This window comes from Rhodococcus sp. NPDC059968 (assembly GCF_042738615.1).
In the GTDB taxonomy this organism is placed as follows: Bacteria; Actinomycetota; Actinomycetes; order Mycobacteriales; family Mycobacteriaceae; genus Rhodococcus_F.
In genome coordinates, this window is record NZ_JBHWUE010000087.1 from 1 (window position 1) to 41,188 (window position 41,188).

Here is a 41,188-nt window from a genome sequence, read left to right on the forward strand (position 1 = left end):
AGCACCATCCGACGCGCCGTGTTACCCCAGGTCGGCAACCGACGGGCGGCCCGAACGACCGACCATGATCAACTTATCCAGGAAACTCCCGCTAGCGGAAAGCTGTCGAAGACGGCGATCCGGTCGGAGTACAAGGACGTGTCCGAGCGGTTCTCGAAGGTGCGCTGACGGTGCCACTCCGGAGCGACGGTCCAACGAAGAGAAAGAGCTGTAGATGACTCGTGTCGGTGTCGAGAACGTAGTCGAGCTGGAACGGGACGAGGAGATCGCCATCGTGCGGTTGAATCGCCCGGAACGACTCAACGCCTTCACCCTCGAAGTGCGGGATCGGATCATCGAGGTATTCGACGAGTGCGATGCGGACGACACCGTACGCGCGATCGTCGTCACGGGAACCGGCCGGGCCTTCTGCGCCGGGGCCGATCTCGCCGCGGGCGGGGACACATTCGTACTGGACGACGACCCGGTGACCGGTGGGGCCCCGCCGGATTCGGGAGGCGAGGTGTCGCTGAGGATCTACCGGTCGACGAAGCCGGTGATCGCGGCAATCAACGGTCCCGCAGCGGGGGTCGGGGTGACGATGACGCTTCCGGCCGACGTCCGGATCGCCTCGGACACTGCGAAGTTCGGTTTCGTGTTCACCCGTCGTGGGCTCGTGCCCGAGGCCTGTTCCACCTGGTTCCTGCCCCGGATCGTCGGGATCTCGACCGCAGTCGAGTGGACCGTCGGCGGCAAGATGGTGTCCGCGGCGGAGGCGCTCGCACGCGGCCTCGTCCGTGAGATCGTCCCCGCCGAATGCGTGCTGCGGAGAGCGATCGAGGTGGCGCGCGAATTGTCGGCGGGCACCTCGCCGGTCTCCGTCGCGCTGACCCGGCAGCTCATGTGGCGAATGCTCGGAGCCGACAGCCCCGAGGTAGCTCACCGTGCCGAATCGATCGCCATCCATGCGCGCGGGACGTCCGCCGATGTCCGCGAGGGCGTCGCGGCGTTTCTCGAGAAGCGGCAACCGGACTTCCCGCAATTGATGTCCGATGGTGTACCCACCCTTTTCGACTGAGTGCCCTGTCCGCTACCGACGCACCTGCTGCGATCTCGCGAGACCTTGTAGCGATAACGACGGTGGTCAGCTGGTGTGGGCGATCTGGTCCCAGCCGTCGACGGATTCGGGGGTCCGGTGTAGATGGCGGCCGGGCGGACGAGCTTGCCGAGACGCTTCTGCTCGAGGATGTGGGCGCACCAGCCGGCGGTGCGGCCGCAGGTGAACATCGCGAGCATCATGTGCGCGGGGACCTCGGCGAAGTCGAGGATGACTGCCGCCCAGAATTCGACGTTGGTTTTCGATGGCCCGGTCGGGGCGGCGTTCGCGCAGTTCGGCGAGGGCGGCCTGCTCGAGTGCGGCGGCGACGTCGACGCCGGTTGAACCGTTCGGTGACGGTTTTCGCTTCGTCGATCCGCTTCTGCGGGACGGCGGGCTGGTAGATGCCGCGGGCGGGCTGGGCGACGTAGGACAGGGCCAGGACGGAGGCGCGGGCGAGTTGTTCGCGGGCGGTGTCGGGGGACTCCGCGAATGTGCTGCCCACTAGATCTTCTCTCACTGGTGAGATCACAGGTTCCTCAGTTCATTCATGCAGATCGTCCCGTTGCCCTGGGCGCGTTCGGTGTGGTCCATCGGTATGGCGCGCATCCTCGTGCGGCGTCGGTGATGCATCCAAGGAGGCACCGCCGACGCCACTTGGCTCGACCATGTGGGCCGGTGAATGGTGCGTGATGGTGCTACGAGAGGACGTCGGCGAGGGCTTCGAGGAGCGCGGCCTTATCTTTGGTGCCCACTATCTGTTTGACGACCTTGCCTTCGTGGAAGAGGACCATGGTCGGAATCGACATGATGCGGAAGTTCTTGGTCGAGTTGGGGTTTGCGTCGACATCGAGCTTGGCGATGGTGATGTCGGTGTGCTCGGATGCGATCTCGTCGAGTACCGGGGCGATCTTCGTGCACGGACCGCACCACTGGGCCCAGAAATCGACGAGTACGGGCTTCGTGCTGTTCAGGACAACCTTGGTAAAGGAGTCGTCGGTCACGGTGACCGTTCGGGCGTCGGACATGGGTAGCTCCTTGGGTTGAGAGACTGTACGGATCATTCGACTGCGGGTGGTCACGCGAGGATGTTGACCTCGGGGTCGAGCTTGATGTCGACCAGATAGGGTCCTCGGAGATCGTGGGTGATGTGCTGGAGTTCGTCGAACTCTTCGAGCTTCCGAATGGACATCGCTCCAGCGCCGAGTGCTTCGGCGATGGGCCCGAATTCTGGCCACGTAGTGAGGGAATGGTTCGGATCGGCGCCGTAGCGTTGAAGTTTGGTGTGCTCGGCACCGTATGCGCTGTCGTTGAAGACGAGGACGAGGAGGGGCAACTGGTGGCGAACGGCGGTGGTGAGTTCGGCCAGGTGCATCATGAATCCGCCGTCGCCGACGACCGCGATGGTCAACTCGTCGGGACGTGCAAACGAAGCGCCGATCGCGCCGGCGAGACCGAGCCCGATTGCGCCGAAGCCTCCCATGGTGGTGAAACGCCGCGCGTCGGGCACCTCGATGCGCGGCCAGACAGCGTTTGTGAAGCGGCCGATATCACTGACCATCGTTCGGTTCGACGGCAGCACGTCGTTGAGTTTGAGGCAGGCGGTTCGCACATCGACCGTGTCGACAGCTGTTTGGTCCGGGTACTCGGACTCGGGGCAAAAGTCGACCAAGGTCCGCTGCACCGACTGCAGCCATCCGGGGTGTGAGGGTGTGTGATCTATCGCGTCGAGAGCTTCCCGAATCGAGTCGGCGACCAGGGCGGCGTCACCCGCGATGTACTCGGTGGCGGGTAGGTACCAGCCGAAGCGTGCGGGATCGATGTCGACCTGGACCACATGTTTGTCGGCCAGAAGTTCGCCATGGAAGGTGGTGTAGACGTTCAAACTCGCGCCGAAGGCGATGATCAGATCTGATTCGGCGATGGCTGTGGCGGCCACGGTGTGAGAGAGGCTGCCGCAGATTCCGAGGTTGCTGGGGTGCCCGCGGAACATGTCTTTGGCCAGCACAGACGTGGCAACTGGGGCAGCTAACGCGTCGGCGAGAGCGAGCAGGGCATCGTCGGCACGCGACAACACGGCCCCGCGGCCGGCGAGGACGATCGGGCGTTTGGCGCTCGCGATAAGACCGAGCGCCGCATCGAGGTCGTCGATTGACGGAACCGTTGGCGATGAGTGCACCGCGACGGAGACCGGTGATTGCGCTCCCGCATCCTCGAGCATCAAGTCGACCGGAATGTTCAGAACGACCGGTCTGCGTTCGGCGACCACACGTTGGAACGCTCGATTGAGGTCACGCCCAAGGGTTTCGCGCCGATGCACCTTGTCGTATCCCGCTCCCGCGGCCTGTGCGAAGGAACTGATGTCCATCCGTTGAAAGTGGGTCGGTTCCGCCGGTGTATCCCCGGTCAGGAGCAGGACTTGGCTGCGGCTGCGCACTGCTTCCACCAGCGACGTCATGGTGTTGGACAAGCCGGGGCCATGCGTGACCGTGGCGACGCCAACCCGCCCGGTGCTGCGAGACCAGCTGTCCGCCATCGCCACCGCACTACTCTCATGCACGACGGGGACAAACTGCCCTCCACACTCACGGTAGTTCGCGACATACAGCATGTTCGCGTCACCCATGAGCCCGAACATCACATCGACACCATGGCCGAGAAGGGAATCGGCACATGCCTCGAAGATCTTCATACGAAATGCTCCCTAGTGAGATCCGTCTGCTGCCAGATACCGTTCGACGTCGAGTGCTGCGCTGCAGCCACTGCCGGCCGCGGTGATCGCCTGTCGGTAGGTGTGATCGACGAGGTCGCCGCACGCGAACACGCCGGACACGGGTGTCCGAGAGGTTCGTCCTTCGGTGAGGACGTATCCGGCATCGTCGAGTTCTACTTGTCCGTGCACGAGGTCGTTGCGCGGATCGTGCCCGATCGCGATGAACACCCCGGTCACTCGCAACGTCGTGAGGTGATCGGTGGCCGTGTCGCGCACCACGAGTCCGACAACCTGCTCGTCACCGATCACATCCTCGGCGACGCTGTTCCACAGGAACCGGATCTTGGAGTTCGCGAAAGCGCGTTCCTGCATGATCTTCGAGGCCTTCAGCGTGTCCCGGCGGTGCACCACGGTCACGCTGGCCGCGAACCGGGTGAGGAACATCGCTTCTTCCAGCGCGGAGTCTCCGCCGCCGATTACTGCGATGTGTTGGTCGCGGAAGAAGAAGCCGTCACAGGTGGCGCACCAGGACACTCCGTGCCCGGACAGACGTTTCTCGTTGGGCATCCCGAGGGTGCGGTACGCCGACCCCATCGCCAGGATGACCGTTTTCGCGTCGTAGTGTTCACCGTCGACGGTGACGCGCTTGACCGTGTTCGTCAGATCGACGGATGTGACGTCCTTGGCGTGGAGGTCCGATCCGTAACGCTCGGCTTGCTTGCGGAGCGTGTCCATGAGTTCGGGGCCCTGGATTCCTTCGACGAAGCCAGGGAAGTTCTCGACCTCGGTGGTTTGCATGAGGGCGCCGCCGTACTGGGTGCCCTCGAACACCAACGGGTTCAGGTTTGCGCGGGCGGTGTAGATGGCGGCGGTGTACCCGGCCGGGCCGCCGCCGATGATGATGACGTTGCGTGGGGAGTTCATGGTTGCTCCGAGTCAGTGAAAGGCGGCAACGCCGGTGATGGCTTGGCCGACGATGAGCGTGTGGATCTCGCCGGTGCCCTCGTAGGTCAGAACGGATTCGAGATTGGCCATGTGCCGCATCACCGGATACTCGAGGGTGATGCCGTTGGCGGCCAGGATGGTGCGCGCACTGCGTGCCACATCCAGGGCGCTCTGCACGTTGTGCAGTTTGCCGAAACTGACCTGCTGCGGGTGAAGCTGCCCAGCGTCTTTGAGCCGGCCGAGGTGGAGAGCCAGCATGAGTGAGGTGTTGACCTGGGTGAGCATTTCGACGAGCTTGCGCTGCGTGAGCTGGAAGCCGGCTATGGGCCGCCCGAACTGGGTCCGCGTGGTCGAGTAGTCGAGCGCCGCCTCGTAACAGGCCCGCGCTGCCCCGACAGCTCCCCAAACGATCCCGAACCGGGCCTCGGTCAAGCATGAGAGGGGAGCGCGCAAGCTCGTCGCCTCGGGGAGTGCGGCGCTGCTCGGGAGCCGGCAGTCCTTGAAGACCAACTCGGAGGTGGTTGATGCGCGAAGTGACATCTTGTGCTTGATGTCGCGGGCGGAGAAGCCGGGGGTGTGGCGGGGGACCACGAAGCCGCGGACACCGTCCGGGGTCTTCGCCCACACGACGGCCACATGCGCGATGCTGCCGCTGGTGATCCACATCTTGCTGCCGTTGAGCACCCATTGCCCGTCTTCGAAGCGCGCGGTGGTGCGCATCCCGGAGGGGTCGCTACCGGCATCGGGTTCGGTGAGCCCGAAGCATCCGATCGCTTTCCCTTCCGCCATCGCCGGTAGCCATGTCTGCTTCTGTTCCTCACTGCCATAACGCCAGATCGCGAACATCGCCAATGATCCCTGGACCGAGACGAAGCTCCGCAGTCCGCTGTCTCCGGCCTCGAGTTCCAGGCATGCGAGCCCGTAGGCCACCGCACTGGTTCCGGGGCAGTCGTAGCCCTGCAGGTGCATGCCCAACAATCCCAACCCGCCTGCGGCCCTGGGGAAATCCTCGGGAAGGTACGCATTGTCATACGCGTCCGGGAGCCGGCCGAGCAGGTCGCGGCGGACGAACCCGCGGACTGTATCGCGGATGAGCCGCTCCTCCTCGGACAGCGACGAGTCGATGTTCAGGAAGTCGTAGGCGTTCAACGTCGGGGGAGTGTTCTGCTTCAGGTCTGAGGTGGGTGCTGCGGTGGTGGTCATGAACTGCTCCTTCGTCATGCGGTTTCGCGTCGGGTTTCGAGTTCGTCGAGCCAGTCTCGGATGTCTGTGCTGTGTTCGCCGAGCTGCGGTGCCCGGGTTCGGTACGTGACCGGTGTGGCCGACAGACTGATGGGGTTGGCGACCTGGCGTCCGAGTCGAGTGTCGCCGTCGGCGGTGTTTGTGACGGGTTCGAGGCCGAGTTCGGTGGCGAGCTGGAATGCATCCGCGATGTTGTTGACCGCGCCGGCGGGCACCCCTTGTGCTGTCAGTGCTTTCGTCCAATGGTGCGCTGGGTGCGCCGCCAACGCCCGTTCGAGGCTGTCGCGTAGTGCCTGTCGATTCCGCACTCGCAGTTCGTTGGTGATGAACCGGTCGTCCTGAGCCAATTGAGAGGCACCTAGGGTGGAGCAGAGCTGGCTGAACTGTCGATCGGTGCCCACGGCAAGGACCAGGGCGCCGTCGCCGGTGGCATAGGTGTCGTAAGGGGCGATGCTGGGATGTCCGTTGCCGATGGCATGGGGAATCTTCTCCGCCAGAACGTATCCCGAGGACTGATTCGCCAGCGCGCTCAGTAGCGCCGACATGAGGTTTACCTCCACGCGCTGGCCCATTCCGGACTTTTCGCGTTCGTGGAGTGCGGACAATATTCCGACCGTGGCAAAGAGCCCGGCCAGCACGTCGACGAGAGCGACGCCGACTTTCGTCGGTGAGTTCTGATCGGGTCCTGTGATGCTCATCAGACCGCCGAGCGCCTGGACGAGGAGGTCGTAACCGGCGAGTTCGCGGCCGGCCCCGGGGCCGAACGCTGAGATGCTGCAGTACACCAATTCGGGGTTGGCCTGGCGGATGGTGGTTTCGTCCAATCCGAACCGCGCCATAGTACCGGGTCGGAAGTTCTCCACGAGCACATCTGCATGCTCGGCGAGGGTCCTGGCGACCTGGAGGTCGTCCGGGTCGCGGAGATCGAGCACGATGCTGCGTTTGTTCCGGTTGACGCCGAGGTAGTAGGTGCTCTGTTCGTCGACGAACGGGGGCCCCCAGGCGCGGGTGTCGTCCCCTTCGGGGCGTTCCACCTTGACGATCTCGGCGCCCAGGTCGCCGAGTGTCATCGTGCAGAACGGGCCCGCGAGGACTCGTGAGAAGTCCGCTACCAGCAGGCGAGAGAGCGGGGGGTTGGTCATGTCGTCTCCTTGGATCGGTCCGCACGCGCTCGCTGTCGGTGGTGACTTCGAGTGGTCATCGGTGACACCATTTGCCGCCCTCTCTTGTCGAGCAGGTTTCTGCTTGCCGACCGTGGTGCGTTGTCGAAGGCAGCGCCACGCCCCTTGCCGACGGTCTGACAGACCGAGGTCGCTGGTCCCGGGGCAGGGTGCGGTGGTGTTTGGAGATGCGGTGGGGTGCCTGGCTGCTGGGCCCCCCACCGCCGGATTTGCTAGACGGAGGAAGTTGTCGCGGTCTGCGTGGCCTTGGCCGGCGTTCCGGTCAACCAGATGTCGAGGGCCTGAGGTGCGACTTCGGCGGCGCGGCCTTCGAGCTGCTCGAGAGTCAGGCTGCTGATCGGGTGGGTGATCACGACGGGCTCGAGGTCCGCCATTCCACGCGCGTCTCGCTGCAGGCGGGCTTCGTGCTCGAACTCGGTGGTCACGATGACCGCCGTGGGCAGTCCGGCCTGTTCGAGACGAACACCGTCGGTAACACACGCGGAGCAGCAGGAGCCGCAGTCGCCGATTGCGGTCAGCGCGATGTCGTTTTCAGCGGCAATCCGGTTGATTACTTCAGCACTTGCATCTGACGAGAAGTGCTCCTTGTCGTAGTACTCGACGGAGGCGAACTTCACGCCCAAATGCTCGAGTGCCCGGACGGTGGCCCGCAGCAGCTTGGCAGCATTCCACTTCGTGTTGCTCAGCACTGCCAGACGAAGGCCATCTGCGCTGTTCGGCCGGGTTGCCAGGGGAGAGGCCTCCACCTCGACAACACCTCGGGGGTCATAAATGCCATCGGTCATCGTTCTTTCCTCGCTGTTTTCAGATCTTGTGTGGTGGGCGAACGGGGAGCTACAGACGGCAGGAGCCGTCGGAGCATTCGAGGCCGCCGGGGTCGCCTGTCGGCACGGTGTCGTCGTTGATGGCTCGCAGCACCGGCGTGGTCGCGGTGCTCCATCCGGGCAGGAAGGCCGAGAATCGACCGGCCGCGCCGCCCGCGATGAACAGATGGATGTCGTCGGGGGTGAACACGATCGGCACCTGTCGGCCGGACTGGCGTGGATACCACTTCGGTAGGTTGCGGTTGTAGGTGGTTCCGCCGGGAGGGGCGTAGCGATTGCCGTAGCTGACCTTGTCCCAGTCGTTGGTTCCGTTGAGCCACAGGTATCGGCGGATGTCGTCGCGGGTCCATCCGAAGGATGCGATCGTGCGTGCGTGTTCGATGCCGAGGACGACGGTGCAGGAGCCGCCGAGCACGGCGTTGTTGTGGCCGATCGTGCTCATTGCCGAGGCGATGGAGTCCAAGATGCCCTGCGGGTCATCGGAGATGTGGTTGGTCACGCTGTGGGGGGCTTCGGCGCCGATGACGAGCACCGTGCTGTCTTCGGGGGCGTAGCCATGTTCGACATGGTAGGGAGCCCAGGGGCTGGCTTCTTCGTTCTCCGCGATGCAGAAGGTGTATTTGCCCGGATGGCCGAGGGTGCTCTTGTCGAGTTCGCCGGGGATGCCCCCGCCGACGCTGAGCATGATCAGTCGAACTGCCCGGCCGATGGTGGCGTTTGCCCGGTTGCCGGAGCCGAAGAGGTTTCCGCCGGAGTTCATGCCGATTTCGCGAGCGATCGGGCCGTTGACGACGATCAGCGGCGAGACGACGTGAGTGGTGGCCTGGATGCCGTTGAGGTTGAAGCGTGTGTCGGCCAGGGCGAGTACTGCGGCACGCACGACGGGTGCGTATTCCGGCTTGCAGCCGGCCATCACCATGTTGACTGCGAGGAGTTCGCGGGTCAGGCTGCCCCATCGCGGCGGGATTCGTGCCTCGAGGGTGTGGGGGTCGCCGCCGAGTGCCTCGACCACGGCAGCGACTCGCTCCGGGGTGGGGGGAACTACGGGCAGGCCGTCGCTCCACGGCTGGTTGAAGTAATGCTCGACCAGGTCGTTGTGGTCGATGCGAGGTTGTACGGCCGTCATTTCGGTTGTCCTCCTTGGTAGATCCGATTTACCTGGGCCAACCGTAAGTCCGCTACACCATCACAGTCCAAGACATGTTTGGTCACCTATTATATTCTGAGGATATGAATGATCCGGAGATGCGATTACTCCGCTATTTCGTCACGGTTGCCGAGGAACGACACTTCGGACGGGCAGCCGAGCGACTGCACATGGCGCAACCGCCGTTGAGTCAGCAGATCCGAAAGCTCGAGCACCAGCTGGGGGTCGAGCTGTTCGATCGTTCGCGGCGGCCGATCGAACTCACCGATGCCGGTCATGCCTTGTTCGAAGAGGCCCGCCTTTCACTCGTGCACGGGGAACGAGCCTTCGCAGCAGCACGTCGGGCCGCCACCGGGCAACTGGGGCATCTGCATATCGGTGCCTTGCAGGCCGCGGTAGACGGGGTGTTGTCGTACGTCATGCGTGCTCACCGCCGTGATTACCCCGATGTCAAACTCGAACTCGCGGAACTGGGTACAGCGGACCAAATCGTCCAGCTCACCGAACATCGACTCGACGTCGGATTCCTACGTGGGCCCGTGGACGAACCCACCCTTACCGTGGAGACGCTGATCGAAGACCCGCTCGCGGCGGTGGTGTGCGACGACGACCCTCTCGCTGACCGCGGAAGAATATCCCCCGGGATATTGGCCGATAAACCCATCATCCTGTGGACGCGGGCCGCAGCGCCGACCACCTTCGCCGATGTGGTCGAGCTGTTCCGGCAACACAAGATCCAGCCCCCGGTCGTCGAAGAATCTCCGCGCATTCAAACCATTCTGGCGCTTGTGGCCTCCGGTGCAGGGGTGGCATTGCTACCTACATCGTTCATCAATCTCAGCCGCCAGGGAGTCCGGTTCGTTCCACTCCATGACCCGCTCCCACACCGCCCGCTGTCCCTGGCCTGGCGCGCCGGCCAACAGTCGCCGCTCGTCGCAGGCTTCGTCGACGTCGCTCGCCGCACTGGACCGCAGTATCTGCAGGATCTGACGCTGCGACACCCCCAGCTCCGACCAGAATCGTGACCGAAGTCTTCGTCGGGGAGAGCGCCCGATGCAGGTCACACGATCGGTGTCCGATCGCATGCCGAACGGAGAGCGGAATAGGTGCATCGAAGTGATCAATGCACCTAGACTTGATGCATGACACACATTGATTGCGGGCGTTGCCTCCATGGAACTGCGTGATCTGGAGGCATTCTCCGCTGCCGCGCGGTTCGGGCACTTCGGACAAGCGGCCGAGAACAGATTCATGTCGCAATCGGCGCTGAGCCGTGCCATCGGACGTCTGGAAGACGAGCTGGGAGTTCCGCTGTTCGACCGCGTCGGACGGACCGTACGACTGAACCGGTACGGCGAGATCTTCCGGGCGCGTGTGGAGGAAGCCTTTAAAGCACTTGATACGGGCTGGTCGGAGATTACCGACGCCGTCGATCCGAATCGCGGGATCGTGACGATGGCGTTCATACCCACCATCGGACCGACACTGGTCCCTCGCCTGCTTCGAGAGTTCCGGCGGACTCATGCGAATGTGCGGTTCCAACTGTCACAGGGCGGGGCCGGGTCCGTGGTCGGGATGCTTCAGGACGGCTCGGTGGACCTCTGTCTGACAGCTCCCGACCCGCAAGTGCCTGGTGTGGAATGGGTACCACTCTGGAAGGAGCCGATGGTTCTGGCTGTTCCCGAAGACCATCAACTGGCATCCTCGGGCACTGTGCAACTGGCCGATCTCGCAGAAGTGCCAGTAGTTACACTGAAGCGCGGCTTCGGAATTCGTCAGATCACCGATGAGCTCTTCGAGAAAGTCGGCGTCACCCCGACGATCGTGTTCGAAGCTGCCGACGTGCCCACCGTCCGCGGCCTGGTGGCAGCCGGACTCGGGGTCGCCATCCTCCCTCCCTCTCCCGACACACATCAGGTCGGGTTGCCGGTAGAGATACCGATCAGCGACGTCGACGCCAGCCGCGTCGTCGGGGTCGCACGAGTCACCAGCCGCTACATGCCAGCCGCTGCGCACGCATTCCTCGAGCACGTCATTTCCATGGCAGAGACCCCGCGGAGCTGAAGCTCCACGGGGTCAGTCTTCAGCAATCAGCCCAGGCCGAGATGCGGAAGCCAGAGCACGACGCCGATAGCGATCAGGATGCAACCGACCAAGTCGAACACTGAGCCGGTACGAAGCATTCGCTTGATCGGAACGAAACCGGAGCCGTACACAATTGCGTTGGGAATCTGGGCGATCGGAAGCATGAATCCGAACGATCCGCCGAAGACGCTGGCAATAGCAGGAATTACCGGATTGATCCCGGCCGCCATCGCGATAGGAACGACGATGGGCACGACGATTGCCACAGCCGCGGTATTGCTCGTCGTCTCGGACAGCAAGATCGCCATCGCGACAGCGAACAGAGTAATCACGAACAGGCTCGGAAAGCCCAGATTCTGGCTGAGGGTCTCGCCGACGAGATCTGCGAGACCGGTCGAGGACAACAGACCGCCGAGCACGATGCCCGCGCCGACCAGGACAATCACCCCCCAGTCGATCCGCACCGCCTGTTCCCAGTTCAAAACCCTGGCACCGGATTTGCTCCCGGGCAGAACGAACAGCAGAGTCGCCGCGATCACTGCCACCGCGCCGTCGTCTAGGTGGCCGGCAACGAAAGTCGCGACTGAGGAGTCGACACCAAACGTTAGCGAGACAACGCTCGGGGTCAACCATGCCGCACACACCAGGCAGAAGGCGAACAGCGTGCTGCGCTCACCTGTTGAAAGTCGGCCGAGTTGAGCACGCTCCTGACGCAGGTAGTCGAGATCGGGCAGCGCGCGACATTCCGGGCGGTTCATCGAGATGATGACCACGCACAAGATAACGAACATGATGGCGACGATGGGGGCTGTTGCCGCCGTCCACTGCAAGAAGCCGATGGAGGTGCCCGTGAGCTTTTCTATGTAACCGATGCCGACGAGGTTGGCTGGGCTTCCGATGGGCGTCAACAGGCCGCCGACCGCCGCTGCATACGCGATCATCAGCATGAGAGCGGTCGCGAAGCGGGTCTGCTTGGGCTCGGTTGAATCGGTATTCCCGGGGGCCATGATGGGGTTGAGCGTGCGGATCAGGCCCAGCCCGATCGGCAGCAGCATTGTCGCCGTTGCCGAGTTCGATACGAATGCGGAGATCACCAAGGCGATAGCCCCGAAGGCCACGATCACGCGGTAGGACGACTTCGCGACCCCGGGCAGGGTAAGTACACGCAGCGCGAACCGGGCGTCGAGGCCATGCACGTTGATCGCCTTGGCGAAAAGGAAACCTCCGATCAGCAGAAAGATGACCGAGGAGGAAAACGAGGAGAAGACGAGATCACTTCCGTTGCCGCCGTCTGGGCTGTCCGCGATTCCGAGTGTTGCAGCGAGTCCGATCGCGAGGAGTGACGTCACCGCGAGCGGAAGTGCCTCGGTGATCCAAAAGGCCACGGCCAGAATCAAGATGGCGGCCAGCCGTTGTTGCGGTCCACTCAACCCCGTTGGGATGACAAGCAGGGCGACGAACCCCAGGCTGCCGATAAGGAGTCCGATGGCTTGTGTCCTTGTACGGCTCCGCGGACGCTCCTGGTCCACGGTAGGACGAACCTCGCTTCTCGATGCGTTCGGTACTCGAGTCGGCACTGTCATTTGGGCCTCCGCTGGACGGCATCCGACGTCATACGTGCGGGTGGGATGCCGAATCGTTCGTGAGTGCTTATGTGGGTTAGATCACGTTAAGCACTGGCAATCATTGCGGTCCAGTGAACGGTTTGCCTATAACTCATGCGTGTGACGCATATAGACGTCTACATGATGTCGGACAGCCCCGGCGGCGCATCGGCACGGACGTAGGGAGAAGCCCTCGGTTCCTGTGGGGTCGAGGCCTTCCCTGGCTCTGGTCTCTGCGGTTAGCTTCAGACTTCTTGGCGTGGAACGTTTCAGGCGGACCAAATTGGTACCGGCTGGGAGCTGTACGAATTGGCGGTAAGTGCGCTGCATCACGGTCGGCGCTCGTGCGGACGATCCGTGTGCGCTCCGGAGTACGTCTAGCTGTGTCGGATGGGGACAGGCCACCGGCGTCCTCCGGCTGTTTGGCGGCTCAGTGCAGTCGTAGTGACTCGCGTTCGTCTGCGCCCGCTGTACCCGCGGTCGATATAGATACGCGACCGCGTACTAGCTGCCGAACACGGATGGCGGTTCAGTGGCTACACCGCGCTTCCTCATGGTCAGTGGGATGTGTGCGTTTTACGGTAGCGGGTGTGGAACTTCGTCACCTCATAGGTTTTGTTGCCGTCGCTGAAGAATTGAATTTCGGACGGGCGGCGGCGCGATTACACATGTCGCAGCCGCCACTGAGTCAACAGATTCGCGCACTCGAACGCGACTTGGGTGTGGTGTTGTTTGAGCGGACCACCCGCACGGTACAGCTCACAGCTGCCGGGGCGGCGTTTCTGGGGCCGGCGAAGGAAGTACTGGGCGCGGCGGGGGTTGCCCGTAAGGCGGCACTGGCTGCGGGCAGGGGGGAGGTTGGCCGGGTCTCGTTGGGTTTCGCTGGAGCGAGTAGTGCGGTGACGCTGCCACTTCTGACCCGGGCCGTGGGGTCCGAGCTACCGGTGGTCCTGACACCGGATCAGGCGACGGTCAAAGCAGTGGGTGGGCGGTAATGGCGGGGTCGGTGACCGTCCGCGGCAGATCGTCGAGATCGCTGACCGCATCCTCGAGGGCGATGCAGTCGCCGAAGGACAATCCGGCTGCCGCCAGTAGGGCTGCGTACAGTCGATCCAGCGTGGTTCCTCAGTTCGTCTTCGTCGTTGGATGGGCCGCGCGCCGGGCACCGCAGGATCGCTGCGACGTCGAGAAGCACTGTCGGGTAAGGGAATCTTCAGTCAAATCGTACTGGCCCGGAGCACGCGCTGGGCTCCGTGCCGGTACTGATGAGGGTGACGTGGCGTGTCGCTTTCGCAGTGCCGGGAAGTGTTCTTGCCGGCGCGACGACGCATGACCGCGGCGCCGATCCCTTCCATGGGCGGGATTGTCGTTGCCAGCGCCCGTGCCAGCCTCACGGCCTCGGGCAGTACTTCATGTGGATGAACGATCCTGTCGATCATTCCGCAACGCAGTGCCGTTTCCGGCTCGAGCCCGTCGCGAAGGAACACCGCCCTGGCCTGGCGTCGGCCGCCGAGTGCCCCCGAGTCGGGATCGCAGTCCGCATATCGTCGCATTTCCCGGGACCCCAGAGAGGCGTGAGAACTGACGATGGCTGCGTCGCACGCCAAGATGAGATCGAGGCCTCCACCGGAGGCAGAGCCGTTGGCGGCTGCAATCAGCGGTGTGTCTATGTCATGTCGGACGAAGCCTGCGAACCCCCATTCCGGGTGTCCGGGTGCGTCGATGCTGTACCCGGCAGTCAGTGCGGCCAGATCCGCACCAGCACAGAAGGTATCTCCTGCACCTGTGATGATGCCGACCCGAAGGTAGGGAGAGGAGGCCAGTGTTTCCATGGCCGCGCCGACCGCGGCGGAGACGTCCGAGTCGACGACGTTGCGGACCTCGGGACGATTGAGCGTTATCACTGCGAGCGGACCGTGCCGCTCCAGGAACGCCGGACCACGAACGGCGTGGCAGAACGGCAACCGGCCGGTGTGGTCGTCGCGCAGGCACGGTGCGTCACCTGCTCGGTCGCGAGGTCTCAGGTGAAATAGCCGATGTCGGACACTGTTTCGATCCCCTTCGATTTGCGTGTGATCCATGACACTATGCGCGGGGAGTGTGCGCTGAAATATTCCGGCGGGCTCGAGTTCGCCGCAGGCTTTGTCTGTGGCGGACAGTGTCCCGTCGGGGATGGAAATAGACGACACCCGGCGGGCTCCAATCTCCGAGGGTGCCGTTTCGGGCCTTCTGTCGAGTCGATCGGTGCGCTGCAAACGCAGATTTGCGCAGCATGACCGCCGAAACCGCTACTCGCGTAAAGTCACGTGCCTCCGATCAGTGAATGACCACCTATGGGGACGCACATATCCGATCGACTTCGCAGCTCGACTGAATGGTGGCCTGCGAATAACGGTCGGAACCTCCCTGGGCAACGACTGTCTGTGCCTAGGCAGCACGGGGCAATGCGCGCGAGAGGGGCATACGGCGCAGGGTCTAACGAAGTGAGTCTGTGCGATCGGACTGGCCGTCCGACAGTCGTCGGAAGTAGTAGCGGGATTGCCACGTGCGACTCAGGTATAGCGGAATTCGCGCGAGATGCGGATCGCGCCGCCGTGCTCACGCGGGCGGGGATGTCATTTCAGGGAGTTCTTCTAACGCGTAGAACTTGGCCGTTCCCGGGCGAACTCCACTGAGGTCGAGGGTGGCGGTCCCCGCGCCCGCTGACACTGAAGCTTCCGTCGTCATCGAACGTGACCAAGTCGCCGTCCTGCAATTCTCGGTGCTGCAACAGGCACTTCAGATACTAAACCGAATTCAGTTTGACAGATCGGAACGGTGGAGTTACGTTCAGTCCCGTGACTCCGCATCGAAGATGGTCGGCGAACACCGCAGTAGTCGGCTTAGGCGTAACGGCCATGGGAAAGATCTATGGGCGAACCACCGCGGACTTCGCCGCCGAGGCGATCGGCCTAGCCCTCGACGACGCGGGACTGCAGAAGACCGACATCGACGGTCTGCTACTCAATGGCAACGGAAACCTGGATATGGATCCGCGCCTGCAGTTCTCGCTCGGATTCGAGGATCTGTCGATCATGAACTCGATGAGGGCATTCGGCTCGACAGTCGGCTCGATGGTCCAGTACGCCAGCCTTGCTCTGGAAGCGGGCTTGGTCAACCATGTGGTCCTGGTATTCGGCGACACCCCACTGAAGCCCGCTGTCGGTGCGGGTGCCGCCTACGCGGCTCGCGGGGTCTGGGACGGGATGAACGTCCTCAAGGCGGCGTGCGGCGAGTTCGGTGGCAATGTCCCCTACGCTCTGGCGGCGCGTCGACATATGGAGCTCTACGGCACCACGAGCGAGCAGCTCGGCGCGATCGCCGTCGCCCAGCGCGAGTGGGCACAGATGAACCCGCACGCGCAGATGCAGAAGCCGATGACGCTCGAGGACCACCAGGCCTCACGCATGGTGGCCGACCCGTTCCACCTCTTCGACTGCTGCCTGGTCTCCAACGGTGCCGTTGCCGTCGTGATGACGACTGCCGAACGCGCGAAGGACCTTCGGCAGCCGCCGATCCACCTGAAGGCTGCGACGCAAGCCGCGCCGGGGGACAACCAGATTTCCGGACGCGACCCGGGGATCATCACGGGCGCGAAGCAGGCCGGAGAGCAGGCCTTCGCGCTTGCGGGGATCACGCGCGACGACGTCGACATCCTCGAGCTCTACGACTGCTACACGTACACGGTTCTGGTGACGCTGGAGGATTACGGCTTCTGCGAAAAGGGTGAGGGCGGTGCGTTCGTCGCGGACGGCAAGCTCGGTCCCGGTGGCTCGCTGCCCACCAACACCGGCGGCGGACAGCTGTCGGGCTACTACATGTGGGGCTTCACCCCGCTATCGGAGGCCATCATGCAAGCACGGGGCCAGGCCGGCGACCGCCAGGTGGCCAAGAACGACATCGTCTTGGCCAGTGGCAACGGTGGCGTCCTCAACTTCCACTCGACCACGATCTGGAGCAAGCATGCCGACTGACGCCCCAGAGCTCACCTACGACGACGCCAGCGCCCCGTTTTTCGAGGGCGCGGCCCGTGGCGAGCTCATGCTGCAGTTCTGCGAGTCGTGCGATGTATACATGTGGCCGGTGAAATACCGCTGCCTCCATTGCTTCGCGCCGGCCGTTGTGTGGCGTGCAGCGAGCGGTGGGGCGACGTTGTACAGCCTGACCGTCGTACACCAGGCTCACCCGAGGTTCGCCAGTCCGTACGTCCTCGCAACGGTCGAAACGCAGGAGGGTGTCCGGTTCAACGCCTCGCTCGTCGGCGAGAACGCCGCGAGCATACCGATTGGGTCGGAGCTCATTGCCGACTTCGACCGCACCGAGAAGCCGTTCACCGTTCCCAGATTCCGGAGAGCCTCATGAGCTATCACTTCATCACCTACGAGAAGCGCGACCGTGTCGCGGTCGTGACGCTCAATCGGCCGGAGTCGATGAACGCCCTGCATCTCGAGGCGCACCGCGAACTCGCGGGGGCGTGGGAAGATTTCCGCGACGATCCTGACGTGTGGGTCGCGATTCTGACCGGAGCAGGTGACCGCGCCTTCTGCGCGGGGAACGACCTCAAGGTCACGGCCGAGCGTACGGCGCAGGGCGGCGACGTCCAGGGCGAGGCCCGCCCCCCGTTCGGGCGCATTACCCGTGACTTCGACTGCCCGAAGCCCATCATTGCGGCGGTCAACGGCGTCGCCGCCGGCGGCGGTCTCGAGCTCATCCTGGCCTGTGACATTGTCGTGGCCTCGGAGCACGCCCGCATGGGACTTCCCGAGCCGAAGGTCGGCCTCTTCGCCGGTGCCGGGGGCGCTCACCGGCTCGCACGTCAGGTCCCCTTCAAGGTGGCCATGGGGATGCTCCTGACCGGCGACCTGATCGATGCGCCCGAGGCCCATCGGATCGGGCTGATCAACGAGGTCGTTCCCCACGACGAGCTGATGACGACGGCGCAGGCGTGGGCCGACCGGATTATCAGGTGCTCGCCGTTGTCCGTGCAGCTCACCAAGGAGGCGGTCTTCGACGCCCAGTTCCTGAGCGTCGACGACGCGTTCCGCAAGGACAACGGCCGACGCGATCGGTTGCTGGCCTCGCACGACTTCGTCGAGGGGCCAAAGGCCTTCGCTGAGAAGAGAGAACCCGAATGGACAGGACGCTGATCGACATGACCGGGACCCACTCCCTGAGCGCGCTGCTCGCGCCCCGCAACGTCGTCATCGTCGGTGCGTCGGAGCGCTCCGCCTGGTCCGCAGGGTCGTTCTCCAACTTCGCCCGGCTGGGGTTCGAGGGTCAGGTGTATCTCGTCAACCGGAAGGGTGGCAGCGTCCACGGACAGTCGGCACACAAGTCGTGCGCCGAGATCGGCGAGCAGGTCGACCTGGCCCTGCTGCTGGTGGCCGCCGAGGCCGTCCCGAACGCGCTGCTCGACATCGCCGCGGCCGGGATTCGCTTTGCTGTGGTGCTAGCTGCCGGCTTCGACGAGATTGGTGCCAACGGTCGTGCCTTGCAGCAGCAGATCACCGAGCTCGCTTTGGAGCTCGGGGTAACCTGCGTGGGACCGAACTGCCTGGGGTTCATCAACCTCGTCGACAAGGTGCCCGCTTGGTCCGGCCGGATGGCCGAGCTCACTACGGGCGGAATGGCGGTCGTGTCGCAGAGCGGCGCGACCGCGCACACTATCTCGGCCTTCGCAGCGCAGCAGAACATTGGCGTCAGCCACGTCGTCTCAACCGGCAACGAGTCGATGGTCGACACGACCACGATGGCGACCATCCTCATCGAGGATGAGCGGGTCCGCTCCGTGGCAATGTTCATCGAGTCGATCCGCGATGCCCGAAGCTTCCGGAGTCTGGCGCGTCGGGCGGCCGAGCTCGGCAAGCCGATCGTGGCGCTCAAGATCGGCTCGAGCGAGCTCGCCGCCGAGATCGCCCAGAGTCACACCGGTGCACTCGTCGGTGACGACCGTCTGGTCGATGCGGCGCTTCGGCAGTTCGGCGTCATCCGGGTCAGGTCTTTGGAGCAGCTGGTGATGACGGCCGGGCTGCTGTCACGTACCGGTCCGCTGGCCGCGGGTGACCTAGGAGTCGTCTCGATGTCCGGCGGCGCCTGCGACCTTGTTGCCGACCGGGCGGATGCATCGGGTGTCAGGCTTCCCGTCCTCGCGGATGTGACGAAGGCGCGGCTCGCCGAGCTGTTGCCGGAGTTCTGCACCCTGCGCAACCCGCTCGACTCGACGGGCGCGGCGTCGGCGAAGCCGGAGCTCTTTCGCGACTCGATCTTCGCACTCGCCGAGGATCCGTCGGTGGCGATCGTCGCTGCGATCCACGTTCATCCGACGGAGGAACGTGGCGAGGCGATCAAGGAGCGGCTGCGGATCGACGCGCCGGCGCTCGCCGGTTCGGCCACGCCGGTGATCCTGCTCGACCAGACGATCGCGACGATAGACCCCGGGACGGTGCGCAATCTCGAGGAGCTCGGCATCCCGCTCGCCATGACGGGTCTTGACCACGTCGTCGAGGCGGCGGGCCATGCGATCTGGTGGTCGCAATGGCTTCGCCAGGATCACAGGCCTATTGCGAGCGCGCCGGACCTGTCCGACCTCGCCGGGACCGGTGGGGTGTGGAGCGAGGCCGAGTCGCTGTCGCTCTTGGTCGAGCATGGCGTCCCGGCGGTTCCGTACGCCCATGTCAGGGGCGAAGAGGCTGCCGTCGAGGCGGCGGGTCGGCTCGGTTTGCCCCTGGTGGTGAAGCTCGTGTCGCCCGATATCGTCCACAAAAGCGACGTCGGTGGAGTCCTCCTCGGCGTGGATTCGCCCGAGGCCGTCCGGCAGGCGTACCGCCAGGTGCAGGCTGCGGTACTCGCGGTGCCGGGCGCGCAGTCCGAAGGTGCCCTGATCTCATCGATGCGATCCGGCGGCGTGGAGATGATCGTCGGGGTTGTGCGCGACCAGCAGTGGGGGCCCACTCTCGCGGTCGGCCTCGGGGGTGTCCTCGTGCACGTCATCGACGACAGTGCCCTGCGGACCCTTCCCGTGAGCGAGACCGACGTGCGTGAGATGCTGTCCGAGTTGCGGGGGAAGGCTCTGCTCGACGGTGTCCGCGGCTCCAAACCCGTCGACCGCGATGCGTTGGTGGCTGCGATCCTGAACGTCGCCAGCCTGGCCGAGCGGCTCGGCGACTCGCTCGAATCCATCGAGATCAACCCGTTCCGCGTGGAGGGCTCGACCGTCGAAGCCCTCGACGCATCGATCGTCTGGGCGCCTTAGCGTCAACATTGCGAGCCCATGCACCCGGCATCATGACCGAGCCACGCACCCAGAGGGATGTTCTGACACTGTCTGTCGATGCGAACCGGTGAGGCTGCGGAGTACTTGGGCATGTCGGTAGTTGGGGTGCGCAAGGCGGCAACGCAGGGCCGGTTGAATCAACATCGGCTCCTCGGCGACGCCGCCGCACGGTTGGCAAGGGGTACCGATCAGCATCTCGGGAGATCGCGGGTCTTCTCGCAACGCGAAAGTGCTCGCCGATCGTGAATTGTGCCCAGCATGACCGAGCCGGGATCGACTGCGCCACGGCTGTTCGCGTGCACCACCCGCGCATACATGGCGGTCGACGACGCGACCGGCGAGCCGATCGGGCGGGCGATCTGATTGCCGGCGCCGGTGGCGAGTTGGTGTCGCAGCTGTGGCAGAACGTATCTCAGGCGCACGCCACACCAGTGGCAGACATCCTGGACGAGATGCGGCAGCGGCTCGCGGCCTGGTTGCGCGAGGGCAAGTTGGGCGAGTAGTCGTCACCTCCACAAAAGTGAACTGGTTTCACTTCAAGGGATCAGGTGATTGACATCACACACAGGGCCATCTAGATTCAAACTGATTTCAGTTCATGACGGAGAAGAGTCATGACGTTCGTTCATTCGGCTGATCTCGTCGGCGGGGCAAGGTGGTTTCTCGAATCGGGCCACCTGGCATTGTGTCGGCTCTCTCGATCGTGTTGCTGCTACTCGAGTCACTCGCGGCATAAGAGTTCCTGCTGCGTGTGATCCTCGCTCCATCCCGAATACGCAGGTTCGCATTCGTCGAACCGATACCGGAAGGGCTTTCATGCCATGAGAAGTATGCCGATAAAGCTGATGGCCGTCGCAGTGGTCGCCGCTTTCGCCTCTGCCGCTTGCGGATCCGGCGGCTCCGGACCCACTGGGCCAGTGACCGGCAGTTGGGACGACGTCGTCGCCGCGGCCAAGGGCGAAGGCAGTGTGCTGCTGTACTCGAGCCAGAAGCCCGCCAATCTCGACGCTCTCAAAGTGGCATTCGAGCAGGAGTATCCCGAGATTTCCCTCGAATACGTTCGGGGGACCGATGCCGACATCAACCCGAAGGTCGAGGTCGAGAATCAGACGAAGCGCGGAACGGCTGACGTGCACATGCTTACCGACGCCGCGTGGATCGAGACTGCCGCCGAGTCGGGCACCTACTCGACCGACCTCGTCGGCCCGGCATTCGATGCACCGGAATACGACCCAAAGACCAGTATCATGTCCGACAGATTCTTCTTGACGAGTGCGGCGGTGTTCTCTCTCGGATGGAACACGACAGCACTTCCGAGCGGTCTGCAGAAGCCGGCAGATATGCTCGACCCGGCGTTGAAGGGCAAGATCGGAATCGTCAACCCGTCCGGTATCGCCTCCTATGTCGACCTCTACCGATTCTTCGAGAAGAACTTCGGCGCCGACTATCTCCAGAAGCTCGCAGAGCTGAAACCGCGAATCTACCCGAGTGCACTGGGGGTCGCTCAAGCATTGACCTCAGGGGAGATCGTCGCAACCCCTATGGTGCAACCCCTGGTGCGAGAAAAGGAATCGGGTGCACCAGTGGACTGGGCATTGCCCGCGCCCTCGTGGGGAACCCCGTGGTTCACGCACGCCCTCTCCGCGGCGCCGCACCCCAATGCGGCGCAGGTGCTGGCGAACTTCATGGTCACTCCCGCCGGCCAGAAGGCGTTGTCCCTCGGCTACGCGAGCGCCCTCCCCGACATCGAAGGAAGCGTCGCACGAGCCCAGGACATCGCGCTGCCCAACGCCTCCGATCTCACGCCCGAATCGCTCACGCAATACCAGTCGGAGTGGGAAAAGAAATTCATCCAGTAGGCCGCGTACCAAGCGGTTTCCATTCTTCCGCGCCCAACTCAATCGCGACATAGCCCTCTCCACACGGCGGGCGTTTCGCATATCAGATCCTGACGAGGGTGATGCGGTGCGCGGCGGCCGCCCGCAGGCTGTCGTCGAGGGACTCTCAAGTTGTCGATATAGCTGGCTTAATCTGTGGTGGCGAGCTATTCGCGGCGGACAGGCGTCCGTCGAAGGTGATCTCGAAGGTCTTCAACGCCGCCTTCCAATGGTTGGACCAGCGTATCCGGGTCTTCCTGGCGGGATCGAGACTCATGATCGCGAGGTAGACGCACTCGAGCGCCGATTGCTCGTCGGGAAGTGACGGCGGGCATCGGCGGCTCGGCGAATCTCGGGTTCAGACTCTCGACCCCGTTCGTCGTGGCGATCAGCGTTCGGATCTCGATGTCGAGCACCAAGAATGGTGTGAAGCTGTCGACTCCGACAGTGGATCGACTTGATTATGTCGCAGAGCGCTGCGGTGCGGCGGATTTGCGAAAGCGCGGTGCCTCTGATCGAGGGTGGCCTTGCGCGGTGTTGCGGTGCTGGATCTGCATCTGGTGGATTCGTTGTTCGCGGCGTCGTGTTGCGTCTGCTGGGTTGCGGAGCTGGTGGAAGGCGCGCATTCGGTCGATTGCGGTGAGTCGCCAGCGGAGGAGTGTCTTCTACGGGTCTGCGGACAATCGTGTGTCATCATGGCTCGGGGCTGACCGGAAGGTGGGCGATAGCTCTTCCGCTACTGTCCAACAATCGGCCCATGTGTTTGACCGTGTGCAGTACCACGGCTCGGTCGGAGATCGTCACACCGAACTCAGCGAGGCGGCCCGTGATGCGCGTCTCCAGGCGATGGACCTCTTCCAACGACTGCAGCCACACGTCGAGGACGAGATTGAAGGGACCGGCTGTCACCGAAGCCATACGTAGTCCTGGTATCGAGTTGAGGGACACCGATACTCGCTCGACTTGGTTTGCTGGTACGGAGCCGAAGTAGATTGCCGAGACGGGGTAGCCGATATCCGTTCGGGCGGCGCCGCACCGGAATTCGAGACGCCCTGCTCGTTCGAGCGCCTGAATACGGCGTTTGACGGTTGCTGCGCTTGTATCAAGTTCTTCAGCAAGGGTTTGGAACGAGGCTCGCCCGTCCCGTTCGAGAGCCGCGAACAACCCCCTGTCGATTGCGTGTGGTCGTATCGGGGTCGACGCACGGTCGAATCTCGTGGAAGGCAGTCGTCTACGCTGAGCCGCATCAAGAACGTTCAGGCTCCACGTGCTGCCGATGGCGAGCGCGTGAGTCACGAGATGCATTCGGATTGATCGACACTGGTCGAGTCCGGCGACACCACCTGCGAAATCTGCAAGCGCATCGAGCCCGTGTGCCACGACGAGTGCCAGGTAGTCACGTACGCCCGAGGTTCGACGAAGGCCGATGACGTCCGGATGGCCGGCGAGCGAGTGTTCGAGCTGGGGCGCTGCCAGGCCTCCGGTGTCGATCTCGACCCACGCCCGGACGACAGGCTCCTCCGGGGACGATCGAATGAATCCGCGCACCCACACGATTCCTGCCGACTCGAGTTCCTCCCATCGTCGCGCCACGGTCACCGGGGACATTCCCAGAACGTCGGCAACAAGGGTCCACGGCGCGCGTGGTGCGAGTTGCAGACACTCGACGAGCTTCAGATCAGGCTCGTTCATTCTGGATCAGTGCTCCTTTGGCGGATGTCTACATTTTGACCGCGACTTCTGGCGGAAAACATCAAGTTTACACAGTCTTGTTTCGATTTAACAATGATCGCCTTCAGTATTGCGCAAGGCTTCTTCAGGGCCTTCGAGATGGATACGGAAGAGATGGAGTGCGAGCATGCAGGCTGTAGACCTAGCTCGACGGGGAATAGGTGCGCGGGCAGCTTCTCGAAGGAAGCAAGCAATAGGTGCCGATGCAGACACTGATTCATGTGGTGAGCACGAGACGAGTATGAGGACCTCGTCGTCTATGACGAGCCGCCACGGCCGAACAATTGCGGCGCTCCATGCCACGCACGCCGGCCATCGCGCTGACGCCCGCAGGGAACTCTCGGGCGTCGTCAGCTGCCGTTGTGTCAATCGCCGAGCACGGGTCTGCCCAGCGAACCACTTCGGTGGGGCCTCGAGGAGCTTCCGAGATAGCCTGCGCGGCAATACCGAGCGGGCAGACGGGTTCGCTCAGTGATCCGCGGCACTATGCGGGAACCAAGGCACAGACCAGACTGCGTTCCCACCACACGTGAACGCGGAGCAAAGGGGCCACGAACATGAGTTCTATCCACGGTTCGGCTGGAGGGATCGGCACGATCTCTCCGCCGGCCAATCCACAGACGGCGGCGGCGAGAACCCCGCTTCGTGTTCCGTCGGTGCTGCTATTCCTTCTCGCGCGTGTTGCTCGCGGCTTCGTCGTGCTCTTCACACTGTCGATACTCGCTTTCGGCGTGGTCCATCTCATTCCCGGCGATCCTGCTGAGACCCTCGCAGGCCCGTACAGCGATGCGGAGACCCGGGCACAGATAACAAGAGATCTCGGTCTCGACGGCTCGCCGGTGTCGCAATACCTCCGGTGGGTCGGCAATGCGCTGCAAGGAGACTTCGGGACTTCGTACATCAACGGGCTACCTGTGAACGAGTTGATCATGTCGAGGATCCCGAACACATTGCAACTCGCTGTGGGAGCTACGTTGGTGTCGGTGATTTGGGGAGTCACGTTCGGCCTCGTTGCCGCGATGAAGAAGGGGCGCCCGTTCGACTGGTTCACTCGCGGAGCCACCTTTCTCGGCATGGCCACACCGGTATTTGCGTTCGGTGTCTCTCTCGTCCTACTGGCTTCTGTGGCAATACCCGCCTGGCCGACTCTTGGCTTCGTCCCGTTCGACGAGAACCCGTCGCAGAACCTGGCCAGTATGGTTCTTCCCTGCCTGGCGATCGGGTTGCCTCTCGGGTCGACGATTTGTCGGTACATGCGTACATCGATGCTGGAGGTATATGACCACGACTTCATGAGGACGGCACTCGCCACCGGAAGTACCCGATGGCAAGCGACGATTCGGCACGGGTTCAGGAATGCCTCGGCTCCGGTGGTCACCATCGCCGGCCTGCAGATCGCCGGAATCGTCGGCGAATCGATTCTCGTGGAGAACGTATTCGCCATTCCAGGGATCGGCCAATTGACCATCACTGCAATCAACAACAACGACTATGCGGTAACTCAGGCGTGCATCCTGCTGCTCGGTGTGGTGTATGTGGTGATGAACCTCGCGGTCGATCTCCTGTACCCATTGATCGATCCGAAGGTAGGGGCGTCCAAATGACCGCCGACAACCTGGGCGCGCGTGCATCCGTCGCCGACAAGAGCAGCAGAACGACAACTCTGGCAGCCATCAAGGCTGCGATAGTCTCCCGGCCCGGGCTTGCGGTCGGAGTCGTGATCCTGCTCGTGCTGCTTGCAATGTCAGCCCTCGTCGGCGTGCTGCGGCCCTTCTCGGCCACCGAGGTTGCCGGAATCCCCTTCACTGGACCGAATTCCGCAAACTGGCTCGGAACCGATGAGCTCGGGCGCGACTACTTCGTCCGAGTGTGTGTCGCAGCGCGCACCTCGTTGACCATCTCGGTATGTGCCGCTTTGCTCGCTCTCTTCATTGGTTCCGCGATCGGTCTGGCTGCGGGTCTCGAAGGCGGCAAGCTCGATTCCCTGCTCATGGGTGCCATCGACTTGCTGGTCTCGTTGCCGTCGATCATCGTGGCGCTCGGCGTTGTGGCGATCTTTTCGCCCACGATGACTACTCTCGTCTCAGTCCTCGCCATCGTATCCGTGCCGAACTTTGCGCGTGTCATACGGTCTCGCGGCCTGGAGTTACGGGAGCGTGAGTTCGTCCTGTCGGCTCGGGTATCGGGAATCTCGTCGTTCCGTATCGCTACCCGACACCTCCTGCCGAACGTACTCACAGTGATGATGGTCCAACTCTCGAACACAGCCGCGATCGTGATCCTCATGGAGTCAGGTCTGAGCTACCTGGGTCTGGGAGTCCAGCCGCCCACTCCCAGCTGGGGCAAGATGATCTCCGAATCTCAGAGTTACATGGTCGAGGCGCCGTGGCTTCCCTTGGTTCCCTTCATCGCGTTGCTGATCACGTCCTCTGCGTGGGGATTGATAGGAGAGGGCTTCGGATCGAAGCGCAAAGCAGCGAACTAGCCTCCCCGCCTTCATTCATGAACTTACTCAGCGCCTATGCGCGACGAAAGGCACTGCCGTGAAAGTATTCAATTCACATTCGAAGGCAACAGTTCTTGCGGCCACCGCTGTGTTGTCGCTCTTCCTCGCAGGCTGTTCGGGTGCGAGCACAACCAGAGCCGGTGCGGCCGCTGAGGCGGGGGATCCTGTACGCGGCAGTACTTTGATCGTGGGTGAGGACACGCAACCGGTCAGCGGCTTCGATCCGATGTTGGCGCAGGCACTTGACGCGAAACGCATTGTCTCCCAGTTCTACGAGGGATTGCTCTCGGTGAGTGCCGATTTCACTGAGGTGCAACCGGCGTTGGCCAGCGAATGGACACAACTCTCCGACACGAAATACAGCTTCACCCTCCGCGCCGGCGCCAAGTTCCACGACGGTTCACTCGTCGAACCGTCCGACGTAGTATTCAGTCTGAATCGGATCGCCGACCCGGCCCAGAACTCCCCGTACAAGCGTCTATACGATCTCAAGTCCGTCACTGCCACCGGCCCCGACACTGTCGAGATCGAGACGAACGCGCCGCAGGCATCGTTGTTGACCCTTCTTGGCCAACCGTGGAGCGGTGGGATCGTCAGCGAGGCCTGGATTACGAGCCACACTGCAGACCAGATCAAGACGACCGAGAACGGAACCGGCCCCTTCTCCTTGGCTGAGTTCCAAGAAGGCGCCGTGATCAAGACGGTGCGATTCGAAGACTACTGGGACGAACAGAAGCCCTACCTGGACGGCGTCGACTATCGACTCATCTCCGCTGAAGCCACCCGCGTACAGGCCCTCAGTTCGGGTTCGGTCGACATGATCGAGGTCCGTGCATCCACCAACGCAGACACACTGAAGGCAAAGGGCATCAACGTCGGCCCGCCATTCAGCATCGGTACTGCGTGGTACGCAATGAACACGCTCTCCGGACCATTGTCCGATATCAAGGTTCGACGGGCTTTGAGCATGGGAATCGACCGAGATCAGCTGATTCAGGTTGCGACGCTTGGCGAAGGCGTTCTCAGCTACACCGTTCCGCCGGCAGACCCATACGGCACCGAGGCATCCGAGGATTCGCCCTACTACAAGCATGATCCGGACGCAGCGAAGTCCTTGCTGGCCGAGGCCGGCCAGCAGAGTCTAGCTCTGTCGATGCTCGTGCGGTCAGACAATCCGAAGGCTGTCTCAACAGCCGAACTGATGAAGCAGCAGCTCAGTGAGATCGGGGTGAATCTCGAGATCCGGACCGTGCCGTTCAACCAAGTGGTCAACGCGGTAACGGGCGGAGAGTGGAACGCTGACATCGTCACATTGAACGCATCGCTCAATGCCGATCCAAGCCAGTATCTCGACCTGTGGTTCGCGCAGGGAGCCCCCGGCACCAAGGTCGACGATCCCACGCTGTGGAAGATGATGGACGAAGCGGACCGGATCACCACAGGCAACGCCGACCGCAGCGCCAAGTACGCGGAGATCGGCAACTACATCGCCGAGAACGCCTACCAACTCGTTCCCTACGCCTCACCGGTCGTGTACGACACCTGGGCGAGGAAGGTGCACGGATTCGAAGCCGACCTCTCAGCCACCCGTCTCCTGCTGAAGAATGCGTGGATCAGCCGATGAACACAATTGCGACGATGACCCTGAACGATTGCGATGACTCGCGACAACCCATCGTGGACATCCGAGGCCTCACCATTGCCTACGGCGATGCCGTTCCGAGCGTCAAAGGCGTGGACCTCGTCGTCCACCCCGGTGAGATCGTCGGATTGATCGGCGAGAGTGGAAGCGGGAAGAGTTCCGTCGCGATGGCGTGTCTCGGGCTCCTCGACGGATCGGCCACTGTTGCAGGCAACCACTTCTCGGTGTGCGGGACGGACATGCTCGAAGCCGAAACATCGGATCTCGTGAAACTTCGCGGCAGCCGCGCCGCCATGGTATTTCAAGACGCAATGGGCGCACTCGATCCGTGTATGAGGGTCGGTGCTCAAGTCGCCGAGGTGGTGAAGCGCCACCGCAGCCTACCCAAGAGCAAATGCCGCACTGCTGTGATCGACCTACTGGAACGGGTTGGAATACCTAACCCCGAGATCCGCGCCAGACAATACCCACACCAGCTCTCCGGCGGACTTCGCCAACGCGCAGCCGTTGCACTGGCACTCGCCGGCGAACCGGACCTGCTGCTAGCCGACGAGCCCACAACTGCTCTCGACGTCACGGTGCAGGCCGGGATATTGGACCTCTTCCGCTCCATTCGCGACGAGTTCGGCGTCGCAATCCTGCTGATCTCCCACGACATCGGCGTTATCGCGCAGACTTCTGACCGGGTCGCGGTGATGCTCGACGGGAAGATCATCGAACAGGGCGACGTCGAGGACGTGTTGCTGGAGCCTCAGACAACCTACACACAGACGTTGTTGAGGGCAGTTCCCACCATCGAACGAAGTGAACGTTCCGCCCCCTCCGCAAGTAGACCGCGGAATGCCGGTGACGCGACGGTTTTCTCGGTGCACGACCTTGGTCGTAGATATCGGACGAGCAGTGGGTTCGTCGACGCGTTGAAGGGCATAACATTGGATGTCCATCGCGGCGAAGTTCTGGGGATCGTTGGCGAGTCGGGCTCGGGAAAGAGCACGCTTGCCAAGATTCTCATCCAATTGGAGAAGGCAACCAGTGGATCGGTCGCCTTCGAGGATGTCGACTACGGTGGAATGCGCAGTGGCCGACTCCGGGAATTCCGCAACGCTGTCCAGATGGTCTTTCAGCATCCATCGGGATCACTCAACCCGCGATTGAAGATCAAGAACTCCATCCGTGAGCCATTGACTGTTTCCAACAAGGGGCACCGACACGCCGAGCGCGTGCGCACCGTGCTCGAAGAAGTCGGACTACCCGCAGACAGTGGGGATCGATTCCCGCATCAGTTCTCCGGCGGACAGAAGCAGCGGATCGCGATCGCTCGTGCGATCGCAGCGTCACCCGAAGTGGTGCTGTTGGACGAACCGACGTCGGCGCTCGATGTGACCGTTCAGGCGCAGGTGCTCGAACTGCTCGCTCGGATTCAGCGTGATCGCGGCCTGACATACATTCTGATCTCGCACAATCTGGCCGTCGTACGCGCAATCAGTGATCGTGTGATCGTGATGAAATCCGGCGAGATCGTCGAAAGCGGAACGCCCGAGGAAGTGTTCGATGCACCGTCGCATCCCTACACGCAGGCGCTGGTTGCGGCGATACCGTCGGTCGACCCTCGTGAACGGCAACGTCTGTCGAGCCAGGCCAAGTCGGCATGACATCGATCTGCCCGCACGGTCGCGCGCCGCGGATCTCACGAAAGGAAGCATCATAGACACGCAATGGCTCGACGCCACGACGCAGGCGGAGCTGGTACGCACTGGGGAGGTCGCGCCACGCGAGCTCGTGCAGGATGCGATCGAGAGAATCGATCGTCTCGACCCGGTTCTCAACGCAGTGAACCACAGACGGTTCGGGGCAGCGCTGGCGGAATCGGAGACGGTCGACGCTTCGGCTCCGTTCGCAGGAGTACCCACTCTGATCAAGGGCTTGACAGCAATGGAAGGCGACCCCAATGACCGGGGAACGCTGGTGCTCAAAGATTTCGGGTCGACTGCCAAGTCCGACGCGGTCATTGCCCGTCGATTCCGGGAAGCGGGTTTCATCGTTGTCGGTCGATCTGCAGCGCCGGAACTCGGCATCGTATCTACGACGGAGAGCAAGGCACACGGAATTACCAGAAATCCGTGGCGACTCGATCTCACATCAGGTGGGTCCTCTGGAGGAGCAGCGACAGCCGTCGCTGCGGGAATGGTGCCAGCAGCACACGGCGGCGACGGGGGCGGTTCGATCCGCATGCCCGCGGCCTTCTGCCATCTCGTCGGGCTCAAGCCTAGCCGGGGCCTGATCAGCACCGGACCTGCGACGGCAGATCGATGGGGCCACAGTGTGCCCGGCGTCCTCACCCGAACCGTCCGCGACACAGCGGGGATCGTCGACGCGGTGTCGGGCGGCGAGCCTGGCGACCAGGGACGGCCAGCCCTCATTGAGGGTGGCCTGCTCGGGGCGCTGAAGCGAGCGCCGACGCGGCTCAGAATCGGATTCGTCACATGCCCAGCCGGGCTCTCGGCGCCGGTGGATGCTGAGGTGAGTGATGCGGTTCTCGATGCCGCACGACTACTCGAGAGCTTGGGACACACCGTCGACAGTTCCTATCCCGACACGATGTTCGACCCTCGGAACATCCGTGCCTTCTTCGACTCACTCAGCGTCACGGTGGCTCAATCGATCGACGCGATCGAGGTGGAGGTCGGCCGCGCGCTCGCATTCGACGAACTCGACGTGATCTCGCGTCATTGGGAGCGCCGAGGGCGGGAGATGTCGGGTGTGGATCTCGCCGATTCGCTGAACTGGCTGGGCGGGTTACGTTCCCGCATGGGGAATTGGTGGGCGTCGGGATTCGACCTGCTTCTCAGTCCGGTCTTCGCTACGACGCCGCCGAAGCTGAGCTGGCCGTGGTCCGAACCCGGCGGGGTCGAGAAGACCATCGACGTTCTGACCTTCACCGCTCCGATCAACTCGACGGGCCAGCCGGCGATCTCCGTCCCCTATGGGTTCACGTCCGCAGGTGAACCGTTGGCCGTGCAGTTGGTTGCCGCCTTCGGTCGTGACGATCTCTTGATATCCACTGCGGCACAAATTGAATCGGCGAGGCCCTGGGTACACATGACCCCCGCCGTTGCAGACAGGGCGAACTTCGATGCAGAAGGTGCAGGCGCGTAATGGGCACAATGAACGATCAGGGTGTCGACGTCGGGCTGCGATTGGAGACCGAACGCGCTATTCGCGACAGTGTCGAGCACTATGCCGCGGGTCTCCTGGACGTCAGTCACAGGATTCACCGCCAACCGGAACTGCGCTTCGAGGAACGCTTCGCGTCTGCTCTTCTAACGGAGACGTTGCAGAAGGAGGGGTTTCGAGTCGAGATCGGAGTCGCGGATCTTCCGACTGCATTCATCGCGGATTTCGGATCCGAAGCCGACGGGCCGACCGTTGCGTTCGTCCTCGAGTACGACGCACTCGAGACGATCGGACACGGATGCGGCCACAATGTCATTGCGTCGATGGGCCTGGGTGCTGCACTCGGTACGAAGCGTTGGATGGAGCAAGAGGACCGACATTTCGGGCGGATCCTCGTCGTCGGAAGCCCAGGTGAAGAGGGTGGGGGTGGGAAGAACCATCTCATCGCCGCAGGACTTCTCGATGGCATCGATGCAGCACTGATGATGCATCCATCCGGTGAGAATCTCTCTGTAATGCGGACATTGGGTAGGGTCGCTGTCGACTTCGAGTTCAGCGGGCGGGCCGCCCACGCCGCAGTGAGTCCTCATCTGGGGATCAATGCGCTCGATGCTGCCGTGCTCACACTCAACGCGATAGGCCTTTTACGGCAGCAGTTGTCGACCGATAGTCGGGTTCATGCGGTTATTCTCGATGGCGGCGAGGCACCGAACATCATTCCCGAACGCAGTCTCGTTCGGGCGTACATTCGGGCGGAAGACACCCGCACGCTGGTGGATGAGTTGCAGCCCAAGGTAGAGAATTGCGCGCGTGGTGCTGCACTCGCCACCGGAGCAACGGTCAGTATCACAAATCAGTCGCCCACCTATGCAGCGCTCGCGCCGAATGCAACTCTCGGGGCCCTGATCGAGAAGAACTTCGAGCGGGTCGGCCGCATCACAGAACCGGCCCGTGCCGAGGTTTTTCCAGGGTCCACGGACATGGGCAATGTGAGTCAGATCGTTCCGGCGATTCATCCCAACATCGAGTTCGTACCCGGACTCGGAATGCATACCCGAGAAGCTGCGGCCCTCGCGGCCGGCAAACCCGGTGACGAGGCCGTTCTCGATGGCGCGCTGATCATGGCAATGACCGCGGCCCAACTGTTCACCACACCCGAGTTGATGGATCAGGTGCGCGAGTCGTTCACCGAGGGCGTCCGGATTGCGCTGTGAGTGCGATGGCGCGGTCGGCGACAGGGTGGATAGGGCCATGATGTTCCGGGTCGAGGGACTGCTCGATGACGGCACAGTTGAAGCGATCGTCGCGGCGTGCGTCGCCGGCCTCCACACCGGTGGGTGATCGGGGTGGAGGTGGCGGTGTCGTTTCGCGTTTGATTGGCGATCCCGGAAGTTTGCCCCGACGTGCTGGACGGCCTGTCATGTGGACGCAATGAAGCTCGGCGACCCGGCGGAGGTGACGGCGTGCTCTCCTTCGTCGAAGGGCAACTGGTCGATACGGCGGGTGGAGGGTAGTGCACCTTGAAATCAGGCGATCGCGGCGCAGAATCCGTCGAGGTTATCGTTCATCATGATGTGACCGGCGTCGGCGACGACTCTGATGTCGCATCCCATTGTGGAGAGTTCGGCGGTGTCCAGTCGAGACGTCGACCCGGTGACGAACACGGGTATGTGAAACGCAGCGAGCTGAGCCCGAAATGTCGGCTCACGATTGCCGATCAGCGAGACCGCTGTGCGGTGCCGACCGGCGGGGGACCATCGCGCCACAGTGCGCGCGAAGTCTGCTGAGTTGGTTTGTCCCTCAACATCCTCCGTCTGCAGTGAGGCGATCAGGGCGGCGTGTCCATGCGCTATGAATTGGCCTTCGTCCCATGATGCGATTTTTGCCGATAGTGCCCCCATTCCGGGGTCGAGGTTTCCTTCGCAGACCATCAGGTGTCCGGTCAGGTCCGGCCGTGACGTGGACAGTGCGATGGCAATGGAGCCGCCCAAGCTGTGGCCGACAAGGCTTACCAATTCGAGTCCGATGGAATCGAGGACCGACGCGACGGATGCGGCATGGTCCTCGACGGAGTAGGTGAAGTCGTCGGGATGGTCACTCCAGCCGCTACCGAAAAGGTCGACCGTTATCGACCGCCCCTGGGTTGCGGGATGAGCGACAACGGACGCAAACGCAACGCTGCTGGCTGATCCGAGACCGCCGAGGTAGACAGTGGTCGTTGCGTTTGCACGATGGCGATCTCCGGAATCGAAGAAGGCGAGACTGCCGGAGATGCCCGAGGGCGAATGGACGTGCATGTTTGTCTTTCGGGTGTCAGGAGACCACATGGGTATTGCGGACCAAGAAGAGCAGACAGAAGGCCAAGACTGCCGCTCCTGTCATCACCGATGAAACGGCAAGACTGTCGGTGCCCAGGACTCCGACGAGCGGCGCGGCAGCTGCGGCTGCTGCGAACTGAGTGAATCCCAACAACGCAGATGCACCGCCGGCAGCCTCTCCGTGACGCGACAGGGCCAGGGCAGGAACGTTGGGCGTTACCAGGCCGATCGACCCGAGAACAATCAGCAGGGGTATCTCGAATCCCCCCAGGCCTCCGGCGTTCGTGGCGGCCATGAGGACAAACGCCGCACCTGCGAGAACAGCCGCGAGGAGTGACCACCGAGTGACCTGCAGCGGCGACCAACGTACGAGCAACAGGACGTTCAACTGTGACGCCACGGTGATTACGACAGCACCGGCGGCGAAGAGTAAACCATAAGCGCCGACGCTCAATCCGAACTGGTCCTGAATAACGAACGACGATCCAGCGATATAGCCCCACTGGGCAATTCGGACGACCCCGCCGATGAGCACGAACAGGGAGAATGGGCGGTCCCGGGCAAGCATCGCGTACGTGCACAGTATGCCTCGCACTCCTGGCGACCTCCGCGATTGTGGGGGAAGGGTCTCGGGCATTGCCCGCACGGCGATCGACAACGCGGCGACTCCGAGTACTGCGAGGAACAGGAATACGCCGCGCCAGGGCATGAAGCTGAGCAGTAGGCCGCCGACCGAGGGGGCGATGATCGGAGCAACTCCGATGACAAGAATGACGCGGGAGAGCATCACAGCGGCAGAGTGGCCGACGTACAAGTCTCTGACGACGGCCATAGCCACGACACCGGCAGCAGCGGCGCCGAACCCCTGCAACACCCGCAGTGCCGACAGCATCGGTATCGATGTTGCGAAGAAGCACAACACAGAAGCGGAGACATGTATTGCGGTGCCCGCGATGATGGGACGGCGTCTGCCGTAGATGTCGGAACAGGGTCCGATGACCACCTGGCCCAAAGCGAGTCCCGCCAGTGTGCCGGTCAACGTCAGCTGCACCATGGTCGCGGACGCGCCGAATTCGGAGGTGATCGTCGGAAGAGCTGGAATATAAAGCGAAACCGTCAGCGGCCCCAGTGCCGTCAGCGCACCGAGTATTATGACCAGGGATACCGTGCGCAAGCCGGTGGTATTCCCGTTGGTCAATGGTCGATCTACCCTGTGTGGCGACTGTGCCTCGGTCAAATGCCGACCCTGACGCCTTCGGTGAACGATTCCTTGATCCGGGCAGTCAGGTCGGGGGAAAGGAATACTCGGACAGCTGTCATCGCAAGGACGAATGCACCGTCGAGAACCGCACTATCTCCGTGGGGGCCGCGGGCGGCGGTGGCAGCCTCACGTGTGTGCATTCCCAATCCGGGCACCAATTCGATGCATGGGTGAATGGACGGGATGATCTGACTGACGTTGCCCATATCCGTCGAACCTGGGAATGCGTCCGGTCGTGTCGGACTCGTGGTGCGCCCGACGATGGCAAAGCCGTCTTCGACGAGTTGAGCCAGAACCGGATTGGGAGCCATTGCCGCATACGTTGGCGATTGCTTCGAGATACTGAGTGTGGCACCTGTCGCCAACGCCGCACCCCGTGCGCAGTTTTCGATTCTGGGCTGTAGCTCGTCGATAAGGTAGCGAGAATCCGGAGCGCGGACATACACACGGACGGAACTGTGCTCGGGGATGATGTTGGGGACCTCGCCACCGTCGGTCATGATTGCGTGGACACGAACGTCGGAGGGCAATTGCTGTCGGAGCAGCCCGATCGCGTTCAGCGTGAGGACCGACGCGTCGAGTGCGTTGACCCCCTTCTCCGGGCTGACAGCCGCGTGTGCCGCGCGCCCCGAGAAGTCGAAATCCAGCGCTATTCTTCCCAGTGTGGCCATCGCCGACAGATTTTCTCCCTCGGGATGCATCATCATTGCTATGTCGATGTCGTCGAGTCGACCACTGTCGATGAGGTGGTTCTTTCCTCCGCCACCTTCTTCTCCAGGGCTTCCGATAACCAACAGCCTGCCGACGTTCAGCTTGCTGGACTCCATCCAACGCTTGACGCTCAGCGCAGCGCCGAGTCCGATCGAGGCAATGACGTTGTGTCCGCATCCGTGCCCGATGGTCTCCAACGCATCGTATTCGAGAAAGATTGCCACGGTTGGTCCGTTCTCGGCGGATCCGTAGCTTGCCACGAAGGCGGTACGAAGACCGGCGATCCCGGCTTCGGTGTCGAAGCCCTCGCGCCTCAGGATGTCGCCGAGCAATCCTGATGCGAAGTGCTCCGCGAACCGAAGTTCCGGTTGAGCGTGAATACGATGACTGACCGCGAGAAGGTCATCGCTTCGCTCCCGCACATCGGTGCGCAAGAACTCGATGATCTCCTTCGGCAATGCGGAACCGGGAGAGCTTTCGCGACTATTCAACAGTTACCTTCCTTCCACCGTGCACCAGACTCGATAACTCTCCACGCCGGCGGCGGCTCGAGGCAACGATTGCGGTCCGGTCACTGGGATCCGGCGCTAACGATTGCTGTAGATCGAACCCGCGGAGCGGAGCGGGTCATCACGACGGATGGGCGAGTAGCTCACGATGGGTGACGGATCTCCGGCCGCGTAACGCATTGGCCTCTCCGCCTTCGGCAGCTCGCAGGCGAAGGAGAGCAGAGATGGGCATCGCCACGGGGAATCGGAGCGAAGGTTCGGTCTGGACCCCGGGTCACGATCCTCCTTGCGGGTATTGATCAGGGTACGAGAACGGCGCGGCCGGTCAGCTTCCCCTCCTGCATCAGTTGCAGACCAGAGGCGATGTCGTCGAGTGCAAACTCTTGAATCGCAAGCGTCAGTTCACCGGCAGCGAGACGGCGGATCATCTCCGGCGCAAGCTCGGCTTGACGGGCGGTCTTCCGCATCATATTGAGGGGCAGCAGCTGTACGTCGCTGAGGAGCCAGTTGGGTAGATCCAGAGTCAGTGTTCTGCCGAGGGTATATCCGATGAGCACGGCCCGGCCGCCGGGCGTGACTCTCTGCAGTAGTTGCGGTAGAACGTCGCCGCCCAGTGTATCGATGAGCACCTCGGCGACCGGTTCGGTGCCGAGGGCAGCTGCCACATCGTCACCGCGGCCGACAACCGGACGGACCCCGTCCGGAAGCAAAGCAGTCTGGTCTGCTCGCGGGACGACTCCGATCACTTCGGCGGCACGGGCGAGGAGCGCGAACTGCGCCGCCATCGATCCCACTGCGCCGGAAGCGCCGGACACGATGACTCGTTCACCCTGTACGACCCCGGCGATGTCGTGGACGGCGACGTAGCCGGTGGCGGTCGGCAGGGAGAAGGTGGCTGCCACCGCCGGCGATAAATTGGGATCGTACGGAGTGAGTGCCTTGTCGGATGTGACGAGGTACTCCGCCCAGCATCCGTTTCTGAACAGTCCGACCCCGTCGCCGCGAACCAACACACGGGTACCGGGAGCGATAGTGTCCGAATCGACAACGGTGGCCGAACCGTGGGTTCCGCCGGTGTGTGGTAGCTGCGGTCTTATATCGAAAGTTCCGCTGGCGATGGTGATGTCGAGGTGTCCCAGGGCAGCAGCGTCGATCTTGATCAGAGACTGCCCCGGTTCTCTGCTGGGAATGTCGATCTCGTCGATCACAGGTGATTGCCCGAACTGGTGCAGTCGTGCGGCGCGCATTTTGAACTCCTCGAGTAGTGGCTGGCGGGGGTGGTCAGGAAGGTGTTGTCAGGACACAATCGTGCGAACGGTGCGAACTCGGATGCCGGCGGAGGTTCCGTCGTCTGGCCGCACCCAGGTTCGAAGGTTGCCATGGGGCGCAGTGGACCGACCGGACGACTGGCCTGGCTGATCATTCGAGCCTAGGTAGCCGTCACGGCCACCCTGACGTTTGGGGTCTGTTGACCGGACCGTGGTAGACAGGTCGGTCCTGCCGGAAAATCATGTGCGGTCCGGTCAGCAAAACCTAGGGCGGTCGACTCAGTGGACCAAAGGTATGGACGACGAAACCCCACTGCGACATCTTCGATTCCACGGGAGGGCCCATGGAATGGTTTGAGCACCTACACGGAAGTCGGGCGAGTTGACATGGCTATTACGTTGAATTCCACCGTCGCATGACCGGGATCGAGGTAGGGATTCGTCTCCCACCGTGCGTATCGGCGCAAGAAGTGGCCCGAGCGGCCGGCGAGGCTGAGCAACTGGGTTTCGATCAGGTCTGGATTCCGGACTCGCAACTACTGTGGAGAGATCCGTTTGCTGTTCTCACTGCTTGTGCGATCGCGACGTCGAGTATCCAGTTGGGTACCGCGGTGACCAACGTGGTGACAAGGCATCCCAGTGTCATTGCGTCTGCTACACGCACGGTCACGGAACTGGCACCGGGTCGCTTCACCCTCGGAATCGGCACCGGTAACAGCTCTGTACAACCGATCGGAATGCGACCGAGTAGGCAATCCGAACTGGCAACCGCCATTTCCGCACTTCGCACGCTTCTCGACGGTGAGGAACACGAATTCAATGGTGTCCGAGGGCGTTTACGTGACCCTGGGCCCGAGGTGCCACTGTTCATGGCAGCCAGTGGCCCCAAGAATCTTCGACTCGCCGGCGAGCTGGCCGACGGCGCTATCCTGCTGAGCGGCGTCTCTCCCGCAACACTCTCCAGAAGTTGTGCGTTGGTGAATGCCGGAGTGCTCGCTGCGGGGCGGCGACCGGACTCTGTGTCCATCACAGTGTCTGCGCACTGCCACGTCACCGATGACCTGGGTCGTGATGCCCGGATACTGAAACCGATATGTGCGGGCATTGCACAGCACGGAGGTGCGAGCGCGCTTGCACTCGCTGGAATCGACGTTGTCGTGCCGTCCAGAATCGATGGGATCTATCCGGATGTGATTCATGCCGAAGATTGGGACCTGGCTGTCGAGCGGTGCTCGGAATGGATCAGCGACGATGACGCGGTCAAGTTCGCGCAGACTTTCTGCCTGTTCGGTACCCCGACCGAGATCGCCGCGGGCATCGAGCGGGCACGGCGCGCGGGTGCTTCCAAGATACTGTTGCAGCATGTCGGTTCGTACGATCTGCCGTACGAGTTGATGAACTCGTACGCTGATCTGGTCATGCCGCTGATCTAGATCGATCTTCCTGATGGTGCACGCGAGATGTGCACCATCAGGCGAGACGGTGGAGTCCTACGGAGAACTTCGTGAACTACTGGGCAGCAAGGGAGTCCAAGAACCGGAGCACTTCCTTTGCGAACTGGTCTGGCTTGTGATCGACGGACGGTACGCCGGTACCGGGCAGTATACTTTGGCGAGAATCGCGAAGGTGCGCGACCAAGCGGGGCACGTCGGGCAGTGAGAATGTGTCCAGTTCGCCGCAAAGGATCAACGTCGGGGCGTAGACGCTCTCAATCCTGTCTTCCATGCGATAGTTGTTGACTGCTTGATGGCCTTCCTCGACTCGCGCCCCGACCTTGAGCGCGTCGACGAGGAGGCGATCGAGCAAGTCCGGACGATCGAGTGGGTAGAAGGGGGCGCGTTTCTGCCGCAACTGCTTCAGATGCGACCCATCCGTCGACAGCGGTACCCCGTCGATCGTCGGACCGAGCGCGACCTTGCGGCGTCGCTCGGCATCGACATAGGGGACGCCGGACAGCACCAGGCTCCGGACGCGTTGTGGATTTGATGCGGCAACTTCAATGCCAACGACGCCTCCTGTGTGATGACCCACGATGTCGAATTGTTGGATATTCAGGCTGTCGGCCAAGGCGAGGACGCCGGCCGCGAACAGCTCGATGGTCCAGGGCTCGTCCGGTGAATCGGAGGCGCCGAAGCCCAGTGTGTCCATTGCGATAACGTGATGGTTGTCGCTGACCAGGGGGATCACGTCTCGGTACTCGTCGCTCGACCGTGGCGTTTGATGCAGCAGGAACAGCGGGTCACCCGTGCCTGAGGCTATGTAGTGAATCTGACCGTGTGGGGTGTCCGCATAGTGCTTCCGCAAGGGAGTGAGCTCCTTCGATGTCGACGCGAGTGCATGGTGCGCGTCTGCCTATTGCATCCAGGTGCGAATGCGGGAATATTCGTCAAATAGACTGAGATACAATCATATTCAGTGTAGTCGTACTGCCGCGCCCGGGCCTAGAGGTAGATTCAGGAAGTAGAAGATGGCCAGAACAAGTGTCCAGGCGACGATGAACGGAATCACGAAGAGGCTCGTACGAGAAATCAGTGTCCCGAATCGCGTTTTCGGCTCGTACTTCTGCATCATTGCCAGTATGAGGAAGAGGTAGACGTTCATCGGTGTTACCAGCGCAGTGGTCGAGTCTCCGATTCTGAATGCCGCCAAAGTGACTGCGGGTGAGAGTCCGAGCAGCATGAACGTGGGAATAAACACCGGGGCTACTAAAGACCACATCGCTGATCCGGAGAGAATGAACAGATTCAGGATGCAGATCAACAGAATGAAGAGGGTGATCCCGGCGAATCCGTCGAGTCCCATTGCTTCCAGGGCCGTCGCCAGCTTTACGGAGAGCAGGATGCCCACGTTGGACCAAGTAAACGTTGCGATCATCTGGGCGACGAAGAACATCAGCACGATGTAGCCGCTCATCGCTTTCAGCGACTCACCCATGGCATTCGGCACGTCTTCCGTACGAGTGAAGGATCCAACCAGGAATCCGTAGACGATCGCGGGTATCAGGAAGACCACGAACAGCATTGGCGGAATGCTGGAGAGAAACGGTGAAGCAATGAGAGCGCCGTTCGCGCCGCGCAGTGGGCTTCCCGGTACCAGCCACGTGGCCAGAGCAGCGACGACGAGGATGGAACCGACGGCTGCGGCGATGACGAGTGCCTGTATCTCCCGGCCGGTGAGGGGGCTTTCGGCCTCGTGATCGATATACCCTTCAGGTCTCGGCAGTCGAGGCTCGAGTACTCGCACGATGATGAATCCGCCGACCATCGCAAGAATCAAGGATGAGGTGGCCGTGAAGAAGTAGTTGATGAGGATGTGAGTTGCCACGGTGTCGTACCCAGGGAGTATCGCGGCCGCCTTGACAGTGATTCCGGCATACAGCGCATCGAGGGTTCCGACAGTGAATCCGGATGCATACCCCGCAGACACACAGGCGAAAGACCCGATGAGCCCGGCGACCGGGTTGCGGCCCGCGTTACGAAAAACTGCCGCAGCCAATGGCGGAACGACCAGGAACACGACATCCCCCATGAAATGACCCTGGAGCGACACGAAGGCTACGGCGTAGGGTATGACGGACCGCGGTGCTCGTCCGATCGTGCTCTGGACCGTCGCTCGAAGTAATCCGCTTCGCTCGGCGGTGCCGACTGCCATCACCATCAGAAGTACGGTGCCGAGCGGTGGAAATCCAGTGAAGTTCGTGACGGCATTGGTCAGTAACCATCGCAGGCCCTCACCGGTGAACAACCCGTGTACGAGGACGACCTCATCGCTTCCGGGAATGGTGACCGATGCACCGCCGAGCGCGAGTGCGGTCGAGCCCACCCCGACGAGCACGAGCAATCCGGCGAAGAGTAGAACCGGGTGAGGAAGTTTGTTCCCGGCCCGTTCGACGACTCGTAGAAGGCGACCTTGACGTGGCTCCGCGCCCTCGGGTTTCATGGCGGTCATTGATGTGAGCATGAACCGGCCTAGCCCCAATACCGTTTACTTAGAATCACACGGCTGTTATTCTCGAGCCCGTGCCACGTGTGGGATGGGTGAAGCCGAGCAGTGATCAGCGGTT

The 41,188-nt window shown here is 62.6% G+C and carries 32 protein-coding genes and 1 pseudogene; 16 read left to right on the forward strand and 17 right to left on the reverse strand.

Annotated features, from left to right (window positions below):
• Nucleotides 1–214 precede the first annotated feature (214 nt).
• Entirely contained in the window at nucleotides 215–1,057 is an 843-nt protein-coding gene (locus ACFWAY_RS41430; protein WP_378458356.1) for an enoyl-CoA hydratase-related protein, read from the forward strand.
• Nucleotides 1,058–1,123: 66 nt separating this feature from the next.
• Here ACFWAY_RS41430 and ACFWAY_RS41435 read toward each other — a convergent pair.
• The 8 genes and pseudogenes from ACFWAY_RS41435 to ACFWAY_RS41470 form a co-directional block, all read right to left on the reverse strand.
• Nucleotides 1,124–1,553, reverse strand: a pseudogene (locus ACFWAY_RS41435) (citrate/2-methylcitrate synthase); the annotation flags it as partial.
• Between the two features lie 220 nt (nucleotides 1,554–1,773).
• Complete coding sequence (gene trxA / locus ACFWAY_RS41440) at nucleotides 1,774–2,103, reverse strand: thioredoxin (RefSeq protein WP_378458357.1); 330 nt, start codon at nucleotides 2,101–2,103, stop codon at nucleotides 1,774–1,776.
• Nucleotides 2,104–2,153: 50 nt separating this feature from the next.
• Nucleotides 2,154–3,767, reverse strand: coding sequence for a thiamine pyrophosphate-binding protein (locus tag ACFWAY_RS41445; RefSeq protein ID WP_378458358.1), 1,614 nt, complete (start codon nucleotides 3,765–3,767; stop codon nucleotides 2,154–2,156).
• Between the two features lie 12 nt (nucleotides 3,768–3,779).
• Nucleotides 3,780–4,712, reverse strand: coding sequence for a thioredoxin-disulfide reductase (gene trxB, locus ACFWAY_RS41450; RefSeq protein WP_378514604.1), 933 nt, complete (start codon nucleotides 4,710–4,712; stop codon nucleotides 3,780–3,782).
• 12 nt (nucleotides 4,713–4,724) lie between these two features.
• Nucleotides 4,725–5,936, reverse strand: coding sequence for an acyl-CoA dehydrogenase family protein (locus ACFWAY_RS41455; protein ID WP_378514605.1), 1,212 nt, complete (start codon nucleotides 5,934–5,936; stop codon nucleotides 4,725–4,727).
• Between the two features lie 14 nt (nucleotides 5,937–5,950).
• Nucleotides 5,951–7,117 (reverse strand): CaiB/BaiF CoA transferase family protein, encoded by a 1,167-nt coding sequence (locus ACFWAY_RS41460; protein ID WP_378514606.1) that lies wholly within the window; start codon nucleotides 7,115–7,117, stop codon nucleotides 5,951–5,953.
• A 251-nt stretch (nucleotides 7,118–7,368) separates the two neighbouring features.
• Entirely contained in the window at nucleotides 7,369–7,941 is a 573-nt protein-coding gene (locus tag ACFWAY_RS41465) for a UGSC family (seleno)protein (protein WP_378514607.1), read from the reverse strand.
• A 49-nt stretch (nucleotides 7,942–7,990) separates the two neighbouring features.
• Entirely contained in the window at nucleotides 7,991–9,106 is a 1,116-nt protein-coding gene (locus tag ACFWAY_RS41470) for a hypothetical protein (protein ID WP_378514608.1), read from the reverse strand.
• A gap of 104 nt (nucleotides 9,107–9,210) precedes the next feature.
• Here ACFWAY_RS41470 and ACFWAY_RS41475 point away from each other — a divergent pair, with 104 nt between their 5' ends.
• The gene (locus tag ACFWAY_RS41475) at nucleotides 9,211–10,152 is read left to right on the forward strand and encodes a LysR family transcriptional regulator (RefSeq protein WP_378458364.1); all 942 of its coding nucleotides are present in this window, start codon (nucleotides 9,211–9,213) and stop codon (nucleotides 10,150–10,152) included.
• Nucleotides 10,153–10,300: 148 nt separating this feature from the next.
• The gene (locus ACFWAY_RS41480; RefSeq protein ID WP_378458365.1) at nucleotides 10,301–11,191 is read left to right on the forward strand and encodes a LysR family transcriptional regulator; all 891 of its coding nucleotides are present in this window, start codon (nucleotides 10,301–10,303) and stop codon (nucleotides 11,189–11,191) included.
• A gap of 26 nt (nucleotides 11,192–11,217) precedes the next feature.
• On the opposite strand, the gene ACFWAY_RS41485 is transcribed toward ACFWAY_RS41480, so the two are convergent.
• Nucleotides 11,218–12,741 (reverse strand): SLC13 family permease, encoded by a 1,524-nt coding sequence (locus tag ACFWAY_RS41485; RefSeq protein ID WP_378458366.1) that lies wholly within the window; start codon nucleotides 12,739–12,741, stop codon nucleotides 11,218–11,220.
• Between the two features lie 665 nt (nucleotides 12,742–13,406).
• Between ACFWAY_RS41485 and ACFWAY_RS41490 the strand changes: the two genes are divergently transcribed.
• Complete coding sequence (locus ACFWAY_RS41490; protein WP_378514609.1) at nucleotides 13,407–13,811, forward strand: LysR family transcriptional regulator; 405 nt, start codon at nucleotides 13,407–13,409, stop codon at nucleotides 13,809–13,811.
• Nucleotides 13,812–14,033: 222 nt separating this feature from the next.
• Here ACFWAY_RS41490 and ACFWAY_RS41495 read toward each other — a convergent pair whose 3' ends face one another.
• Nucleotides 14,034–14,720, reverse strand: a complete 687-nt coding sequence (locus ACFWAY_RS41495) for an enoyl-CoA hydratase/isomerase family protein (protein ID WP_378458369.1) — start codon at nucleotides 14,718–14,720, stop codon at nucleotides 14,034–14,036.
• Between the two features lie 993 nt (nucleotides 14,721–15,713).
• Here ACFWAY_RS41495 and ACFWAY_RS41500 point away from each other — a divergent pair.
• The 5 genes from ACFWAY_RS41500 (at nucleotide 15,714) to ACFWAY_RS41520 (ending at nucleotide 21,987) form a co-directional block, all read left to right on the forward strand.
• Nucleotides 15,714–16,829, forward strand: a complete 1,116-nt coding sequence (locus ACFWAY_RS41500; protein WP_378514610.1) for a thiolase family protein — start codon at nucleotides 15,714–15,716, stop codon at nucleotides 16,827–16,829.
• Nucleotides 16,819–17,217, forward strand: coding sequence for a Zn-ribbon domain-containing OB-fold protein (locus ACFWAY_RS41505; protein ID WP_378514611.1), 399 nt, complete (start codon nucleotides 16,819–16,821; stop codon nucleotides 17,215–17,217). The genes ACFWAY_RS41500 and ACFWAY_RS41505 overlap by 11 nt, the downstream gene beginning before the upstream one ends.
• On the forward strand, nucleotides 17,214–18,002 hold the full coding sequence (locus tag ACFWAY_RS41510; protein ID WP_378456517.1) for an enoyl-CoA hydratase-related protein: 789 nt from the start codon (nucleotides 17,214–17,216) through the stop codon (nucleotides 18,000–18,002). Before ACFWAY_RS41505 ends, ACFWAY_RS41510 begins: the two co-directional genes overlap by 4 nt.
• Before the next feature lie 5 nt (nucleotides 18,003–18,007).
• Nucleotides 18,008–20,107: an acetate--CoA ligase family protein gene (locus ACFWAY_RS41515; RefSeq protein ID WP_378514612.1), complete on the forward strand. Its 2,100-nt coding sequence runs from the start codon at nucleotides 18,008–18,010 to the stop codon at nucleotides 20,105–20,107.
• Between the two features lie 842 nt (nucleotides 20,108–20,949).
• Nucleotides 20,950–21,987: an ABC transporter substrate-binding protein gene (locus ACFWAY_RS41520; protein ID WP_378456519.1), complete on the forward strand. Its 1,038-nt coding sequence runs from the start codon at nucleotides 20,950–20,952 to the stop codon at nucleotides 21,985–21,987.
• Between the two features lie 711 nt (nucleotides 21,988–22,698).
• Here ACFWAY_RS41520 and ACFWAY_RS41525 read toward each other — a convergent pair.
• Nucleotides 22,699–23,697: an Lrp/AsnC family transcriptional regulator gene (locus ACFWAY_RS41525; RefSeq protein ID WP_378456520.1), complete on the reverse strand. Its 999-nt coding sequence runs from the start codon at nucleotides 23,695–23,697 to the stop codon at nucleotides 22,699–22,701.
• Nucleotides 23,698–24,293: 596 nt separating this feature from the next.
• Between ACFWAY_RS41525 and ACFWAY_RS41530 the strand changes: the two genes are divergently transcribed.
• The 6 genes from ACFWAY_RS41530 (at nucleotide 24,294) to ACFWAY_RS41555 (ending at nucleotide 32,272) form a co-directional block, all read left to right on the forward strand.
• Complete coding sequence (locus tag ACFWAY_RS41530) at nucleotides 24,294–25,340, forward strand: ABC transporter permease (protein WP_378514613.1); 1,047 nt, start codon at nucleotides 24,294–24,296, stop codon at nucleotides 25,338–25,340.
• Nucleotides 25,337–26,221, forward strand: coding sequence for an ABC transporter permease (locus ACFWAY_RS41535; RefSeq protein WP_378514614.1), 885 nt, complete (start codon nucleotides 25,337–25,339; stop codon nucleotides 26,219–26,221). The genes ACFWAY_RS41530 and ACFWAY_RS41535 overlap by 4 nt, the downstream gene beginning before the upstream one ends.
• Nucleotides 26,222–26,429: 208 nt before the next feature.
• Nucleotides 26,430–27,866 (forward strand): ABC transporter substrate-binding protein, encoded by a 1,437-nt coding sequence (locus ACFWAY_RS41540; RefSeq protein WP_378514615.1) that lies wholly within the window; start codon nucleotides 26,430–26,432, stop codon nucleotides 27,864–27,866.
• Between the two features lie 14 nt (nucleotides 27,867–27,880).
• A complete protein-coding gene (locus tag ACFWAY_RS41545) occupies nucleotides 27,881–29,536 on the forward strand; it encodes a dipeptide ABC transporter ATP-binding protein (protein ID WP_378514616.1) in 1,656 nt (551 codons plus the stop codon).
• Nucleotides 29,436–31,040 (forward strand): amidase, encoded by a 1,605-nt coding sequence (locus tag ACFWAY_RS41550; protein ID WP_378514617.1) that lies wholly within the window; start codon nucleotides 29,436–29,438, stop codon nucleotides 31,038–31,040. The genes ACFWAY_RS41545 and ACFWAY_RS41550 overlap by 101 nt, the downstream gene beginning before the upstream one ends.
• Entirely contained in the window at nucleotides 31,040–32,272 is a 1,233-nt protein-coding gene (locus ACFWAY_RS41555) for a M20 family metallopeptidase (protein ID WP_378514618.1), read from the forward strand. Before ACFWAY_RS41550 ends, ACFWAY_RS41555 begins: the two co-directional genes overlap by 1 nt.
• A 312-nt stretch (nucleotides 32,273–32,584) precedes the next feature.
• Here ACFWAY_RS41555 and ACFWAY_RS41560 read toward each other — a convergent pair whose 3' ends face one another.
• The 4 genes from ACFWAY_RS41560 to ACFWAY_RS41575 form a co-directional block, all read right to left on the reverse strand.
• Nucleotides 32,585–33,355, reverse strand: a complete 771-nt coding sequence (locus ACFWAY_RS41560) for an alpha/beta fold hydrolase (RefSeq protein WP_378514619.1) — start codon at nucleotides 33,353–33,355, stop codon at nucleotides 32,585–32,587.
• A 16-nt stretch (nucleotides 33,356–33,371) separates the two neighbouring features.
• Nucleotides 33,372–34,550, reverse strand: coding sequence for a multidrug effflux MFS transporter (locus ACFWAY_RS41565; protein ID WP_378514620.1), 1,179 nt, complete (start codon nucleotides 34,548–34,550; stop codon nucleotides 33,372–33,374).
• Between the two features lie 59 nt (nucleotides 34,551–34,609).
• On the reverse strand, nucleotides 34,610–35,839 hold the full coding sequence (locus tag ACFWAY_RS41570; protein WP_378514621.1) for a M20 family metallopeptidase: 1,230 nt from the start codon (nucleotides 35,837–35,839) through the stop codon (nucleotides 34,610–34,612).
• 317 nt (nucleotides 35,840–36,156) lie between these two features.
• On the reverse strand, nucleotides 36,157–37,104 hold the full coding sequence (locus ACFWAY_RS41575) for a zinc-binding alcohol dehydrogenase family protein (protein WP_378514622.1): 948 nt from the start codon (nucleotides 37,102–37,104) through the stop codon (nucleotides 36,157–36,159).
• Nucleotides 37,105–37,541: 437 nt separating this feature from the next.
• Here ACFWAY_RS41575 and ACFWAY_RS41580 point away from each other — a divergent pair, with 437 nt between their 5' ends.
• Nucleotides 37,542–38,558 carry an LLM class flavin-dependent oxidoreductase gene (locus ACFWAY_RS41580; protein WP_378514623.1) on the forward strand — a complete coding sequence of 339 codons (1,017 nt, stop codon included), beginning with the start codon at nucleotides 37,542–37,544 and terminating at the stop codon, nucleotides 38,556–38,558.
• A 76-nt stretch (nucleotides 38,559–38,634) separates the two neighbouring features.
• On the opposite strand, the gene ACFWAY_RS41585 is transcribed toward ACFWAY_RS41580, so the two are convergent.
• Nucleotides 38,635–39,429, reverse strand: a complete 795-nt coding sequence (locus ACFWAY_RS41585) for an alpha/beta fold hydrolase (RefSeq protein WP_378514624.1) — start codon at nucleotides 39,427–39,429, stop codon at nucleotides 38,635–38,637.
• Nucleotides 39,430–39,537: 108 nt separating this feature from the next.
• Complete coding sequence (locus ACFWAY_RS41590) at nucleotides 39,538–41,085, reverse strand: AbgT family transporter (RefSeq protein ID WP_378514625.1); 1,548 nt, start codon at nucleotides 41,083–41,085, stop codon at nucleotides 39,538–39,540.
• Between the last annotated feature and the right edge of the window lie 103 nt (nucleotides 41,086–41,188).

Coding starts and splice junctions, on each gene's coding strand:
- ACFWAY_RS41455 (WP_378514605.1), bottom strand. CDS start 5,936: ATGACCACCACCGCAGCACCCACCTCAGACCTGAAGCAGAACACTCCC.
- ACFWAY_RS41465 (WP_378514607.1), bottom strand. CDS start 7,941: ATGACCGATGGCATTTATGACCCCCGAGGTGTTGTCGAGGTGGAGGCC.
- ACFWAY_RS41470 (WP_378514608.1), bottom strand. CDS start 9,106: ATGACGGCCGTACAACCTCGCATCGACCACAACGACCTGGTCGAGCAT.
- ACFWAY_RS41555 (WP_378514618.1), top strand. CDS start 31,040: ATGGGCACAATGAACGATCAGGGTGTCGACGTCGGGCTGCGATTGGAG.
- ACFWAY_RS41510 (WP_378456517.1), top strand. CDS start 17,214: ATGAGCTATCACTTCATCACCTACGAGAAGCGCGACCGTGTCGCGGTC.
- ACFWAY_RS41475 (WP_378458364.1), top strand. CDS start 9,211: ATGAATGATCCGGAGATGCGATTACTCCGCTATTTCGTCACGGTTGCC.
- ACFWAY_RS41505 (WP_378514611.1), top strand. CDS start 16,819: ATGCCGACTGACGCCCCAGAGCTCACCTACGACGACGCCAGCGCCCCG.
- trxA (WP_378458357.1), bottom strand. CDS start 2,103: ATGTCCGACGCCCGAACGGTCACCGTGACCGACGACTCCTTTACCAAG.
- ACFWAY_RS41520 (WP_378456519.1), top strand. CDS start 20,950: ATGAGAAGTATGCCGATAAAGCTGATGGCCGTCGCAGTGGTCGCCGCT.
- ACFWAY_RS41545 (WP_378514616.1), top strand. CDS start 27,881: ATGACCCTGAACGATTGCGATGACTCGCGACAACCCATCGTGGACATC.
- ACFWAY_RS41560 (WP_378514619.1), bottom strand. CDS start 33,355: ATGCACGTCCATTCGCCCTCGGGCATCTCCGGCAGTCTCGCCTTCTTC.
- ACFWAY_RS41430 (WP_378458356.1), top strand. CDS start 215: ATGACTCGTGTCGGTGTCGAGAACGTAGTCGAGCTGGAACGGGACGAG.
- ACFWAY_RS41500 (WP_378514610.1), top strand. CDS start 15,714: ATGGGAAAGATCTATGGGCGAACCACCGCGGACTTCGCCGCCGAGGCG.
- ACFWAY_RS41515 (WP_378514612.1), top strand. CDS start 18,008: ATGACCGGGACCCACTCCCTGAGCGCGCTGCTCGCGCCCCGCAACGTC.
- ACFWAY_RS41535 (WP_378514614.1), top strand. CDS start 25,337: ATGACCGCCGACAACCTGGGCGCGCGTGCATCCGTCGCCGACAAGAGC.
- trxB (WP_378514604.1), bottom strand. CDS start 4,712: ATGAACTCCCCACGCAACGTCATCATCATCGGCGGCGGCCCGGCCGGG.
- ACFWAY_RS41460 (WP_378514606.1), bottom strand. CDS start 7,117: ATGACCAACCCCCCGCTCTCTCGCCTGCTGGTAGCGGACTTCTCACGA.
- ACFWAY_RS41445 (WP_378458358.1), bottom strand. CDS start 3,767: ATGAAGATCTTCGAGGCATGTGCCGATTCCCTTCTCGGCCATGGTGTC.
- ACFWAY_RS41530 (WP_378514613.1), top strand. CDS start 24,294: ATGAGTTCTATCCACGGTTCGGCTGGAGGGATCGGCACGATCTCTCCG.
- ACFWAY_RS41550 (WP_378514617.1), top strand. CDS start 29,436: ATGCACCGTCGCATCCCTACACGCAGGCGCTGGTTGCGGCGATACCGT.
- ACFWAY_RS41480 (WP_378458365.1), top strand. CDS start 10,301: ATGGAACTGCGTGATCTGGAGGCATTCTCCGCTGCCGCGCGGTTCGGG.
- ACFWAY_RS41525 (WP_378456520.1), bottom strand. CDS start 23,697: ATGAACGAGCCTGATCTGAAGCTCGTCGAGTGTCTGCAACTCGCACCA.
- ACFWAY_RS41590 (WP_378514625.1), bottom strand. CDS start 41,085: ATGCTCACATCAATGACCGCCATGAAACCCGAGGGCGCGGAGCCACGT.
- ACFWAY_RS41580 (WP_378514623.1), top strand. CDS start 37,542: ATGACCGGGATCGAGGTAGGGATTCGTCTCCCACCGTGCGTATCGGCG.
- ACFWAY_RS41575 (WP_378514622.1), bottom strand. CDS start 37,104: ATGCGCGCCGCACGACTGCACCAGTTCGGGCAATCACCTGTGATCGAC.